Raw genomic sequence first — 57,671 nt, forward strand, 5'->3', positions numbered from 1 at the left:
GGTCGCTACGACGATGCGCACCAGATCGCATAGACGACCGTATCGACGGGCGACCCGTAACGTTCCTTCACGTTCCGTCAATCGCAGCTTCCCACCGCTCTCCTCCGTCCCTTTTCGTGACGCGAACGCTTCATTCCAACATCCGTTCGGGCTTTGAACCGTCAATACAGCTTCCGCGCCCCCGGACGAATGCGCGTCGGACAATCTTCACTTCACGAACAACAATGAGACTCATTCGCATTTGAATTACGATGCAAATCGGATGGCCCTCCGCTTGCATCGCTGCTTCTTCTTTGAACAGGAGTACAGATAGTGAAAGAACTTACTCGAAGTGAAATCAACCGCGTATCCGGCGCCGGCTTGACCGGCACCTTGGTAGGCGGCGTTGCGGGGCAAATCGCCGGGCAGGCGTACGGAGCCGAGGTCGGTGCCGCGGCCGGCGCGGCCGTTGGATCGGTGATTCCCGGAGTTGGAACACTTGGGGGTGCATTGATCGGAGGCGCATTCGGTCTGACCTACGGCGGACTCACCGGCAGCCTGGCCGGAGCTTACATTTTCAATGGCGTCCAGGAGCATGGACTGGCGTTCCTTTTCCCGAACGGACTGCCTCGTTGGGCGAAATTCGAGGACTTGTGGAGATTGTCCGACGTCGTCGGTTCGTACCGCTAACACGAAGTCCGGACGGCCCCGAGTCGTCCGGCATCGGGAAAACAGTCATGCTTTCGTCCATCGCCTTTCACCGCGCGTATCTGGCTGCCAACTTCCCCGCATGGCTCGTTCATGTCGCCATGTTCTGGGTCTTCGCCGAAGACTATGTCGCAGACTATGTGTTCGGCAGCGTCGTCGGGATGACGTGCATCGCCGTGTATTGCCATTTTTCGAAGGCGCACCAAGAGCGCATCGACGCCATCCCTTACTACTCGCGGGCGTTGCTCGTGTCGGCGTCTGCAATATCGATCGGCACCTGCTCGATCGGTCTGATCTCGAAGCTCAACGGCGACGCAGCCACCTTTTCCTTCGCGCTTCCGATCATGCTTGGGAGAGTCGGCTACGACTACTTGCGCCAGATTCGATTCAAAGACCCTCGTCGCTGAGCGCATGGCATCGCACGTTCGCACGGTCACCGCAGCAGACGAGCGATAATACGGCTTTGACACATCACGGCGGGCGTACGAATCGGGACGGGGAGATCAGGCAGCGTGACCGCCACCTTCCCGGATCATTGAGTATGCGGACGGCAAGCGACGGACCGAAGGAAATGGGGCGCTCCCTCCGGTGTCGAAAGCAGCTCTCATCGTCAGCTCACGACTTGAGATCCAGTCTTCCCTCTGCGCCCGGTTTGCCCTCATGCAGCTGCGCTGCGCTTCGTTTGCGATAATCGAGCCAGGACGGGACTGCGGGAATGCCTCATGCAGGGTGCACAAAAAAAAAGCGCCACGGAGACCGTGGCGCTAAAAAAGTTCTAGCCATTCCGAGGGCCGTGCTAGAACCTGAGAGACTGCGCGAAACATCGTTGCCGGTTAAACTCTTGAAACGATGTTTCGAAAACGTGAGACATTCTTTCCGTTTCCGCCCGACAAGTCAAGCGGTATTTGCACCGGTTCACGCACTTTCCGACAACGCTCATTTGAGTGTTTTCCCCATAAACCAAGGGTGAACCCGTAAAATCTCATCCGATGACCGGTTCACCCGCGGAACATGCATCTTTTGACAATAGTCCTACAATACCAACAAAATTGAAATCGAGTTTCGGAATTAGAGAGAATCCCTCGTGTCGACCACTGTAACCTCTCCCGCGTCGCGGGACCGTGAATCGTCGCCCGACGAGATCACCGCCCTCGCCCGCGGTCTCGCCGTGCTGCGCCGCATCGCGGCTGCCGACGCCCCCGTCAGCAACCGCGAACTGACCGAATTGACCGGCATCCCGAAGCCGACCGTCTCGCGCATCACCGCGACGCTCGTCAGCGCCGGCTTCCTGTTCCAGTTGCCCGACAGCGAGCGCTTCGTGCTGACCGCGTCGGTACTCGAACTCAGCCACGGCTTCCTGCGCAACTTCGACATCCGCGCGCGTTCCCGGCCGTTCATGATCGAGCTGGCCGAGCGCACGTCGCTGTCCGTGCACCTCGCGGTGCGCGACCGGCTCGACATGGTCGCGATCGACGTGATTCGCCCGCGCTCGGCCGTGCTCGTCACGCGCCTCGAAATCGGCTCGCGGATGGACATTGCGCGTACGGCCGTGGGCCGCGCGTATCTCGCCGCGCTCGAGGACGACGAGCGCCGCCAGTTGCTCGAGTCGCTGCGCACCACCGCCGGCGACGACTGGCCGCACGTGTCCGCCCGCCTGACGCCCGCGCTCGACGAAGCGATGCGCGACGGCCACGCGATCGCGATCGGCGAATGGCGCGAAGGCCTGAACGCGGTCGCGGCCGGTTTCGTCGGCCCGTCGGGCCAGCGCTATTCGGTGAATTGCGGCGGCGCGTCGCACCAGTGTCCGCCCGAATGGCTGCAGGAACACGTGGTGCCCGCGCTGCACGAATGCATCGCGAAGATCACCCGCGAAATCGGCGGCGCGCCGGCCCGGCGCATCGGCCCGTAATCGTTTCGTCATCGTCGTGTCGCGTTGTGTAACGACCGTAACCCGTTGAAAGATAGACCGCTGGACTGTAACGGGGACGGCACGTAGGATCATGCCCATCGTCGCACCGCATTCGCGGCGCGCACCGCTCTTTTCCCGCGCGGATCGGCGGGGCCCCGGACCGAGCCGGGCCGCCCCGCCGCGTCGCCCAGCGCAGCCGAGCAGCCCGATTTCCGGGCCGCCGCGCCGTCTTCCTGACAGAACACGATGGATAACGAACAAAAGCCCACGCCCCCTTCGAAAGACCCCGCACCCACCGTCGCACGCCGCCCGCGCCGCACGCTGCTGCTCGGGACCGTCGCGGTCGTCGTCATCGGCGGCCTGTTGTGGTGGCACCCGTGGAACCGCACGCCGGCGCCAGGCAGCACGGCGAAAAGCGCGGGCGCCAGCGCCGCCGCGGGCAGCCATCGCGGCCGCGGCGGCCCCGCTGCGATGGCGAACGTGCCGCAGCCGGTGCAGGTCGCCACCGCGACGCAGGGCGAGATGCCGATCGTGCTGTCCGCGCTCGGCACCGTCACGCCGCTCGCGAACGTGACGGTGAAGACGCAACTGTCGGGCTACCTGCAGTCGGTGTCGTTCCAGGAAGGCCAGATCGTCAAGAAGGGCGACGTGCTCGCGCAGATCGATCCGCGCCCGTACCAGGTCGCGCTCGAGAACGCCGAAGGCACGCATGCCCGCGACGCGGCGCTGCTCGCGACGGCCCGCCTCGACCTGAAGCGCTACCAGACGCTGCTGGCGCAGGACTCGATCGCGTCGCAAACCGTCGATACGCAGGCGTCGCTCGTCAAGCAGTACGAAGGCGCGGTGAAAACCGACCAGGCCGCGATCGATTCCGCGAAACTCAATCTCACGTATGCGCGCATCACCGCGCCGGTCTCCGGTCGCGTCGGCCTGCGCCAGGTCGACCCCGGCAACTACGTGACGCCGGGCGACACCAACGGCATCGTCGTGATCACGCAGTTGCAGCCGATGAGCGTGATCTTCACGACGTCGGAAGACAACCTGCCGCAGATCCTCAAGCAGGTGAACGCGGGCCAGAAGCTGTCGGTCACCGCCTACAACCGCAACAACACGGTGCCGCTCGAGACGGGCTCGCTCGCGACGCTCGACAACCAGATCGACACGAGCACCGGCACGGTCAAGCTGCGCGCGAACTTCGATAACAAGGAAGGCATGCTGTTCCCGAATCAGTTCGTGAACACGCGGCTGCTCGTCGACGTGATCCGCAACGCGACGATCGTGCCGACCTCCGCCGTGCTGACGGGCTCGATCGGCCAGTTCGTCTACGTCGTGAAACCCGACAACACGGTGACGGTGCGCAAGGTCACGGTCGGCCCGGTCGACGGCGAACGCACGAGCATCGTCAGCGGCGTCGCGCTCGGCGAGCGCGTGGTGACCGACGGCTCGGATCGCCTGCGCGAAGGCGCGAAGATCTCGATTCCGGCCGACAAGCCGAAAGGCGCGTCGGGCGCGCGCGGCGCAGGCGCGGCGTCAGGCGCCTCGGGCGCATCGGGTGCCGGCGGTCATCGCGGCGGACACCGGCACGGCGCGTCGCAGGCAGCGGCCCCCGCGGCCCAGTAACGCGCGGGCCGCTCGATGAATCCATCTCGCCTGTTCATTCTCCGGCCGGTCGGCACCGCTCTCCTGATGGCGGCGATCATGCTGGCCGGTCTCGTCGCGCTGCGGTTCCTGCCGCTCGCCGCGCTGCCCGAGGTCGACTACCCGACGATCCAGGTCCAGACCTTCTATCCGGGCGCGAGCCCGGAAGTGATGACGTCGTCGGTCACCGCGCCGCTCGAACGCCAGTTCGGGCAGATGCCGTCGCTGAACCAGATGTCGTCGCAAAGCTCGGCCGGCGCGTCGGTGATCACGCTGCAGTTCTCGCTCGACCTGCCGCTCGACATCGCCGAACAGGAAGTGCAGGCCGCGATCAACGCGGCCGGCAACCTGTTGCCGTCCGATCTGCCGGCCCCGCCGATCTACGCGAAGGTGAACCCGGCCGACGCGCCGGTGCTGACGCTCGCCGTCAAGTCGAAGACGCTGCCGCTCACGCAGGTGCAGGACCTGGCCGACACGCGCCTCGCGATGAAGATCTCGCAGATCGCCGGCGTCGGCCTCGTCAGCCTGTCGGGCGGCAACCGGCCGGCCGTGAGGATCCAGGCGAACCCGACCGCGCTCGCGAAGTACGGGATGAACCTCGACGACCTGCGCACGACGATCTCGAACCTGAACGTCAACACGCCGAAGGGCAACTTCGACGGCCCGACGCGCGCGTACACGATCAACGCGAACGACCAGCTGACGAGCGCCGACCAGTACAACAGCGCGGTCGTCGCGTACAAGAACGGCCGCCCGGTGATGCTGACCGACGTCGCGACGGTCGTCGCCGGCTCGGAGAACACCAAGCTCGGCGCGTGGGTGAATTCGGACCCCGCGATCATCCTGAACGTGCAGCGCCAGCCGGGCGCGAACGTGATCGCGACCGTCGACGCGATCAAGGCGCAACTGCCGAAGCTGCAGGAGACGCTGCCGGCCGCGCTCGACGTCGAGATCGTCACCGATCGCACGACGATGATCCGCGCGGCCGTGCGCGACGTGCAGTTCGAGCTGCTGCTCGCGGTCGCGCTCGTCGTGCTGGTGATGTACCTGTTCCTCGCGAACGTCTACGCGACGATCATCCCGAGCCTGTCGGTGCCGCTGTCGCTGATCGGCACGCTCGCGGTGATGTACATGGCCGGCTTCTCGCTGAACAACCTGTCGCTGATGGCGCTCACCATCGCGACCGGCTTCGTCGTCGACGATGCGATCGTGATGATCGAGAACATCGCGCGCTACGTCGAGGAAGGCGAATCGGGGCTCGAGGCCGCGCTCAAGGGCTCGCGGCAGATCGGCTTCACGATCATCTCGCTGACGGTCTCGCTGATCGCGGTGCTGATCCCGCTGCTGTTCATGGGCGACGTGGTCGGGCGCCTCTTCCACGAATTCGCGATCACGCTCGCGGTGACGATCGTGATCTCGGCGATCGTGTCGCTCACGCTCGTGCCGATGATGTGCGCGAAGCTGCTGCGCCATTCACCGCCGCCGGAGAGCCATCGCTTCGAGGCGCGCGTGCACCGGGCGATCGACTGGGTGATCGCGCGCTACGCGGTCGCGCTGGAATGGGTGCTGAACCGCCAGCGCTCGACGCTCGTCGTCGCGCTGCTGACGCTCGGGCTGACCGCCCTGCTCTATGTCTACGTGCCGAAGGGCTTCTTCCCCGCGCAGGACACCGGCGTGATCCAGGCGATCACGCAGGCGCCGCAGTCGATCTCGTACGGCGCGATGGCCGAACGCCAGCAGGCGCTCGCGGCCGAGATCCTGAAGGATCCGAACGTCGACAGCCTCACGTCGTTCATCGGCGTCGACGGCAGCAACATCACGCTGAACAGCGGCCGGATGCTGATCAACCTGAAGGCGCGCGACGAGCGCTCCGAAACCGCCGGGCAGATCATCCGCGACCTGCAGCAGCGCGTGTCGAACATCACCGGCATTTCGCTGTTCATGCAGTCGGTGCAGGATCTGACGATCGACTCGACGGTCAGCCCGACGCAGTACCAGTTCATGCTGACGAGCCCGAACGCCGGCGAATTCGCGACCTGGGTGCCGAAACTCGTCGCGCGGCTGCAGCAGGAGCCGTCGCTCGTCGACGTCGCGACCGACCTGCAGAGCAACGGGCAGTCGGTGTACATCGAGATCGACCGCGCGAGCGCTGCGCGCTTCGGCATCACGCCGGCAACCGTCGACAACGCGCTGTACGACGCGTTCGGCCAGCGCATCGTGTCGACGATCTTCACGCAGTCGAACCAGTACCGCGTGATTCTCGAGTCGGAGCCGAAGGAGCAGCACTACGCGCAGTCGCTGAACGACATCTACCTGCCGTCGGCCGGCGGCGGCCAGGTGCCGCTGTCGTCGATCGCGTCGTTCCACGAGCGGCCGTCGCCGCTGCTGGTCGCGCACCTGTCGCAGTTCCCGTCGACGACGATCTCGTTCAACCTCGCGCCGGGCGCGTCGCTCGGCGAAGCGGTCAAGGCGATCGAGGCCGCCGAGAAGGACATCGGCCTGCCCGGCTCGTTCCAGACGCGCTTCCAGGGCGCGGCGCTCGCGTTCCAGGCGTCGCTGTCGAACCAGCTGTTCCTGATCCTCGCGGCGGTCGTCACGATGTACATCGTGCTCGGCGTGCTATACGAGAGCTACATCCACCCGATCACGATCCTGTCGACGCTGCCGTCGGCCGGCGTCGGCGCGCTGCTCGCGCTGATGATCACCGGGCACGACCTCGACATCATCGGGATCATCGGCATCGTGCTGCTGATCGGCATCGTGAAGAAGAACGCGATCATGATGATCGACTTCGCGCTCGAGGCCGAACGCGTCGAAGGCAAGCCGCCGCGCGAGGCGATCTACCAGGCGTGCCTGCTGCGGTTCCGGCCGATCCTGATGACGACGCTCGCCGCGCTGCTCGGCGCGGTGCCGCTGATCGTCGGCTCGGGCGCGGGCTCCGAGCTGCGCCAGCCGCTCGGCATCGCGATCGCCGGCGGCCTGATCGTGTCGCAGGTGCTGACGCTGTTCACGACGCCCGTGATCTACCTCGGCTTCGACTCGCTCGCGCGCCGCGTGCGCGGCTGGTTCGAACGCCACGGGCCGGGCGCCGATGCAGGCAAGCACACGGGTGCGTAAATGACACAACCCCCACGCTCACTTCGTTCGCGTGGGGGGGCGCAGCCCCCCCATCTCCCGAAAACGCATCCGTCGGAACACGCGGCGGCCCAGCGGGTGCCGACATGAACCTGTCGCGCCCCTTCATCAACCGCCCCGTCGCGACGACGCTGCTCGCGCTCGGCGTCGCGCTCGCGGGCCTGTTCGCGTTCATCAAGCTGCCGGTGTCGCCGCTGCCGCAGGTCGACTTCCCGACGATTTCCGTGCAGGCGTCGCTGCCGGGCGCGAGCCCGGAAACGGTCGCGACCAGCGTGACGAGCCCGCTCGAACGGCATCTCGGGTCGATCGCGGACGTCTCCGAAATGACGTCGACGAGCACGGTCGGCAATGCGCGGATCATCCTGCAGTTCGGCCTGAACCGCGACATCGACGGCGCCGCGCGCGACGTGCAGGCCGCGATCAACGCGGCGCGCGCCGACCTGCCCGCCGCGCTGAAGAGCAATCCGACCTACCGCAAGGTCAACCCGGCCGATTCGCCGATCATGGTCGTGTCGCTGACGTCGGAGACGGCGTCGCCGGCGAAGGTGTACGACGCCGCGTCGACGGTGCTGCAGCAGTCGCTGTCGCAGATCGACGGGATCGGCCAGGTTACCGTGAGCGGCTCCGCGAACCCGGCCGTGCGCGTCGAGCTCGAACCGCAGTCGCTGTTCCACTACGGGATCGGCCTCGAGGACGTGCGCGCGGCGCTGGCTTCCGCGAACGCCAACGCGCCGAAGGGCGCGATCGAGTTCGGCCCGCAGCGCTTCCAGCTCTATACGAACGACCAGGCGTCCGAAGCGTCGCAATACCGCGACCTCGTCGTCGCCTACCGCAACGGCTCGGCCGTGCGGCTGTCCGATCTGTCCGACGTCGTCGATTCGGTCGAGGACCTGCGCAACCTCGGCCTGTCGAACGGCAAGCGCGCGGTGCTCGTGATCCTCTACCGCTCGCCCGGCGCGAACATCATCGAGACTCTCGATCGCGTGCGCGCGGCGCTGCCGCAGCTCACCGCGTCGCTGCCGGCCGACATCACGGTCACGCCGGTGCTCGACCGCTCGACCACCATCCGCGCGTCGCTGAAGGACACCGAACACACGCTGCTGATCGCGATCAGCCTCGTCGTGATGGTCGTGTTCCTGTTCCTGCGCAACTGGCGCGCGACGCTGATCCCGAGCGTCGCGGTGCCGATCTCGATCGTCGGCACGTTCGGCGCGATGTACCTGCTCGGCTTCTCGATCGACAACCTGTCGCTGATGGCGCTGATCGTCGCGACCGGCTTCGTCGTCGACGACGCGATCGTCGTGCTCGAGAACATCGCGCGGCACATCGAGAACGGCAAGTCGCGGATGCAGGCGGCGCTCGACGGCGCGCGCGAAGTCGGCTTCACGGTACTGTCGATGAGCATCTCGCTCGTCGCGGTATTCCTGCCGATCCTGCTGATGGGCGGGATCGTCGGGCGCCTGTTCCGCGAGTTCGCGCTGACGCTGTCGCTCGCGATCGCCGTGTCGCTCGCGGTGTCGCTCACGGTCACGCCGATGATGTGCGCGCGCCTGCTGCCCGACAAGCACGACCCGCGCGACGAGGGCCGCTTCGGGCGCTTCCTCGAACGCGGCTTCGCGCGCATGCAGCGCGGCTACGAGCGCTCGCTGTCGTGGGCGCTGCGCCGGCCGCTGCTGATCCTGCTGACGCTGTTCGCGACGATCGGGCTGAACGTCTACCTGTACGTCGTCGTGCCGAAGGGCTTCTTCCCGCAGCAGGACACCGGGCTGATGATCGGCGGCATTCGGGCCGACCAGGCGACGTCGTTCCAGGCGATGAAGCTGAAGTTCTCCGAAATGATGCGGATCGTGCAGGCCAACCCGAACGTGAAGAGCGTCGCGGGCTTCACCGGCGGCACGCAGACCAACTCCGGCTTCATGTTCGTCACGCTGAAGGACCGCACCGAGCGCAAGCTGTCGGCCGACCAGGTGATCCAGCAACTGCGCCCGCGGCTGGCGGACGTGGCAGGCGCGAGCACGTTCCTGCAGGCCGCGCAGGACATTCGCGTGGGCGGCCGGCAGAGCAACGCGCAGTACCAGTTCACGCTGCTCGGCGATTCGAGCGCCGACCTGTACAAGTGGGGGCCGATCCTGACCGAGGCGCTGCAGAAGCGCCCCGAGCTGACCGACGTGAACTCCGACCAGCAGCAAGGCGGCATGGAGGCCATGGTGACGATCGACCGCGCGACGGCCGCGCGCTTCGGCATCAAGCCCGCGCAGATCGACAACACGCTGTACGACGCGTTCGGCCAGCGCCAGGTCTCGACGATCTACAACCCGCTGAACCAGTACCACGTCGTGATGGAAGTCGCGCCGAAGTACTGGCAGAGCCCGGAGATGCTGAACCAGGTGTGGATCAGCACGTCGGGCGGCAGCGCGAACGGTTCGCAGACCACCAACGCGGCCGCCGGCACCTTCGTCGCGACCGCGGCCGGCACGTCGAGCGCGGGCACGGCCGCGCAGAGCGCCGCGGCGATCGCATCCGATTCCGCGCGCAACCAGGCGCTCAACGCGATCGCGGCGAGCGGCAAGTCGAGCGCGTCGTCGGGCGCGTCGGTGTCGACATCGAAGTCGACGATGATCCCGCTGTCGGCGATCGCGACGTTCGGGCCGAGCACGACGCCGCTGTCGGTCAACCACCAGGGGCTGTTCGTCGCGACGACGATCTCGTTCAACCTGCCGCCGGGCGTGTCGCTGTCGCAGGCGACCCAGGTGATCTACCAGACGATGGCGCAGATCGGCGTGCCGCCGACGATCGTCGGCAGCTTCCAGGGCACCGCGCAGGCGTTCCAGCAGTCGATGAACGATCAGCCGATCCTGATCCTCGCGGCGCTGCTGGCCGTCTACATCGTGCTCGGGATCCTGTACGAGAGCTACATCCACCCGATCACGATCCTGTCGACGCTGCCGTCGGCCGGCGTCGGCGCGCTGCTCGCGCTGCTGCTGTTCAAGACCGAGTTCAGCATCATCGCGCTGATCGGCGTGATCCTGCTGATCGGCATCGTGAAGAAGAACGCGATCATGATGGTCGACTTCGCGATCGACCAGACGCGCAACAACCGGAAGTCGTCGTTCGATGCGATCCACGAGGCGTGCCTGCTGCGCTTCCGGCCGATCATGATGACGACGATGGCGGCGCTGCTCGGCGCGCTGCCGCTCGCGTTCGGCAGCGGCGACGGCGCCGAGCTGCGCGCGCCGCTCGGGATCGCGATCGCCGGCGGCCTGATCGTGTCGCAGGTGCTGACGCTCTATACGACGCCGGTCGTCTACCTGTACATGGACCGGCTGCGCGTGTGGGCCGAGAAGCGCCGCAACCGCCGCGGCAATACCGGCGGGCCGGCGGTCGCCGGCGAGTGACGGAAAGCGGCCGGACGCGCGTGGGCGGGGCATGCCGCACCGCCCTGCGTCGCGGGTCCCGCCGCGCCGGCGCGACAGTCGCACGCAAGCGCCGGCACCCGCTGGCGCGTTGCGCGGTCATCCATGTCGTGCAAGGTCATACAGATCGCGTGCGTTGCGCGCATAGCGGCGCGGCGCCGTCCCCGACCAGCGATGGAACGCACGCGCGAATGCCTTCTCCGACGTGTAGCCGACCCGCTCGGCGATCTCGATCAGCCGCAGCTTGCCGTTCGCGAGCTCGCCGCTCGCCAGATACATCCGGTACGCGGTCAGATGGCCGATCGGCGTCTCGCCGACCAGCGCGGCGAAATGCGCGCAAAAGCGCGAACGCGACATGCCGGCCTCGGCCGCGAGGCTCGCGAGCTGCCAGTTGCGCCGCGGGTCGCGGTGCATCAGCGCCATCGCACGACCGATTTGCGGATCGGTCAACCCGCGCAGCCAGCCCGTGTGATTCGCCGACGATTGCAGGTGCGCACGCAACAACTGCACGAACAGCACGTCGGCCAGACGCGTCGCGGCGACGGCCCAGCCCGGCTGGCACGCCATCGATTCCTGGATGAAGCTCTGCAGCGTGCTCGCGAGCCACGGCGCGACGGCCGCATCGTTCGCGCGCACGTGAATCAGCGCCGGCAACACGGAGAACAGCGGGCTGCGCACGATGTCGCGATACACGACGATGCCCGTATAGAGCTCGCTGGTCGCGCCGCCGCCGCCCGCGACGAACGCGAGCGGCGTGTCGAAGCGCGGCCGGATGCCCTTGTCGGCCATCAACGTATCGAACGGCACGGGCGGCACGTCGAGCGACGACGCCATCACGTGCTCGTCGCCATGCGGCAGCAGCACGAAGTCGCCCGGCTCGACGTAGACGGGCGCGGCGCCCGCGACCGACAGGAAGAACGGGCTGCCCGCACAGGTGCGGAACGGCGCGCCCGCGACGGCCGGCTTGCGGATCGCCCACGGCGCACTCAGCGTGAAGCGCCCGGTGACGACCGCATCGGCCCGCAGGTCGGTCAGCACGTCGCTGAGAAGATCGGTCGTCATCGTCGAAGTCTCCGTGGTGCGCTACCGCGTCAGAAGCGCTGCTGAATGCCCGCCATCGCGCCGACCTGGTTGCGGCCGGTGCCGACCGTGCCGCCCGCCGCCACCGCGGACGTGCCCAGTGCGCTGTTCGTGATGTAGCCGACGGACGTATAGACCATCGTGCGCTTCGACAGGCTGTAATTCGCCCGCCCGACGAACAGGTTCGAGTCGTAGCGGCCGCGCAGCAGATAGCGCACGGCCTGTGCGTCGAATGATAGCGCCGGACTCGCGTAGACCGTGCCGCCCGCGAAGAAGATGTCCGACTGGCTGTGGGCCGCGGCTGCCGTGTTGCGGCGGATCCAGCCCGCGCCGAGTTTCGCGATGCCGAACTTGACGTATGCGTCGACGATCGTGCGGCTATCCGTATAGCCGGGGCTCGACAGCGGCGCCGACGCGCCCGTGCCTCCGTGCATCACGTCGTACGACGCGGCCGCGCCGAACTGCGGCGCGTCGTACGCGATCATCATCGTGTACTGGCGGCAGGCGACCGGGTCGCCCGCCACGTTGCCCGCGCAATTCGTCGCCGACGGCCCGGCCGGCCCCGCGCCGTCTCGCCCGGTGCTGTAGGTGCCGCCGAGCGTCACGCCGCCGAAGCGACCGAGATAGCCGACCGCATTGTCGCTGCGCGCATTCGGCAGGTAGCTGTCGAAGCTCGCCATCGAATGGATCGACGGGCCGATCACGTCGGCGTTGAGCAACACCAGCATCGACATGTTCATCTGCCGCCCGAGCGTAAGCGTGCCGTACGGCGATTCGATGCCGACGTTCGCCTGCCGGCCGAACAGGCGGCCGCCATAGTTCAGCGCGCCCGAGTTCAGCGCGAAGCCGTTTTCGAGCACGAAGAACGTACGGTAGCCGCCGCCGAGATCCTCGACGCCGCGCAACCCGAAGCGCGACGGCACTTCGCCGGTCAGCGCCGGCATGCCGGCGACCGCGCCGCCGCCTGCCGCGTTGTTGTAGTACTGCACGCCGGTGTCGACGATGCCGTACAGCGTCACGCTGCCCTGCGCATGCGCAACCGGCGACGCAGCGGCGGACGCAGCGAGAGTAACGGCCGTCGCGGCCGTGCGGAAGGTGTTCATGGAAGTCTCCAGACCGATCGTGTAGTTATGCTTGATATTGGCCGGCGGCGCACCTGCACCGCCAGCCTCGAGGGAACACCGAAGTTGTTCAGGTCGCGAGCGGCGTATCGAACGGCATCGAGCGCGGCCGCTCGCCGGTCGCACGCCAGATCGCATCCGCCACCGCCGGCGCGACCGGCGGCAACGCGACTTCGCCGCAGCCTTGCGGATCGCGATCGCTGTCGACGATCACGACCTCGATCTTCGGCATCGCGGCCAGACCGAGCAGCGGGTAGTCGGCAAAGTTGCGCTGCACGACCGCGCCATGCTCGAACGTGATCTCGCTCCTGAACGTGTTGGTGAGCGCAAAGCCGACGCCGCCTTCGACCATCTCGCGAATCAGCAGCGGATTGATCGCGCGGCCGCAGTCGATCCCGCACACGATCCGCTCGAGCTTCACGTTGCCGCGCGTCACGCGCACCTCGGCGATCGCCGCGACGTACGTGCCGAACGCGCCGCCGCGGCCGGTGTACAGCGAGTACGCGACCCCGCGCGACAGGCCGGCCGGCGCGCGGCCGAACCAGTTCGCGCGCGCGGCCGTCGCGTCGAGCACGCGCAGCGCGAGCGGATCGTGCTTCAGCAACGCGCGCCGGTATTGCACCGGGTCGGCCCGCGCCGTATGCGCGAGCTCGTTCACGAAGCTTTCAAGGAAAAACACGGTCGACGTGCTGCCGACGCTGCGCATGAAGCTGACCGGAATCGGCTGCATGACCGTGACCGAATCGACCAGCAGGTTCGGCACGTCGTAGCAAAGGTCGTACAGGCCGTCGAGCATCGTCTCGTCCCAGCCGCCCGCCTTGTCGTAGCGGTCGCGCTTGATCGCCGCATACAGCGAATGGCCGGCGACGCGCGCATGCAGCGCGACCGGCAGACCGTCGCGGCCGAGCGCCGCGCGAAATCGCGCGGACGCGCACGGCCGGTAGAAGCCGTGACGGATGTCGTCCTCGCGCGAGCGGATCACCTTCACCGGTCGCCCGACCGCCTTCGACGCGACGGCCGCATGCACGACGAAATCGGGCACGTACTTGCGGCCGAAGCTGCCGCCGAGAAACGTCGTGTTGACGATCACGCGCTCGGTCGGCACGCCGAACAGCGCCGACAGCGTCCAACGCACCTTGTCCTGCCCCTGGATCGGCCCCCAGACCTCGATCTCGTCGGCCCGCACGTGCACGGTCGCGTTGACGGGCTCCATCGTCGCGTGAACGATGTACGGGGTGTGGTAATCGGCTTCGACGATGCTGTCGGCCTCCGCGAGCCGGCGCGCGGGCTCGCCGATCGTCGTCGCCACCACGGCGCGATCGGCCTGCAGCGCGCCCTTGCGCTGCGCGAGGATCGTCGCACTGTCGAATGCCGGCGTCGGGCCCGCGTCCCACACGATGTCCGCTGCGTCGCATGCCTTCTTCGCCTGCCAGTAGGTGCGCGCGACGACGATCACCGCGTCCTTCGCGAGCACGACGTCCGTCACGCCCGGCATCGCGCGCAGCGCGTCGCGGTTCTTCACGGCGGTCGGCTTGCCGTTCAGCGTCGGCGCCATCGTCAGCGCGCCGACCAGCATGTCGGGCACCCGCACGTCGATGCCGAAGATCGCGCTGCCGTCGACCTTCGCGGGCACGTCGAGCTTGTGCAGCGGACGGCCGATCAACGTGTGCGCGGACGCCGGTTTCAGGCGTGGCTGCGGATCGGGCGGCAGCGTGGCCGCGTCGTCGACGAGCGCGCCGTACGACAGCGAACGCCCGCTCGCCGCATGGACGACGCGGCCGTCGCGCGTCACGCACTGCGTGTCGCGCACGCCCAGCCGCGCGGCGCCGGCCCGCAGGAACGCGGATCGCGCCTGCGCACCCGCGATCCGCAACCGCGTGTAGAACATCGTCGCCGACATCGATGCGCCGACGAATTGCTGCGGCGCCTCGTTCGCGGCGTCGATCCGATACGCGTCGCGCCCGGTGACGAACTCGATCGTCACGCTGCGCCAGTCGGCGTCCATCTCATCGGCCAGCACCTGCGGCAGCCCGGTATGGACGCCCTGTCCGACTTCCGCCTGCGACAACCCGATGATCGTCCTGCCGTCCGCGTCGACGCGGACCCAGTCGTTGATCTCGCGAAAGCGCGCGCCGTCGCCGGCCGCGTGCACGACGTCGCCGAACGCCAGCGGCAGCAGCAGGCTGCCCGCCAGCGCGGCTCCGCCCTTCAGGAACACGCGGCGCGCCGCGTTCGGCACGGGCAGTACCCGCACCGCGTCAACCTGCCGCGACATGGATCGCCTCGCGAATACGTTGATAGGTCGCGCAGCGGCACAGGTTCGTGATGACCTCGTCGATCTGCGCATCGGTCGGCTTGCGGTGGCGCGCAAGCAGCGCGGCCGTCGCCATCACCATCCCCGATTGGCAATAGCCGCATTGCGGCACGTCCTTCTCGATCCACGCGCGCTGCACCGGATGCGAGCGGTCGTGCGACAGCCCTTCGATCGTCGTGACCGCGCGGCCCGCGATACTCGCCGCCGGCAGCACGCACGCGCGTGCGGCTTCGCCGTCGAGGTGCACGGTGCAGGCGCCGCACGCGCCGATGCCGCAGCCGTACTTGGTGCCCGTCAGTCCGGCCGAGTCGCGAATGACCCACAGGAGCGGCGTATCGGGATCGCCGTCGAAATCGAACGGTTGGCCGTTCAGCATGAAGCGCATCGTCTGTCTCCCTGTTGCGCATCGCCCGTTCGTCATCCGGCGGATGACGGCGATGGCTTGACAGGAATTCTTGGCGGCGCAAAAGGCGGCGCCAATGACCTTTGCTCCCGAAAAAGTAGCCGTTCGTCCAGATCGTTTCAGCCGACGAATGGCGCGCTCCGCCCGGCGCGCGCCGGCCCCCGCTTGCGGACCGGCCGCGATCGACTATCGTGTGTCCATGCCCACCGCCACCCGGTTCACGGGAACCCGCCATGAACGTCCAGCTCAACCACACGATCGTCTGGTGCCGCGACAAGCATGCGTCGAGCCGCTTCCTCACCGAACTGCTGGAATTGCCGCCGCCGACGCCATTCGGCGCGATGCTGGTCGTCGCGCTCGACAACGGCGTGTCGCTCGATTTTTACGAACAGGCGGGGGAGATCCGGTCGCAGCATTACGCGTTCCTGATCGACGAAGCCGGCTTCGATCGCGTCCTCGCGCGCATTCGCGAACGCGGGCTGCCGCACTGGGCCGATCCCGCGAAACGGCAAGCCGACGATATCTACCGCCACAACGGCGGACGCGGCGTGTACTTCGACGATCCGGACGGTCACTTCCTCGAGGTGATGACGCGGCCGTACGTGCTGAACGGTTAGCGCGACAGCGCCGGCATTGCACCGGCCCGGATGGCGCGGCGCGGGTGTCGGCCGGTTGCGGACGAGAACCGGCCGAGCGCGCGACCGCCGCCGGCCGCCGTTACTCGCGTTACTCGTTACTCGTTACTCGGCGGCAACCGTCGTCTTGCGCGGACGACGCGCACGCGGCGCCGCCTTCCGGGCCGGCTTCTTCGGCTTGGCGGCGGCCGGTGCTTCGGCAGCCTCGTCGGCCGCCGCTTCGACCGGCGCCACATCGTGCGACGGCTGCACGGCTTCACTCCGGGCCCCGGAAGCGCGAGACGCCGGCTCGGCGGCCGCCACCGCCGCGTGCCGCTCGTCATGTGCCGCGTCGCGATGCGGTTCGTCCGCATGCTGGCCGTGCGCGTGCGCATCGCCCCCCTGCATCGCGTCGCCCTGCGCGGCGGCGTCCGGCTTGCCGGCCGCGTGGCGACCGGCGCCCTTCGCGGCCGCGCCCTTCTTCGTGCCGGTCTTCTTTGCCGCGCTCTTGCGCGCCCGCTTGCGGCCATCCTTCGCGTCGCCATGCGCGTCGGCCACCTCGGCCACGTCGGACGTGTCGCGCGTTTCGGCCGGCGCCGCGTCGGCGACCTCGGCAAGCGCCGCGTCTTCCGCGTCGACCTGCACGCTTTCGTGAACGACCGCTTCCGCCCGCTCCCCGCGCCGGCGCGCCCCGCGGTCGGTCGGCGCCGGCTCCGCCGCGCGCGTGCCGCGCTGGGCGCCGTGGTACGCCGCGCCGCCCTCACCGCCTGCCGCGACGGGCTCGGCTGCAGCCGACTGGCGAGCCCGCGACACGAACGCACCCGATTTGTCGTCGCGCCCCACTTCGAGCAGGCCGCGCGCCTGCGCCTCGTCGAGCAGGTTGCCGAACGCGCGGAATCCGTAGTACGACTCGTTGAAATCAGGCTTGCGGCGCTTGATCGCGCTCTTGAGCACCGACGCCCAGATCTTGCCGACGTCGTCGCGCTCCGACGCGAGCGCATCGAACGTCTCGACCGCCAGCGCGATCGCCTCGGCCTTGCGCGCGTCCATGTCGTGCTTGCGCGACGGCTCGTCGGGCCGCTTGGCACCGCCGTTGCTCGCCCGCTGCTGCTGTTCGCGCTTCGCGAGCGCACGCTGCTGCTCGCGCACCAGATCGTCGTAGAAGATGAATTCGTCGCAGTTCGCGACCAGCAGATCCGACGTCGATTTCTTCACGCCGACGCCGATCACCTTCTTCGCGTTCTCGCGCAGCTTCGACACGAGCGGCGAAAAATCCGAATCGCCGCTGATGATCACGAACGTATCGACGTGCGACTTCGTGTAACAGAGATCGAGCGCGTCCACGACGAGCCGGATGTCGGCCGAATTCTTGCCCGACTGGCGCACGTGCGGAATCTCGATCAGCTCGAAGCTGGCTTCGTGCATCGACGCCTTGAAGCCCTTGTAGCGATCCCAGTCGCAATAGGCCTTCTTCACGACGATGCTGCCTTTCAGCAGCAGCCGCTCCAGCACGGGCTTGATGTCGAATTTCTCGTACTTCGCGTCGCGCACGCCGAGCGCGACGTTCTCGAAGTCGCAGAATACGGCCATGCTCACGTTGTCCAGGGGTAATGCCATGTGTACTCCAACCGGTGGGCCGACGCGTTGTTCACACGTAGCGGCGAAAAATGCATCGCGCACATGATAGCCGGTCGGCGCGTCATTCCCGCATCCGTGTGAACGAATGGACGCCGCCAGCCGTGCCGGTATGCCCGCGCCGATACGCCCGTACCGGTATGCCCGCGCCGGTATGCCCCTTATTACGCGCCCGCCGCCGGGCCGATTCGACATTACACTTGAGTTATCGGTCGTCCGTCCCTATCTGGGAGGATGACGCATCGAGCAAGGAGCGGTTTCATGACGACGAAGGTACTGCTGATTGGCGCGACCGGACGGACGGGCCGGGCCTGCGCGGATCTGCTGCTCGAGCAGCCGGAGTTCGAGCTCACGGCGCTCGTGCGCCGGCACGGCTATGCGCTGCCCGGCGCGCGGGTCGTCGAGGCCGATCTGACGAACGATTTCTCGCACGCGTTCCAGGGCATCACGCACGTGATCTACGCGGCAGGGTCGGCCGAATCGGAAGGCGCGACCGAAGAGGAACAGGTCGACCGCGACGCAGTCGCCCGCGCGGCCGAGTACGCGCTCGCCTACAACGCGCAGAAGCTCGTGGTGGTCAGTTCGCTGTCCGCATACCGGCCCGAGCAGGGGCCGGACGCGCTGCACCACTATTCGCAGATGAAGCGCGAAGGCGACGATCGCGTGATCGCGTCGGGCGTCGACTACGTGATCCTGCGCCCGGGCCCGCTCACGGACGACCCGGGCGTCGGCAAGATCGCGCTGACCGACACGTGGCTCGAGCCCGCGCCGCCCGTCTCGCGCCAGGACGTGGCATGGGCCGCGATCGAGGCGATCAAGCTCGGCATCTCGCGCAAGGTCGTCGGCTTCGTCGGCGGCAGCGTGCCGATCGAACAGGCCTTGCGCGCGTAACGGCCCGCTGCGCGCCGCCGGCAGGCGGCGCATGCCCGTGTCCGCGGCCCGCACGACGGGCCGTTTTCACGCGCGGGGCAGCCGCTTACTGCTTCGGATGCGCGTCGGCCCACGCCTTCACTGCGGCGAGCGTGTTCTCGACGTGCTTGTCGGGCGACAGGCTCGTGTATTCGTAGAGAATCTTCCCTTCCGGCGAAATCACGTAGGACACGCGGTTCGCGCGGTCGAGCGCCGGCAGTTTCGCGTCGTATTCGCGGATGATCTTCGCATCCGGATCGGCCGCCACCGGGAACTTGCTCCGGCACTCGCTCACCGAGAACTTCGTCAGCGTGTCGATGTTGTCGGCCGACACGCCGATCACCGTCGCGCCGTAAGCCTTGTAACGGTCGACCGCGTCCGCGAACGCATGCGCCTCGATCGTGCAGCCTTTCGTGAACGCCGCCGGATAGAAATACAGCACGACCGGCCCCTGCTTCAGGGCGTCCGCGAGCGAGTACGTGTAAGTCTTGCCGCCCAGCGACGCCTGCGTCGTGAAATCGGGCGCCGCGGCGCCCGGCTTCAGTTCCGCCTGCGCCAGCAGTGCATGGCCGGCCACCAGCGCCGCCATGGCGCCCAGCAACAGTTTTCGCTTCATCTGCGTCCTCATTTCTTATAAAGTCAGCCCGATGTAGGCCACGAGAGCGTTCGCCTGCCGAACACCCGTGTCGATGATCCGGATCCGCGGCAGCGCCGCCCGCGGCCGGCCCGTTAAAGATTCCGCACAGTCTGCCGTTATTCCTTCCGGACAACTGGTTCCAGCCCTTCACGTCAGCGAGAAACATGGAAGCCAACAGGAAACAGACGTCACGCAAGGGCTCCTGGCGCAGCGCCTTGCATACGCTGCGCCGCTTCGCCCGGTCGGGCGGCGCGCTGATGCCCGCGCGCGCCGTCGCGCCGCGCCGCGACGATTCCGTGCGCAACTGGCTGGAACAGACGGTCGGCACGGTGGATTTCCTCGCCCATGTGGACCGCGAACTGCGCTTTCTGTATGTGTCCGACGCCAGCCTGCGCTTCATCGGCTATCACCGCGACTACCTGCATACGCTGACGCTGCGCGACCTGATCGCCGAACAGGATACCCCGGCGCTCGAAGGCCTGCTCGCCCGTGCCGCACGTTCCGGCCAGGTCGAGAAGGCGACGATGTGCATCGTCAAGTCGCTCACCTACCCGCTGGACGTCGAGGTCCGCGCGTTCAAGAGCCGCCACCACGGCGTCGACGGCTTCGCGATCGCGGCCTTCGACGTGTCGTCGTGGCGCGCGCTCGAGGCACGCCTGACGTACGAAATGCACCACGACCCGATGACGGGGCTCGACAACCTGTCCGCGCTCGTGCCGGCGCTGATGCGCGCGCAGCAGACCGCCGACGAGGACGGCACCTGCGCGGCGCTGCTGCTGCTCGACCTCGACGACTACCAGCGGATCAACCGCGCGCTCGGCTACGACGCGGGCGACATGTTGCTGCGCGAGACCGCGCAGCGGCTGAAGGCGCTCGTCACGCCGAACGAGCGGCTCGCGCGCGTCGCGAGCGACAAGTTCGCGGTCGTGCTGGGCGCACCGGACCGCACGCAGGCGAGCCAGACCGCCGATGCGCTCGCGCGCCGGCTGCAGGCCGCGGTGCGCGAGCCCTACGTGTACCAGGGGCAGACCGTGCACCTGTCCGCGAGCATCGGCATCGCGCTCTACCCCGACGAACGTGCCGCGCCACATCGGGCGCAGCACCACAGCCCGCTGCTGCGCCGCGCCGACCACGCGCTCGCGCAGGCGAAGGCATCGGGCGGCAACGCGCTCGCGTTCCATGCGCCCGTCGACGACCCGGCCGACGCCGAACGGCTCAAGCTCGAAGCCGACCTGTACGACGGCGTGCGCAACGGCGAGTTTTCGCTGCATTTCCAGCCGATCACGCGCAGCCAGTCGGGCGCGGTGGTCGGCGTCGAGGCGCTGATCCGCTGGCGCCATCCGGTGCACGGCCTCGTGCCGCCAGCCACCTTCATCCCGCTCGCCGAATCGATCGGGCTGATCAACTACCTCGGCAACTGGGTGCTCAAGGCCGCGTGCATGCAGCTCGTCGCGTGGGACGGCCAGGGGCTCGCGCTGCAATACGTGGCGGTCAACGTGTCGCCGCAGCAGTTCCGCGACCCGCGCTTCACGCAAAGCGTGCGCGAGGCGATCGCGCTGACCGGCATCGACCCGCGCCGTATCGTGCTCGAAATCACCGAAAGCCTGCTGATGCACGATCCCGCGCACGCGAAAATGCTGCTCGAGGAGCTGACCGGCCTCGGCATCCGCTTCGCGATCGACGATTTCGGCACCGGCTATTCGAGCCTCGCCTATCTGCAGCGCTTCCCGCTCGCGAAGCTGAAGATCGACCGCAGTTTCGTCGAGAACCTGCTGACGTCGCGCAACGACCGCGCGATCGTGTCGGCGGTGGTCGGCCTCGCGCAAACACTGGATCTCGAGCTCGTCGCCGAAGGCGTCGAGACCGAGGCGCAGCGCGAGCTGCTGACGGAGATGGGCTGCAATCACATCCAGGGCTGGCTCGTCTGCCAGGCGCTGCCGTCCGAGGAGCTCGCGCGGCGCTTCGAGGCGCAGCAGCTGCACCTGCACGCCGCCGCCTGACGCGCGCGGCGAACCGAACAGATCCGTATGTCAATCACCGAACACCTGCCCCGCACCGCGCTGCTCGACAAGCTGTGGGCCCGGATGAACGAACGGGGCGATTTCCCGCTGCTGTCGGAATCGCTGCGCGCGACGATGGCCGCGATGAAGAACGACGACCTCGACTTCACCGCGCTCGTGCGCGTCGTGCTGTCGGACTTCGCGCTCACGCAGAAAGTGCTGCGCCTCGCGAATTCCGCGATGTACATGGCGTTCGGCGGCAACATCACCACCGTGACGCGCGCGCTGATGGTGCTCGGCATGGACGCCGTCGGCCATCTCGTCGTCGGGCTCAAGCTCGTCGACCATTTCCATCAGAGCACGCCGCGTCGCATCGACGCGAAGCTGGAGCTGAACCGCGCGCTGCTGTCCGGCTGCGTCGCGCGCAAGCTCACCGAGCGCGTCGAACTGCGCGCGGGCGAGGAGGCCGTCGTCTGCACGCTGATGCGCCAGGTCGGCAAGCTGCTGGTGGTCTGCTATCTCGACAGCGAATGGGACCGCATCCGCCGCCGCGCGGCCGAGCTGAACGGCGACGAATCGGCCGCCTGCGCCGAGGTGCTCGGCGTCGGCTTCGACGAGATCGGCCTCGAGGCGGCCGCGCGCTGGCGATTGCCCGACGTGATCCGCGCGGGGATGGCCAACGACGACGGTCACGCGACCTGTGCCGACGCGTTCGACGATGACGGCGGCGGCTGCTGCCCGGCGGTCGCCGCCGACGACGGCCCGGCCGACCGCGGCCCGGCCGACCGCATCCGCTGGCTGCGCGCGGTGAGCCGCTGCTCGACCGACGTCGCCAGTGCGCTCGCGCTGCCGGCCGGCCCGCAGCGCGACGCGCGCGTCGCGGCGCTCGCGCTGCACTGCAGCCCGACACTCGGCATGGAACCCGCGGCGCTCGTCGAGATCGCCGAGCGCCTCGCGCGCGAGGAAGCGAGCGACACCGTGATGCGCGAGATCGTCGAGCTGCGCGCGAACGCCGATGCGATCGCGCGCGCGCAGGCCGAGCCCGAGGCATGCCTCGAAGCCGGCCTCGCGGACCTGCGCGCGCTGCCGTCCGAGCACGTGCTGACGCCGGTGCTCGCGCTCGCGTCGGAAAGCCTGCTGGCCGGCCTCGCCTTCACGCGCACCGTGATGTTCGTGCGTCACGACGACGGCACGTTCGCCGCGCGTCTGGGTTTCGGCCCAGGCGTCGATACGGCGCTCGACCGGCTGCGCTTCGACGAGCGCTTCGAGCCGGACGTGTTTCATCTCGCGATCTCGAACTCGGTCGGGATCTTCATCGAGCAGGCGCAGGAGCCGAAGATGATGAAGCGCCTGCCCGCGTGGTACCTCGACGCGTTCGACGACACGCGCGCGTTCGTGCTGCTGCCCGTGCGCGTCGGCGCAACGAGCGTCGCGCTGCTGTACGGCGACTGGGCCGGCGTGCAGCCCGCGCGCAAGATCTCGCAGCAGGAGATGGCCGTGCTCAACGACCTCGCGCGCGAGCTCGGGCGGTTCTTTCCCGCGCCGCCCGGCTGACGCTCCGCCCCACCGCCGTTTGCGCTCCACCAAAGCAAACCGGCCGCATCGGCGGCCGGTTTTTTACCATCGTGCGATCGAACGAAACGCTTACTTGAGCGTGACGGGCACGCTGAAGTACTTCTTCGCGAGGTTGTCGATCGTGCCGTCGGCCTTCAGTTCCTTCAGCGCCTGATCGAGCGCGGTCTTCAGCGCCGCGTCGTTCTTGCGCAGGCCGAAGCCGACGCCCGAGCCGAGGATCTCGGTGTCGCTGACCGTGCCGCCCGCGAACGCGAAGCCCTGGCCTTGCGGCTTCGTCAGGAAGCCCTTCGAGCCGGCTTCCGAATCCTGGAAGGTTGCGTCGAGACGGCCCGACTTCAGATCGGCGTACGCCAGATCCTGCGTCTGGTACGGCACGACTTCGACGCCGGCCGGCGCCCACTTCTTCTTCGCGTACGCTTCCTGGATCGTGCCCTGCAGCACGCCGACGCGCTTGCCCTTCAGCGATTGCGGGGTCGGCAGCAGGCCGCTGCCCTGCTTCGCGATCAGCTGGTTCGGAATCGTGTAGATCGGGTCGGTGAACGCGATCGCGTGCTTGCGCTGGTCGGTGATCGTCATGTCCGAGTTGATCGCGTCGAACTTGCGCGCCTGCAGCGCCGGGATCAGGCCGTCGAAGTCGTTCTCGACCCACACGCACTTCGTCTTCAGCTTCGCGCACACCGCGTTGCCGATATCGATGTCGAAGCCGGTCAGCTTGCCGTCGGGCGTCTTGTATTCGAACGGTGCGTACGAGGCCTCGACGCCGAACCGGATCTCCTTCAGATCCGCGGCAAACGCGCTGCCTGCCGCCACGGCCGATGCCGCCACCACCGCATGCGCGGCCACTTTACGCCAATCCAACTTCATCAGGTGTTCTCCTCGATACTCGAATGTTCCGGAACGACGGGCGCAGGCATCATCGCAGGGTCGGATGACCCCGGCAATGCCGACGCCGCGCCGTGATGCGACGCAACAGTCGCAAGGCCGCGATTGTACCAATCCGTGCGGCCCGATATGGCAAAGCGACCGCCGATACGCGATGCTGCGCTGCGTACCCGGCGGCCGCCACGCGACCTGTCGAACTTGCAAGACGGTGTCGCAAATACGCAAGCGCGGCGCCCACGCCGTGGGCACGGCGTGCGGGCGTCATCGCAAAAATGAATGGATCGCGAACCATGCGCGGGCCGCGACGCGCAGCAGCCCGCCCGATCGCGCATCGATCAGACGAGCGCGGCCAGCGTGTCGCGCGTCGTATCGACGACGAGCAGGCCCGCGCGCAACCCCGGCTTCACGGTCGGGTTCGGGAACACGATGCGCTCCTCGTCGTGCTGCACCGTGTAGCGATAGTCGCCGTCCTGCGCGAGCACAGTGCCGCGCGGGAACGCGGTGAAGTTCGCGACGTCGGCCGCGACGAACAGCTCGAGCGCGTCGCTCTGCTTCGTGATCTGATCGATCACCGTGAAGACGCGCGGCAGCGACGGATGGCCGCCCGCGGCATCGACGTCCGTCGCCCCAGCCGACACGAGCTTGCGCACCGCGCGGTCGGCCGGCGCGAAGCGCGTCAGGTCGTTCTGGCCGAACGGCCGCACCTTGCCGAGTTCCAGCGTGCACGCGAGCGCGCCGCAATGCTCGGCCGTGAAATGCGAATACGTGTTGCCTTTCGCCGTATGCAGCAGCACGGCCGCGATGCGGGCGTCGCCGAGCCATTCGACCATCGCGCGCGTGGGCGGCGTGCCCGTGTACGGCAGCAGCGCGAATTGCTCGAACACCGACGCGCGAATCGCCGTGTGCATGTCGATGTGCCAGCGTGCGCCGGCTGCCGGCGCCGCCGCGAAGAATGCGGAAGCCGCCGCTTCGAGTTGCGCGGCGCGCGGCGCTTCGCGGCTCGCGGGCGCCTGTGCGTGACGACCGCCGAACAGCCGGTTCAGGTCGTCGTCGAAATAGCGTTGGCCCGCGCGCATCGCCGGCACGTTGCCGAGCACGACGAGCAGCCGGCACGCGAGCGGCAGCGCGCCCGACGCCAGATCGCGCACGAGCATCGACAGCAGCTCGATCGGCGCGGTCTCGTCGCCGTGCACGCCGGCCGACACGAGCACGCTCGCGCGCGCCGCGGCGCCGGCCGCGGCCGGTTCGAACGCGAGCAGCCCGTCGCCGAGCCATTGCCAGCGCACCGCACCGCCCGCGCAGGCGCCGTCCCGGTCGACCGGCGCCCCGCCGGCCAGCGTGAACGCGAGAAAATCGTCGAGCAGCGCGGCAGCCGGCATCCGTGCCTCAGCGCTGGAAGTCATACAGCGACCCGACGCGCAAGATCTGCGTGAGGTCGTCGAGCGCCGTGCGCGACTCGGCGAGCAGCGCCGGATCGGCGAGGTCTTCCGGTGCGAGGCGATCGCGATAGTGCTTGTCGATCCACGCGTCGAGCGACGCGAACAGCGTATCGTTGATCCACACGTTCGACGTGACGGCCGCGCGCTCCGCTTCGGTCAGCACGACGCGCAGGCGCAGGCACGCGGGGCCGCCGCCGTTCTTCATGCTTTCGCGCAGGTCGAACACGAGCACGTCGCGAATCGGGCCGTTGCCGGCCGCGAGCTGGTCGAGATAGGCGGCGACCCTCGCGTTCTCGCGGCATTCCTGCGGCACGACGAGCACCTGCGACCCATCCGCGCGCGACAGCAGCTGGCTGTTGAACAGGTACGACGTCACCGCGTCGTTCACGCTCACGGCCGCGTCCGGCACCTCGATCACGTTCAGGCGCGCACCGCGCGCGTCGAGCGCGGCGGTCAACGTATCGTAGATCGCCTGCTTGTTGACGAACGCGCGCTCGTGCGTGAACAGCGTATCGCGGTTGCCGACCGAGATCACGTCGTTGTGGAACACGCCCGCATCGATCACGTCCGGATCCTGCTGCGCGTAGACCGTCGCCTCCTCGGCGAGCCCGTGACGATGCGCGACCGCGCGGCTCGCCTCGAAGGTCTGGCGTGCCGGGAAGCGCTTCGGCTCCGGGCCGCGGCGGTATTCGGCGCGGCCGTACACGAAGAACTCGATACCGGGCTTGCCGTATTCGGCGCAAAAGCGCGTGTGGTTCGCCGCGCCTTCGTCGCCGAGCGCCGGCGTGCCCGTCAGCGCTTCATGCACCGCGAAGTGCGCGGGGTCCGCGAACAGCGTCGACAGCGTGCGGCGCGTCGCTTCGTGTTCGATCGCTCGATGCAGCTTGCTGCACAGGTTCGCCGGCGTGAAGTGCACGCGGCCGTCGCTCGTATCCGCCGACGGGCTGACGGTGGCCGCGTTCGCGGTCCACATCGCCGACGCCGAGCTCGCCGCGGCGAGCAGCTCGGGCGCCTGTTTCGCGGCCTTCGCGATCACGTCGGCGTCCTTGCCCGAGAAGCCGAGCTCGCGCAGCAGGCGCAGCGACGGCCGCTCCTGCGGCGGCAGCACGCCTTGCGCGAAGCCGAGATCCGCGAGCTGCTTCATCTTGCGCAGCCCTTGCTTCGCGGCGGCCTTCGGGTTCGCGGCCGACTTCTCGTTGTTCAGCGACGCCACGTTGCCGAACGACAGCCCGGCGTAGTTGTGGGTCGGGCCGACGAGCCCGTCGAAATTGGCTTCTTGTGCGTTCATCGTCGTTCCCTCGATCAGAAATGCAGGCCCGGCGACAGGCTCGCGGGCAAAGTCAGTTGCGTGCTTTCCACCGACGCCATCGGATACGCGCAGTAATCGGCCGCGTAATACGCGCTCGGGCGATGGTTGCCCGAGCGGCCCGTGCCGCCGAACGGCGCGGCGGACGACGCGCCGTTGGTCGGCCGGTTCCAGTTGACGATCCCGGCGCGGATCATGCGGCGGAAGTGTTCCCACACCTTCGCGTCGTCGGCCAGCAGGCCCGCGGACAGGCCGAACGCCGTGTCGTTCGCGCGCTCGATCGCGTCGTCGAACGTCGCATAGCGGACGATCTGCGCGAGCGGACCGAAGTGCTCCTCGTCCGGCAGGTTCGCGACGCCCGTCACGTCGACGATCGCGGCGTTCACGAAGCCGAGGCGCGGATCGCGCTGCGTCATCGCGACGATCGGCTTCGCGCCCTGCTCGACCAGGCGCGCCTGCGCGTCGACGAGCTTCGCGGCCGCGCGTGCCGAGATCACCGCGCCCATGAACGGCTGCGGATCGGCGTCGAACACGTCGGCGGTGATCTTCGACGTGACGTCGGCGAAGCGCGCGAGGAAGCGGTCGCCGAACGCGCCCTGCGGCACGAAGATGCGGCGCGCGCACGTGCAGCGCTGACCGGCCGACAGGAACGCCGACTGGATCGTGTGATGCACGGCCGCGTCGATGTCCTCGACTTCGCCGATCACGAGCGGGTTGTTGCCGCCCATCTCGAGCGCGAGCACGATTTCCGGACGGCCGCCGAACTGCTTGTGCAGCAGCGTGCCGGTATCCGAGCTGCCGGTGAAGAACAGCCCGTCGATCTGCCGATGGTTCGCGAGCGCGATGCCGGTATCCTTCTCGCCCTGCACGAGGTTCAGCACGCCGGCCGGCAGCCCGGCTTCCTTCCATACCTCGACCGTTGCGCGCGCAACGCCTGGTGCGAGTTCGGACGGCTTGAACACGACCGTGTTGCCGGCGATCAGCGCCGGCACGATATGACCGTTCGGCAAGTGGCCGGGGAAGTTGTACGGGCCGAACACCGCGACGACGCCGTGCGGCCGGTGACGCAGCACCGCGACGCCGTCGGCCATGTCCTGGCGCTTCTCGCCGGTGCGCTCCCGATACGCCTGGATCGAGATGCCGACCTTCGCCGCCATCGACGCGACTTCGGTGCGCGCTTCCCACAGCGGCTTGCCCGTCTCGCGGCCGATCGCGGTCGCGAGCGCTTCCTTGCGTTCGGCGAGCAACGCGGCGAAGCGCTGGACGATCTCGCAGCGGGCTTCGAAGTCGAGCGCCGACCAGCCGGCGAACGCACGGCGCGCGCTCGCGACCGCACGGTCGACGTCCGCCGCCGACGCACTTTCGCCCTGCCACGCGACAGCGTCGGTGCCCGGGTTGCGCGAAGCGAAGACGGGGCCCGAGCCTGCGACCCAGGCGCCGTCGATGAAGAGTTCCGTCATGATTCGTTTATCCCTGTTTGACTTTGAGCGGCAGCACGCGGACCGGGTCGCCGGCCTTCACGTCGAGCGCGGCGGCATCGTCGGCCGACAGCACGAACGAGCCGTTCGCGACCACGCCCGGCGCCACGCCGACGCGGAAATCGTTGAGCGACGTGTTCGACACGAGCGACTTCGGCGCGTCGTCACGTGCATCGGGCACGCCGATCGCGACCGGTACGACGACGCTCTCGCGCACCGTGCGCAGGTCGTTGACGTGGCATTCGAGCACGGGGCCCGCATCGAAGATGTCGACGTGATTCTGGTAACGCAGCCCTTCCGCTTCGAGCATCTTGCGGGCCGGCAGCGTGTCGCGATGCGTAAGGCCGACCGCGTCCTGCGCGTCCTGCGGCAACAGGTCGACGTACACCGGGTAGCGCGGCATCAGTTCCGCGAGGAACGACTTGCGGCCGTGCGAGCTGAGGTAGTCGGCCGCGTTGAAATCGATCTGGTAGAAGTGCGAACCGACCGCGCGCCAGAACGGCGACGTGCCGTCCTCGTCGAAGTGGCCGCGCAGTTCCGCGCAGATGCGTTCCGGAAAGCGGTCGCGGAATTGCGCGATGAACATGAAGCGCGAGCGCGACAGCAGGCCGCCGACGCCGCCCGTGCGATAGCGCGGGCTCAGGAACAACGAGCACACTTCCGCATAGCCCGTCAGGTCGTGCGAGATGTTCAGCGCGTGCATCCGCGTCCACACGCCGAGCTCCTGGCTCGCGTGCACGACCGTGCTCACGCGGTAGTTGTAGAACGGTTGCTCGAGGCCGACCTGCGTTTCGATTCCGCACACGCCCGCGATGTCGCCCGTCTTCGAGTCTTCCATCACGAAGAAGTAGCCGGCCTCGCCCGGTGCGGCCCGGCCTTCGAGCGTGCGGCGCGAGCGCTCGATGCGCGCGGCGAGCGCGTCGCGGTCGGGCTTGAACGTGGTCAGGCCCGGCCCGGTTTCCTGCGCGAGCGACACGAGCGCGTCGACGTCGCCCGTTTGTACGACCCGAACGACGATCATGCTGCGTCTCCCGTCAAATCTTCATCGCTGCGGCGATGCAGCGGCACGCAGCGCACCACATCGCCTTCCTTCACATCGAGCGCCGCGCGCACGTCGCCGGCCAGCGGCGCATCGTGCGCGTCGCCCGGCAGGTCGGCCAGCACGCAGCGGAACGATTCGCCGCTGCCCGTCGACACCATGTACGCGACGTCGCCCTGCTGATGCGCGGCCTCGCGCACGACGCGCTCCGAGCCGTGCTTCACGCACGCGGTGCGGTCGACCTGCGCGGTCAACACCGGGCCGGCGTCGAAGATGTCGACGAAGCGGTCGGGCTCGAAACCTTCCTCGAGATGGATGTCGTACGCGAGCAACGCCGTTTCGTTCGGCTCGCCGAGCACGCGCTGCGCGGCTTCCGGCAGCAGCGGCACGTAGAGCGGATAGGCCGGCATCACTTCCGCGATGAACGTGCGGCTGCGGCCGCCCGATGCGATGTCGACGTCGGTGAAATCGCGGCCGAAGAACTTGCGGCCCACCGCTTCCCAGAACGGCGATGCGCCGGTGCCGTCGCTCACGCCGAGCAGCAGCGTGAACACTTCCGGCGTGAAGCGGCGCCGGTTCGCGGCGATGTACATCATCCGGGCGCGCGAGATCAGGTGCGCGGCCGCGTCGCCGCGCAGCGACGGATCGACGTAAAAGCCCGCGAGGCGGCTCTTGCCGGTCAGCTCGTGCGACATCGTGAGCGCGTGGATCTTGCGGTTCACGTGCAGCTCGCGCGACGCGTGGATCAGTGCGTCGTTGCGGAACGCGTAGAACGGTTCCGAGTAGCCGGCCGCGGCCACGATGCTCGCCGTGCCGAGCAGCTTGCCCGTCGACGAATCCTCGAGCACGAACAGATAGAACTCCTCGCCGGCGAAGTCGACGTCCGCGCGAAACGAATCCTCGGAGAGCGCCACGCGCGCTTCGAGCGCCGCGCGGTCGTGCGGCAGCGAGTGCAGGACCGGCTGCGCGGTGCGCGCCATGTGCGCGAGCGCATCGAGATCCGTGAGTTTGCCGGGGCGAACAAATAGCATCGTCGTTCCTGTCTGCGATGGGCGCGCCGCTCAGCGCGCGGTGGCTTCCTGTGCGGCGAGCACGTGTTCGACCGCCTTCTCGAAGCGCTTCGTGCCTTCGTCGAGCAGGTCGAACGGGATCACCAGCGACGGGACGAAGCGCAGCACGTTCGGGCCGGCGATCAGCATGATCAGGCCGTGCTCGGCGGCGGCGGTGACGAAGTCCTTCGCGCGGCCGTCGAATGCGGCGGTGAGTTCCGCGCCGACCAGCAGGCCCTTGCCGCGGACGTCCTTGAAGATGCCGAAACGCGCGTTGATGCGTTCGAGCGCGCCCTTCAGGCGCACGCTGCGTTCGCGCACGCCTTCGAGCAGGGCCGGATCGCCGATCAGTTCGACGACCTTGTCCGCGATCGCCGACGCGAGCGGGTTGCCGCCGTACGTCGTGCCGTGCACGCCGACCTTGAAGTGCGCGGCCAGCTCGTTCGTCGTCAGCATCGCGCCGATCGGGAAGCCGTTGCCGAGCGCTTTAGCGGTCGTGAGGATGTCCGGCGTGACGCCCGTGTCCATGTAAGCGTAGAACTGGCCCGTGCGGCCCACGCCCGTTTGCACTTCGTCGAAGATCAGCAGTGCGTCGTTGGCGTCGCAGGCTTCGCGCAGCGCCTTCAGGAACGCCGGATCGGCCGGGATCACGCCGCCCTCGCCCTGCACCGGCTCGACGATCACCGCGCAGGTTTGCGGGCCGATCGCGGCCTTCGCGGCTTCGATGTCGTTGTACGGCAGGTGCTTGATGCCGGCCGGGACCGGGCCGAAGCCTTCCGAGTACTTCGGCTGGCCGCCGACGCTGACGGTGAAGAACGTGCGGCCGTGGAACGACTGCACGAACGAGATGATTTCGAATTTGTCGGCGCCGTGGCGATCGAACGCGACGCGGCGCGCGAGCTTCAGTGCGGCTTCGTTCGCTTCCGCGCCCGAGTTCGCGAAGAACGCGCGGTCGGCGAAGGTCAGCGATTCGAGGCGCTTCGCGAGGCGCAGCACCGGCTCGTTCGTGTAGCCGTTGCCGATGTGCCAGAGCTTGCGGCTTTGTTCGTCGAGCACCCTCAGCAGTTCCGGGTGGCCGTGGCCGAGCGACGTCACCGCGATGCCGCACGCGAAATCGATGTATTCGCGGCCAGCCGTGTCCCACACGCGGGAGCCCTCTGCGCGATCCGGCACGAACGGGGCGGGGGAAAATACCGGCACCATCACTTCGTCGAATGTCTGGCGGGTCACGGTCGAGGTCGTCATGGTCGTTCCTTTCGGTTTCGTAAGAGGGTTCAACAGGTTCAAGTTTAGGTAAGGGTGGCGCAAGCGTCTTGCGGAATTGCGACGGGTTCTATCGGAAGCGGATAGTGCGCGTCATTTTGCCCTCTCGGGCGGGGGGCGGGGCTTGGTTCGTATTTTTGGGAGCTTGTGGGGGGCCGCTCGGGTTGGTCGTGAAGCACCTGCGATCGCGTCGGTCTATTAGCGTCGCCCCTGCGCGGGGCGGCGGTCACTTTTCTTTGTCTTGCCAAAGAAAAGTAACCAAAAGAAAGGCGCTCGAAATCGCATGACTTCCCGGTGCCATAGCCTGCAAAGTGGTCCGCACAAAAGTGTCCGCGCCAGTCACGAACCCGGAGTGGTTCGAGCAATGGTTCTGACGCCACTCACTACCCCACGGAGCGGTATACCATCCGCTAGCTCCGTCCTCGCTTCGCTCGGCCGACAGGTCCATCCCCGCCCCATGCCGACATTGCCCGTCCTCACCGGGCCCACTGTATTTTCGATACGTAGGAAAGCCTCGCGAGAAAATGGGGGTTGCAAATGCGATCAGAGAACGCCGATCGTCAAACGATCCGACCATATAAATGCCGAGAGCAGAAAGAGTGCCCGGCACTGACAGTTCGTGGAGGAGCACGAACGCAACCGCACGCCCTGAAGTACCTTGCAGCCGAGCGTAGCGAGGATGGAGCGAGCGGATGGTATACCGCTCCGTGGGGTAGTGAGTGGTGTCAGAACCATTGCTCGAACCACTCCGTTGTCCTGACTGACGCGGACACTTTTGTGCGGACCACTCTGATGGCCATGGCACCGGGAGGTCATGCGTTTTCGAGCGCCTTTCTTTTGGTTACTTTTCTTTGGCAAGACAAAGAAAAGTAACCGCCGCCCCGCGCAGGGGCGACGCTAATGGACCGACACGATCACAGGCATTTCACGAAAACCGCGAGCAAACCCGCGAACAGCCCACCCCAAAAACCACCCTCAATCCTTCCCCCGCTCAACGAGCGCTCCCCCTCGAGGCTCGCTGCCCCCGCCGGTCTGCTTCTCGAGCCAGGCTCGCCGATCTTCTCGCGGCGTGACGCCGAACCTTTCCCGATAGGCATTGGAAAAATGCGCAGCAGAAGAAAACCCGCAAGCGAGACTCACCTGCACCACCGACTTGCTGGTCCGCTGCAACTGCGTCCGTGCCTTGAGCAACCGAAGATTGAGGTAATACTTGGAGGGCATCGCCCCGAGATACTGCCGAAAGAGCCGCTCGAGCTGTCGGCGCGACACGCCGACCAACCCGGCGATCTCATCGGTCGTCAACGGATCCTCGACATTGGCCTCCATCAACAGCAACGCGTCGTTCAACCGGGGATGCCGCTCGCCCGGCGCAGTCACGAAAGGAATCCGCTGCCGCTCCTCGCCGCTGCGCAGCGCCCCGACGCCCAGCGCATCGGCAATCCGCTCCGCGAGATCCGCCCCATGTTCCCGGCCGATCATGGCCAGCATGAAGTCGACGGTCGCCTGCCCACCGGCACAGGTCGCCCGATCGCGATCGATCTCGAAGATCTGCTGCGTGACGATCGACCGCTCGAACTGTTCGGCGAACTGCTGGTACGTCTCCCAGTTCACGCTCACGCGATACCCGGAAAGCTGCCCCGCCATCGCGAGCCACCACACGCCGTGGTGAATGCCGGTCACGACCGGCGTGCGCTGCCCGACCCGGGCAAGACTCGCGAGAAACAACCGGTAATCGGCAAACTGCTGAAACCGCTCCGACACGACGATCAACCAGTCGCACGCGATCGCATCGTTGAACGCCGCATCGGCATGCCATTGCGCGCCGCCGGCGAGCGGCACCGGCCGCCCGTCCCACGAACACACCTGCCAGCGATACAAAAGCCGCCCGTCGATCTCGTTCGCCAGGTTCAACGCATCGACGATCGGACCCACACCCGACATCGACACGGGCGGCAATGCAACGATCGCCACCTGCGTCGTGCGGGTGGCGCCTGCGGGACGGGACACCGGTACCACGGTTGAGACCTGCTCCGTCGCGTTACTTGAGGCTGCCCGACAGGAACTGCTTGAGCCGCTCGCTCTGCGGGCGCACCAGCACTTCCTTCGGATCGCCCTCTTCCTCGGTCCGCCCCTGATGCAGGAACATCACGTGGTTCGACACGTTGCGCGCGAAACCCATCTCGTGCGTGACGACGATCATCGTGCGGCCTTCCTCGGCCAGCTTCTGCATCACCTTCAGCACTTCGCCGACCAATTCCGGATCGAGCGCGGAGGTCGGCTCGTCGAACAGCATCACGTCCGGATGCATCGCCAGCGCACGCGCGATCGCCACGCGCTGCTGCTGGCCGCCCGACAGATGCGACGGATACTGCTTCTCGACGCGCGGCGGCAGGCCGACCTTCTCCAGATACTCGCGCGCACGCTCCTCGGCTTCCTTCTTCGAAATGCCCAGCACGTGCACCGGCGCTTCCATCACGTTCTCGAGCACGTTCATGTGCGCCCACAGATTGAAGTGCTGGAACACCATCGCGAGCTTCGTGCGGATGCGCTGCAGTTGCTTGTGATCGGCCACCTCCAGCGCGCCGGTCTTGTCGGCCTTCGTGCGCACGGCCTCGCCGTCGACGACGATCTGCCCCGCATTCGGCCGCTCGAGAAAATTGATGCAGCGCAGGAACGTGCTCTTGCCCGACCCGCTCGCGCCGATGATGCTGATGACGTCGCCGGCCTTCGCGTCCAGCGACACGCCCTTGAGCACCTCGTTGTCGCCGTAGCGCTTGTGAATGTCGACCGCGGCAAGCTTCACGGAAGCGGACGCGCTCGTTTGAGTGATCTCGGCCAACTGGCTCTCCTCGAGTGAATTCAATGACGGGCGGCCGCGAGATACGCGAGCCAGTGGCGCTCCGCGCGGCGAAACGCCGCGACGAGTGCGAACGATACCGCAAGATAGATCAACGCGGCGATTCCGAACGACTGGAACGCCATGTAGGTCGCGGAATTGGCGTCGCGCGCAACCTTCAGGATGTCCGGCACGGTCGCCGTGAACGCGACGGTCGTCGCGTGCAGCATCAGGATCACCTCGTTGCTGTACAGCGGCAGCGCACGGCGCAGCGCCGACGGCAGGATCACGCGGCGGTACATCGTGAACGGCGTCATTCCGTACGCGCGCGCCGCCTCGACTTCGCCGTGCGGGATCGCACGGATCGCCCCGGCGAAGATCTCGGTGGTGTATGCGCAGGTGTTCAGCGCGAACGCGAGGATCGCGCAGTTGAAGCCGCTGCGGAAGAACGCGTCGAGCAGCGAGTGCGAGCGCACGAACTCGAGGCTGTACATGCCCGTGTACATCAGCAGCAACTGCACGTAGAGCGGCGTGCCGCGGAACACATACGTGTAGAAGCGCACGGGCATCGACACCCACTTGTTCCTCGACACGCGCGCGACCGCCAGCGGCACCGCGCACACGAAGCCGAGCGAAATCGAGGCGACGAGCAGCCACAGCGTCACCGCGAGGCCGGACAGGCGCTGGCCGTCCCAGAAAAGGAACGCCTTGCCGAATTCCTGGAGGATCTCGATCATAGTTCTGCGTGTCGCACGCCCATGGAATAACGCTTCTCGAGCTGGATCAGCACGAGGTTGGAGACGGTCGTGATCGCGAGATAGATCAGCGCCGCGACGAGGATGAAGAAGAACATGTTGAACGTGCTCTTGCCGGCGTCCTGCGCGGCCTTCACGACGTCCGCGAGACCGATGATCGACACCAGCGCGGTCGCCTTCACGAGCACCTGCCAGTTGTTGCCGATGCCCGGCAGCGCAAAGCGCATCATCTGCGGAAACATGATCCGCGCGAACACGCGCGCGCCGCTCATCCCGTAAGCCGCGCCGGCTTCGAGCTGGCCGCGCGGCACCGACAGGAACGCGCCTCGAAACGTCTCGGTGAAGTACGCGCCGTAGATGAAGCCGAGCGTCAGCACGCCGGCCACGAACGGATCGATGTCGATCTGGTTCCAGCCGACGAGGTCGGTGAACTGGTTCAGCCAGATCTGGATGCTGTAGAACAGCAGCAGCATCAGCACAAGATCGGGCACCGAGCGGATCAGCGTCGTATAACCGGTCGCGATCGCTCGCAGCACCCGGTTGTGCGACAGCTTCGCCACCGCGCCGATCAGTCCCAATGCCACCGCAGTGGCGAGCGACAGCACCGACAGCTCGATGGTCTGCACGGTGCCGGCCCAGAGGACAGGACCAAAGCCGTAAAGGAACACGCGCGTCTCCAGAATTGAATGAATGCCGACGCGTATGCCTGTCCCGCGCCGGGCTGACGCGGATAGTCGCAAGCGAAATTGATTGCCTCAAATCACCGTGCGCGCGTTTGCTGCGTCGCAGCAATTCGTCCCACCATTTGTGCGCGCGACTTACGCCGCTGTTTCAAAAGGGAAAAACCCGCTTCCTGACAGTCTCATGACACGCCGGGAAGCGGGTTTTTTGCAATTTTCCGGTCGCTTTTTCGATATAGCGCCGCACTGGCCATCGGGCCGAATGGGCATGGGCGGACACACGCCACACAATCGCTCGCTCCTGCCCGCGACGCGAGCGGCGCCGATTCGCTGCCATCCACGGCGGCGCCCTCTTTTTGCATCTACAAAAACTCATTGCCATCTCATGTTTTTGCATCCACAATTAGTCGAAATTCCATTCGTTTTCGACGAGGCCAAGGATCTGTCGAGCCGACTGAAACACGGCATCTCGTTGCGAATGGCCGAATTCGCCGAGTGGGAAGCAGTGCGCACATGGGTGGATACCCGCAGGGATTACGGCGAGACGCGCTGGATCTGTCTGGTGCCGATCGGCGCGCGCCTTTATACGGCGATCGTCGTCCCGCGCGGCCGCACGCTGTGTGTCGTCAGCCTGCGAAAAGCCAACAACCGAGAGATGAGTCGATATGAAGAAGGCGGTTAAATTCATCCGCAACACGCCCGAGGAAGAAGCGGCGATCGCGCGCGGCATCGCCGCCGATCCGGACGCCCGTGAACTCGGCGACGAAGAAATCGATGCGATGGAGCCATTCGTCGAGGTCGTCGCGAAGAAGTTCGGGCGCCCGAAGCTCGAGCACCCGAAGGAACAGGTCAGCATTCGCTACGACGCCGACATCCTCGCCGCGTTTCGGGCGGACGGCCCCGGCTGGCAGACGCGCATGAACGACGCGCTGCGCGACTGGCTGAAGAAGCGCCGCGCGTGAGCGTCACCGCCCTTTCAGGATGTCGGAGCGCGACGTCGTATAGACAAGCCCGTCCGGACCGAAATGGACGTTGAAGAACGCATCGGTGTTGACGCCGTCCTCGAGCCAGCGCCAGCTCCAGACCGTCTCGGGCTTCAGCGGATACTGCGCGATGTCGCCGGGCTTGCCGAGCAGGCGTCGCACCTCGTCCTCGTCCATCCCCGGGCGCACTTTCGCGAAATTCTCGGCGGTCAGCACCTGCGTCGCGCCCGTGTAGTGCCCGTTCGCATCGAGGTCGACGAACCAGGTCTGGTTGCCCATCGGGCCACGCGGATATTCGAGACGCTTCGAGCCGTCGGTGAACGTGCGCTCGGTCTCGGGCTTGCCCATCGTGCCGCGCACGTCGGCCTCGGTCGACTCGCCGACCTTCAGCCCCTTCAGCAGCAGCGGCGCGGGCTTGATCGCGTTGAAGAAGTCTCTGATACGTTGCACGTCGAGATGGCCTTGGTCGTCGCAACCGGTGAGCGCCAGCGCGGCGGCCAGCATCGTCACGGAAAGCAGCCGGAAACGGAAAATCATCGGAAGACATGCGCGTGGAGAAAACACGCGGCAAGGATACCCGCACCGCGCCAAAAGCGCGAGACGGGTCGTGCGGCCCGTCTCGCGTTCAATGCGTCGTTTCGGTTTCGGTTCGGGTTTCGAGCGCCCGATTCGCCGGCGGCGCCGTGCGCGGCACGGCCGGCGGCGCGCCCAGACGGCGGCGCGTGCGCACCAGCTCGGCAAGCTGCCACGAGCCGAGCGCGAGGCAACCGAACAGCACCTCGCGGCCGCGCTTGACCACCGCGAGCGACAGCGCCGTCTCGCGGTCGACGCCGAACATCTGCGCGAGCAGCACGACGGTCGCTTCCTGCACGCCGAGCCCGCCCGGCACCATGAACGCCGCATGCCGCACCGCCTGCGTCATCGCCTCGATCGCGATCGCCCCGCCGATCGACACCGGGTGGCCGAGCAGTGCGAGCGCCCAGTAGATCTCAAGCGCGCCGAGCACGTAGCCGGCCAGTTGCCAGAAGAAGGCGCTGAACAGCAGGCCCGTGCGCGACATCAGCGAATCGATGTCGGCGTCGAGGCGACGGCCGTCGACGCCCTGCAGCAGCCGATGCGAATCGCCGAGCAGGCGGCCCGCGAAACGCTCGATCGCGTGGAAAATCCCGCCGCGCCGCATCAGCACCACGCCGAGCACCGGCAACGGCAGCGTCAGCAACAGCGCAAGGCCGATCGTGCCGCCGCCCATGTTGTCGGTCGTCGCGAGCAACAGCACGAGGCCGAGCGCCGCGAACGCATACTGCACGACGATCGTTACGAGCACCTCGACGATCACCGACGCGGTCACACGGCTCGCGTCGGGCACTTGCCAGCGCGCGAGCCGGATGCCGACGATCTCGCCGCCGATCCCGACCACGGGCAGCAGCCGGTTCACGGCCTCGCGCACGGTCGCGATCCACCACAGGAACGGCAGCGAGCTGCGCCGGTCGAGCAGCAGATGCCACGCGTACGCGTCGAGCAGCAGCGGCAGCGCGTGGAACGGCACCAGCCACAGCAGCGCGTAGCCGGCGCGCGCGAGCATCTGCGACACGTCGCCGATGCCTTCGTGCAGCCCCAGCGCGAGCAGGATGCCGATGCCGATCGGCCAGCCGAGCCACTTGATCCACTTGCTCATGACGGCTGCGCTCCCGGTGCGCGCGACGCGGGCGCGCCGCGCCGTGCCGCGGGCTCGCCGAACACGGCGGCGAAACCGCCGGTCGCGACGCCCGCCGCTTTCAGCGCGGCCGCGACGCGCGGCGACAGCAGCGCATCCAGTTCGTCGGCCGGACGGTAGCCGGCCATCGTCGGCGTGATCGGGCCGTCGCCGGCTTCGGCCGGATGGCAGTAGATCTCGCCGACGCCCGGCGGCAGCTTCGCGAGCGCGTCGAGCAGCACGGCCTCGTCCATCGCGCCCGTATGCTCGATGCCGACCACGTAGTCGTTGTGCGCGAGCCCGGCCCGCTCGAGCCGCGCGCGCACCAGCGCGATCCACGGCTTGAGCCACGCGGGCGCGCCGGTTTCGTAAGGCAGCCGCACCGCGCGCAGCCCGTAGTCGCGGCCGATCTCGACGATCATCGACAGCACGGTCGGATGCAGGTGGAAATGCTTGTGCGCGTTCACGTGGTCGAGCGGCAGGCCGCTCGCCGCGAACGCATCGAACTGCGCGCGGATTTCCCGGCGCAGTTGCGCGCGAACGTGCGGCAGGAAGAAGAAGCGACAGCCGTCCTTCGCCATCGCGTCGCCGAATCGCCCGTCGGGGCCGACGAGTGCGGGAATGTCATGTGCGGGCAGCGTGGCCGGCCCGTCCGCGAGCACCAGATGCAGGCCGACCGCGAGCGACGGCAGCCGCCGCGCGCGTTCGATCGCATCCTGCGCGGCGCTCGCGCCGACCATCAGGCTCGCGGCGTTCAGCACGCCGTCGCGATGCGCACGCTCGACCGCCGCGTTGACGCGCGGATGCAGCCCGAAGTCGTCCGCGGTGAAGATCAGCGCCCGCGCCGCCCGCTGCGTCGCCACGAATCAGGCCTCGTGCGCGCGCAGGAAGCGGAAGAACTCGACGCCTTCGCGCAGACGACGCTTCATCATGTCCCAGCTCGTCAGCATCTCGCGCACGATCTCCCAGATCTTCGACGGACGGAAGTAGAACTGGCGATAGAACTGCTCGAGATGGTGATAGATCTCGTCGCGCGACAGGTGCGGATAACCGATCGCCGCGAGCTGCACGCCTTCCTTGCTCACCAGGTTGATGGTCTTGTTCTCTTCCATCCAGCCGTTTTCCACGGCCTGCTTGTAGAGCGTCGTGCCCGGATACGGCGCGGCGAGCGAGACCTGGATCGTGTGCGGGTTGATTTCCTTCGCGTACTCGATCGTCTTCTTGATGGTCTCCTGCGTCTCGCCCGGCAAGCCGAGGATGAAGGTGCCGTGGATCTTGATGCCGAGCTTCTTGCAGTCCGCGCTGAAGCGGCGCGCGAAATCGGTGCGCACGCCCTTCTTGATGTTCACGAGGATCTGGTCGTCGCCCGATTCGAAGCCGACCAGCAGCAGGCGCAGGCCGTTCTCCTTCATCACCTTCAGCGACTTGTACGGCACGTTCGCCTTCGCGTTGCACGACCAGGTCATGCCGAGCTTGCCCAGACCGATCGCGATGGCTTCCGCGCGCGGCAGGTCGTCGGTGAAGGTGTCGTCGTCGAACATCAGTTCCTTCACTTCCGGCATGTTGTCGCGGATCCACTTCGCTTCCGCGAGCACGTTCTCGACCGAGCGCGTGCGGTAACGATGGCCGCTGACCGTCTGCGGCCACAGGCAGAACGTGCAGCGCGACTTGCAGCCGCGGCCCGTGTAGATCGACACGTACGGATAGTTCAGATAGCCGATGAAGTAGTTGTCGATCTTCAGGTCGCGCTTGTAGACGGGCGCGACGAACGGCAGTTCGTCCATGTTCTCGAGGATCGGACGCGCTTCGTTGTGCTCGATCGAACCGTCCTTCGCGCGCCAGCTCAAGCCCTTGATCTCGGCGAACGGCTTGCCTTCGGCGAGTTCCTTGCAGGTGTAGTCGAACTCCTCGCGGCACACGAAGTCGATGGCGTCGCTCGCCGTGAGCGAGTTGTGCGGATCGACCATCACTTTCGCGCCGACCATGCCGACCAGCATCGACGGCTTCATCTTCTTGAGATCCTGCGCGAACATCGCGTCGGTCGGGAACGACGGCGTGCTCGTGTGGATGATCACGAGATCGTAGTCGTTGGCGATCTTCAGCGTCTCCTCGACCGACAGGCCGTCGGCCGGCGCGTCGACGACGCGGCTGCCCGGCACGAGCGCGGCCGGCTGCGCGAGCCAGGTCGGATACCAGAAGGAACGGATTTCGCGCTTCGCCTGATAGCGCGAGCCGGCTCCGCCGTCGAAGCCGTCATACGAAGGGGCCTGCAAGAACAGCGTTTTCATGAATGCTCCGGTAGCCTGCATAGTTCGTTTCGTTGCAACGATTCAGTCAAAAATCGCGGGCCGCCATGCGGGCGCCCGCCTCTCCGTCATGTCGCGCCGCGCGGCTTCGCCGTGCGACGCGTCTCGGCCCGCGGGCCGGTTCGATCGACGGCCCTAGCGGCCGTCCACTGCTTCCACGGCGGCCGCCGCGCGTTCGCCGCCGACGACCGTCATCCTCGCGCCGCGCCACACGACATGCGTGCCGAACACGGCCGCGAGCCACTCGAGCGCGAGCAGCGTGTCGCGCACCGCGACGAGCGGCAGGTCGCGCCAGAACGCGCGCCAGCCGTCCTCGCCGCGCGCATGCAGCACGAGCCGCCCGAATGCGCCGACCGCGGCCGCTCCGCCCGCCAGCCAGCCGGCGACGGTGCCGTCGAGGCGCAATGCGAGCGCCGCGCCGATCACGAGCCATGGCACGGTAAACGTAATGAACAGGAACGCGAAGCCGGCCGGGTTCAGCGAACGAATCGTGCGCAGCCAGCGCGTCTCGCGGTGCCATAGCGGCCCGAACGACGGTTCGATCACATCGGTCGCGACCTCGACCTCCGACAGCACGGTGCGCCGTCCGAGGCGGCGCGGCAGCTCGGCCAGCCAGAAATCGTCGGCCAACTCGTCCTTCAGCGCGAAGAGACCGCCGATCCGGTCGAGCGTGTCGCGCGTGAGCGCGAGCGTCGCGCCGAAGCCGAAGCGGCTCGAACGGCCGAGGTGCGTGATCCGCACCGACGGCGCGAACCAGGCGTCGACGAACTGCGCGCCGATCCGCGTCCAGAAGCCGCCGACGCTGCGCGCATGATACAGGCACGTGACGACCCCGACCGACGCGTCGGCGAGCGGCGCCGTCACGCGCTCCAGATAGTCGGGCTGCACCGCGATGTCGCTGTCCGCGATCACGATGCGGCCGTATTTCGCGCGCTCGGCGAGATTGATCAGGTTGCTGACCTTCAGGTTCTTGCCATGTACGCGCGCGTCGATCACGAGCGTGATGTCGCACTCCGGATGATCGGCGCGCAGCCGCTCGACGATGGCGATCGCCGGATCGGCGGACGATGCGACGCCGAACAGCACCTCATAGCGCGGATGGCGCTGCACGCAGAAAGTCGCGAGGTTTTCGTACAGGTGCGGCTCGGCGCCGCACAGCGGCTTGAGCACGCTGACCGGCTCGAAACCGTCGCGCACCTCCGTGCGCGGCATGCGCGGCCGCGGCGCGAAGGCCGCGACGAGCGCATAGCCGGCCGCGGCCAGCGTGAACGCGATCAGGAGCCAGTCGAGCAGCGTGACGGTGGGCGTCATGCGCGACGCCTCCCGACGACCTGGGCGCCATGGCAAGCGCGCGAGCGCGATTGAGCGTGATGCGGTTTTCCGACAACGACGAACGCGGGCACGACCCGACTCCTTGTTCCAGCAGCGTCTGTAATGGGGAGGCACGACCCGTTGTTCGGGTTCGGCCATGCCCGGCTTCGCGTGGCGTATCCCCGCGCAGCGCCAGGACGGCATGCGGGAAGACTCGAATGGCTCCATCGGCACAACATGGGCAGGCGCCGGATTTTAGCAGTCCGCGCTGCCCCGCGCTCGGCGCTACGAGAAACGGACTAGTGCAATTCCGGCAAAGCTGAGCGGTCGACGAACCCGATCGGCCCGGCCACGTTCACATTAGCGTAAGCACTTTGCAGGCGTATTGCAGTCTTGAAAATCAAACGTTTCGTGCAAATTTGTATGTCGATGCGGTATCACTTCCAATCGCCGTAAAGTTTGGTAATTAATCGGCGATTGGTTCGATTTTTGCAACGATCGTCGCAAGCAACCCTGCGCCCCTGTAAGGCGCATGGGTATCCGCGCGCCGCCAGCACGTTCCGGAACCCTTTGGCAAAATCCTTGGCGTCTGTTGCGTAATCGCATCACCACGCCACCCCGTTTCGAAGGTCTTCCGATGACACCGTTTTCCGTACTCGATCTCGCCCCCATTCCGGCCGGCGCCGACGCCTCGCAAGCGTTCCGTAACACCGTCGACCTCGCCCAGCACGCGGAGCGCTGGGGCTACCGGCGCTACTGGCTGGCCGAGCATCACAACATGCCGGGGATCGCGAGCGCGGCCACCGCCGTCGTGATCGGCCACGTCGCGGGCGCCACGCAGACGATCCGGGTCGGCTCGGGCGGCATCATGCTGCCGAACCATGCACCGCTCGTGATCGCCGAGCAGTTCGGCACGCTCGCGTCGCTGTATCCGGGGCGCATCGACCTCGGCCTCGGCCGCGCGCCCGGCACCGACCAGACCACGTCGCGCGCGCTGCGCCGCGACCTGGTCGGCAGCGCGGACTCGTTCCCGGACGACGTCGCGGAATTGCAGCGCTACTTCGCGGAGCCGGTACCCGGCCAGCGCGTGCGGGCGGTGCCGGGCGCCGGGCTCGACGTTCCGGTGTGGCTGCTCGGGTCGAGCCTGTTCAGCGCGCAGCTCGCGGCGATGCTCGGGCTGCCGTTCGCGTTCGCGTCGCACTTCGCGCCGGATTATTTGATGCGGGCGCTCGAGATCTATCGCGCGCAGTACCGGCCGTCGGCCGCATGGCCGAAGCCGCATGCGATGGTCGGCGTCAACGTGTTCGCGGCCGACACCGACGACGAGGCGCGGCGCCTGTTCACGTCGCTGCAGCAGCAGTTCATCAACCTGCGACGCGGCACGCCGGGCAAGCTGCCGCCGCCCGTCGACGTGCTCGAGGCGAGCGAACTCGAACTCGCGACCGTCGCGCATTCGCTGTCGTTCGCGGCGGTCGGCTCGCGCGACACGGTGCGCGACAAGCTGCGCGACCGTATCGCGCAGACGGGTGCCGACGAGCTGATCGTCACCGCGCAGATCTACGATCATGCCGCGCGGCTGCGCTCGTTCGAGCTGACCGCGCAGATCCGCGACGAGCTCGCGAACGAGGCAAGCTGACGGCCCGACCGGGCGCGGCCGGCCGCGTGCCACGCCTCACTGCGGGTGCACGGCGTCCAGCCCGTCGAGCAGCGCCTTGTGGAACGCGTCCGGGTCCTGGATCTGCGGCGCGTGTCCGAGCGCCGGGAATTCGACGAGCTGCGCGCCGGGAATCGCGGCCTGCGTCCGCTTCGCGAGTTCCGGATAGCGGCCGAGCTTCGCGTGCACGTCGGGCGGCGCGACGTCCTTGCCGATCGCGGTCGTGTCCTTGTCGCCGATCATCAACAGCGTCGGCACGCGGATCGCGCCGAATTCGTAGACCACCGGCTGCGTGAGGATCATGTCGTAGATCAGCGCGGAGTTCCACGCGACCGCGTCGCGGCCGGCGCCGCGATACATCCCGGCGAGCATCTGCACCCAGCGCTCGTACGACGGCGACCACTTGCCCGCGTAGTACGTGCTCTGCTCGTAGCGGCGGATGCCGTCGGCCGTGGTCTTCTGTTCGCGCGCATACCAGTAGTCGACCGACAGCGGCGGCACGCCGAGCGCCTTCCAGTCCTCGAGGCCGATCGGGTTCACGAGCACGAGCTGGTCGGTCGCCTTCGGATACATCAGCGCGTAGCGGATCGCGAGCATCCCGCCCGTCGAGTGGCCCATGATCGTCGCCGACTTCACGCCGACCGATTCGAGCAGCGCGTGCGTGTTGCGCGCGAGTTGCTGGAAGCTGTACTGGTAGCGCTCGGGCTTCGACGACTTGCAGAAACCGATCTGGTCCGGCGCGATCACGCGGTAGCCGGCTCGGCTCAGCACGCCGATCGTGTCCTCCCAGGTCGCCGCGCAGAAGTTCTTGCCGTGCAGCAGCACGACGGTGCGGCCGTTCGGGTGCGCGGGCTGCACGTCGAGGTACGCCATCTCGAGGGTTTCGCGCTGCGACACGAACGCGTATGCGTGCACGGGCGCCGGATACGCGAACCCTTCGAGGCGCGGACCGTACGCGGGCCCGTCGTTGGCGGCGGTCGTCGCGGCGACGGTCGCAACGGGCATCGCGCACGCGGCGGCGGCGCTCGCGCCGAGCACGGCGGCGCGAGCGGCGGACAACATCTTGCAAATCGAAAGCATGGCGATCACGGTGATTGGAGACGCGCGCGGGCAGTCGGGCTGCAGCCTTGCTGCGTCGCGCCCCGCGATTCTACGCGGTCGCGTGACGACGACGCGCAACACTCCGGGCCGCGCGACTTCCGCGCATACGACGAACTCGGGTATCGTGTGACGTGACCCTGAAACGCGTGCAGGCGAATTCCCATGAAAAACGTCCTCAGCATTCAGTCGCACGTCATCTACGGCCATGCCGGCAACAGTGCGGCCGTGTTCCCGATGCAGCGTCTCGGCATCAACGTCTGGCCGCTCAACACCGTCCAGTTGTCGAATCACATGCAGTACGGCCACTGGGCCGGCAGCGCGATCGATGCCGCGAAGATGGAACAGCTCGTCGACGGCGTCGCCGCCATCGGCGCGCTCAAGCGTTGCGATGCGGTGCTGTCCGGCTTCCTCGGCTCGCCGCCGCAGGCGCGCGCGGCCGTCGAGATCGTGCGCTCGGTGAAGGCGATGAATCCGAACGCGTGGTACTTCTGCGATCCGGCGATGGGCCAGACGGGCGGCATCCGGCCCGAGCCCGGCGTCGAGGAGTTCATCGTCCAGGAGATGCCCGCGCTCGCGGACGGCATGTCGCCGAACCACTCCGAACTGCAGAAGCTCGCCGGGCGGCGCATCGAGACCGTCGCCGAAGCCGTCGACGCGTGCCGCGCGCTGATCCGCCGCGGCCCGAAGATCATCCTCGTCAAGCACCTGCACGACCGCAACAGCCCGGCCGACCGTTTCAACATGCTCGCCGTCACCGAAACCGAAGCGTGGATCGGCCAGCGGCCGTTGTATGCGTTTCCGCGCCATCCGGTCGGCGTCGGCGACCTGACCAGCGCGATCTTCGTCGCGTGCCGGTTGCGCGGCGACTCGGTGCGCGCCGCGTTCGAGCACACGCTCGCGGCCGTGCACGCGGTCGTGAAGGCCACCTACGACGCCCGCCGCTACGAGCTCGAACTCGTCGCCGCGCAGGACGAAATCGCACGGCCGAGCGAATGGTTCGGCGCGTGGGTGACCGACGCCTGACGCGTGCGCGTCGCGATCCTCGCCGCTGCCGCTCTGCGTCCTCTGCCGTCCCCGCAGCCATCCCGCCGCTCCCCGCTCCTCCGGCGTGCCACCCGCCTCACCCGCCTCGCCCGCCTCGCCCGTCGCCGCTTCCTCGCCGTTCGTACCGCGGCGCGCCGCCGGCCGCAATCCGATCCACGCGTGCAAACGTTTCCGGACTTCACATGAATGACACCGATTCCTCGCTATGCTCGCGGCGGCACGAACCGGCGCAGCCGCATCCTGCGCCCCGGCGCGTGCCGTTCCCGCAGGTCCCGCCAATCGGCTCCCCCTTTTCCGCACGATAACGACCATGACCCGATCGAACCGTCGTGACTTCCTGCGCGTCGCCGCCGGCACTGCCGGCGCCGCCGCGCTGAACCTGTTCCCGCCCGTGATCCGAGATGCGCTCGCGATTCCCGCGAACCGCCGCACCGGCACGATCCGCGATATCGAACACATCGTGATCCTGATGCAGGAGAACCGTTCGTTCGACCACTACTTCGGCACGATGCGCGGTGTCCGCGGCTTCGGCGACCCGCGCCCGCTGCGCCTCGCGAACGGCAAGTCGGTGTTTCACCAGCCGGTCGGCCCAGCCGAACTGCTGCCGTTCCACCCGGGCGCCGACAAGCTCGGCCTGCAGTTCCTGCAGGACCTGCCGCACGGCTGGCAGGACATGCACGCGGCCTGGAACAAGGGCCGCTACGACCAGTGGGTGCCGAACAAGGGCACCACGACGATGGCGTACCTGAAGCGCGACGACATCCCGTTCCACTACCAGCTCGCCGACGCGTTCACGATCTGCGACGCGTACCACTGCGCGATCCCGAGCTCGACCGACCCGAACCGCTACTACATGTGGACGGGTTACGTCGGCAACGACGGCACGGGCGGCGGCCCGGTGCTCGGCAACGACGAAAAGGGCTACGGCTGGACGACCTATCCGGAAGTGCTCGAACAGGCCGGCGTGTCGTGGAAGATCTACCAGGACATCGGCACCGGGCTCGACGCGAACGGCTCGTGGGGCTGGACGCAAAACCCGTACATCGGCAACTACGGCGACAACTCGCTGCTCTACTTCAACCAGTACCGCACCGCGCTGCCCGGCACGCCGCTGTACGACAAGGCGCGCACCGGCACCAACGTCAGCGCCGGCGGCACGCTGTTCGACGTGCTGCAGCAGGACGTGAAGAACGGCACGCTGCCGCAGGTGTCGTGGATCTGCGCGCCGGAAGCGTATTCCGAGCATCCGAACTGGCCCGCCAACTACGGCGCGTGGTACATCGAGCAGGTGCTGAAGGTGCTCGTGTCGAATCCCGACGTGTGGAGCAAGACCGCGCTCTTCATCACGTACGACGAAAACGACGGCTTCTTCGATCACGTGCCCCCGCCGTTCGCGCCGCAGTCGCGCGACAACGGGCTGTCGACGGTCGCGACGACCAACGAGGTGTACGCCGGCGACGCATCGCACATGGCCGGCCCGTACGGCCTGGGGCCGCGCGTGCCGATGCTGGTCGTGTCGCCGTGGACCAAGGGCGGCTGGGTCTGCTCGCAGACCTTCGATCACACGTCGCTGCTGCAATTCATCGAGGCGCGGTTCGGCGCGCAGTATCCGGTCACGGCCGCCAACGTGTCGCCGTGGCGTCGCGCGGTGTGCGGCGACCTGACGTCGGCGTTCGACTTCGCGACCGCGGACGCCGCCTGGCCGACGCTGCCCGACACGAGCGGCTACGCGCCGCCCGACCGCGCGCGCCATCCCGACTACATCCCGGTGCCGCCGGTGCTGCAGAAGCTGCCGAAACAAGAGGCCGGGCTGCGTCCGGCGCGTGCGCTGCCGTACGAGCTGTTCGTGCACGGCCGCGTCGAAGCCGCGAACGGCCAGTTCCGGCTGACCTTCGCGAACACCGGCCGGGCAGGCGCGGCGTTCCAGGTCCAGTCGCGCAATCGCGTCGACGGCCCGTGGGCGTACACGGTCGAAGCCGGCAAGCGCGTCGCCGACACGTGGAGCGCCGCCGCGTCGCTCGGCCTGTACGACCTCGACGTGTACGGCCCGAACGGCTTCTACTGCCATTTCCGCGGCCCGTTCGCGACCGGCGTCGGCAGCGCGAACGTGAACCCCGAGGTGATCTACGGCTACGACGTCGCGAACGGCAACATCACGCTGCGCCTGATGAACCGCGGCCACAAGGCCGTGCGGCTCAAGGTCACGAACGCGTACGGCCACGGCCACGCGCGCACGTTCGACCTCGCGCCGGGCGCGCACGTCGACGATTACTGGGACCTGCGCGGCAGCCACGGCTGGTACGACCTGACCGTCAGCGACGGCCGGCTGCTCGGCTTCCTGCGCCGCTTCGCGGGTCACGTCGAAACGGGCCGCCCGAGCACCAGCGACCCGCTGATCCGCACGAGCGCGTCGCACGACGACGCCGAAGCCGCGTCGGACGCCCTGTCCGACTGACGTCGGCCCAACGCGGCGCGGCCCCGGGCGGGCCGCGCCGCCGCTCTGCCCCCTTCCTCCCCACCCATTCCGTTCGCGACGGGAAATTCCCGATACCGGCCGCCTGCGCACGCGCGGAAGCTATGCGCAAATCCGCATCGAATGCGCGGCAAATTTCCAAGACCCGTGCATATCGGCGACCTATATATCGAGGCAATCGGGGCTCTTCGCGGAGCCTGACGGGAGATGTTTCCGAGAATCGCGATGCCGACCTCCCCGCCCGATTCCGAGAAGCGGTCGAACCGCCCGCCCGTCGCACGCGCCAGCCCGCCCGAACGCGTGCGGTACCCACTCGCAGGTGTCGAACAAGAGGAACAACATGAAATTCCGTCATTCCCTGCTGTCGGTGTCGATTGCATCCGCGCTTGTCCTCCTCTCGCAACAGGCCGCCCAGGCTGCCGACGCAACCGACGTGAAAGTCGGCTTCGCCGCGCCGCTCACGGGCGTGAACGCCGGCTACGGCAAGGATCTGCAAAACGGCGTACAACTCGCGCTCGACGATGCGGTCGCGCAGAAGGTGCAGATCGCCGGCAAGCCTGCCCGTTTCAATCTCGTCGTGCAGGACGACCAGGCCGACCCGCGCATCGGCGTGCAGGCCGCGCAGGCGCTGGTCGACCAAAACGTGTCGGTCGTGGTCGGTCACTTCAACTCGGGGACGACGATCCCGGCGTCGGTGGTCTACGACAAGGCCGGCATTCCGGTGATCGACCCGGCCGCGACCAATCCGACGCTCACGTCGCGCGGGCTCGCGAACATGTTCATGGTGATCGCGACCGACGGCCAGAATGCCGGCAACGCGGGCAAGTACGCGGTCGACGTGACGAAGGCGAAGCGCATCGCGATCATTGACGACCGCACGGCGTTCGGCCAGGGCGAGGCCGACGAATTCGAGAAGGCGGTGAAAGCCGCGGGCGGCAACCTCATCGGGCGTGAGTTCACGAGCAACCAGGCGGTCGATTTCCGCGCGCAGATCACGAGCCTGAAGGCCAAGAACCCCGACCTGATCTTCTTCGGCGGCCTCGATTCGCTCGCCGCGAACTTCATCAAGCAGATGCGACAGCTCGGGCTGAACGCGCAGTTCGTCGGCGGCGGCGGCGTGAAGGACAACGAATTCATCAAGATCGCGGGGCCGGCCGCCGAAGGCGCGATGGCGTGGGAATACGGCCGGCCGCTCGACGAGCTGCCGCAGGGGAAGGATTTCGAGGCGCGCTTCAAGAAGCGCTTCGGCGTCGACGTGCTGTCGTACGCGCAGTTCGGCTACGACGCCGCGTGGGCGGCGATCAAGGCGATGCAGGCGGCCGGTTCGACCGACCCGAAGGCCTATCGCCCGGCGCTCAAGAAAATCGACTTCGAAGGCGTGACCGGCCGTATCTCGTTCTCGAACGACGGCTCGCTGAAGAGCGGGATGTCGACGCTGTACCAGGTGAAGAACGGCGCGTGGAAAACGATCGTGACGAAGGGGGGCTAATCGGCGACGGAGGCGGCCGGCGGCGGAAACGCCGCGTGGCCGCCGAGATCGAGGCGGTCATGCCAACCTTGTATGACGACTGATGTTGATGCCCTGCGGCGGGACACGCAGCCATGCGCGTCCCGCGAGACTTGACGGTCAGCCGGCCTCGGCTTCGGCTGCCTCGTGCGCGCGGCGCAGCCGCTCGCGGCTGTTCGTGAGGTGCGTGCGCATCGCGGCGCGGGCGGCTTCCGGGTCGTGGCGCGCGATCGCCTCGTAGATGTCCTCGTGCTCGTGGTTCAGCCGGCCGACGTAGCGCTCGAGGTCGTCGCCGGCAAAGCGCGCCGAATTCACGCGCGTGCGCGGGATGATCGACGTGCCGAGCTGCGTCATGATGTCGACGAAATAGCGGTTGCCGGTGGACTGGGCGATCTGCAGATGGAACTGGAAATCGAGTTGCGCGGTGTCGCGGCCGCTGCCCGCGCCCGTCGCGATCGCGTCGAGCGCGCGCCGCAGCGCGGCGAGGTCGGTATCGTTCGCGCGCTGTGCAGCGAGGCTCGCGCACTCGCTTTCGAGGCTGATGCGCAACTCCAGCACCGCGAGCACGTCGCGCAGCGTCGTGATCGTCGCGGGATCGATGCCGAGCGTCTGGCGGCGCGACGGCTCCAGCACGAAGCTGCCGATGCCGTGGCGCGTCTCGACGAGGCCGCTCGCCTGCATCCGCGAGATCGCCTCGCGCACGACCGTGCGGCTCACGCCCTGTGCCGCCATGACTTCGGTTTCGGTCGGCAGCTTGTCGCCGGGACGCAGCGTGCCGTTTTCGATCTGCGCGGTCAGCGCGTCGACGACATCTTGTGCGAGGCTGCGTGCGCGACGGCGCGGCGCTGCGGGAAGCGTAGGCACGGACATGTGGCCGGTTCCTTTTTGAATGATCGTAATGTGAGCCGAGGGTTTACGCGGGGTTTGAGCGAAAGCCGATGATTCATTATACTGCGTCACAAGTCATCCGACGACTGATGATCGGCGCACGGATCTCCTGTCGACTCAGGTCGGCTGTTCGGCACGCCCGGTCCCGTGCGCGACGATCGACCCGCGTTCGCGTTCTGCGCGCCACCGGCCGGCTGTCGCTCCCACCCCGTTCCGGGGTTGCGTCGACGTGCGGGCTTGCGCGCCGCGCACGTCGGTTGTCGAATGATCGCACCTCCCGCCGCGCGCAGCAAAGCTTTTGCCGCACGGCATCGCCCACTCTTTCGCCATCGCCGCCCATGAACGCCGTCACTGCCTCGCCCTCCCACGACACGCCGCGCATCGTCGACCTGCAAGCGATTCCGGTCGCCGGCCACGACAGCATGCTGCTCAACCTGAGCGGCGCGCACGGCCCGTTCTTCACTCGCAACCTCGTGATCCTGAAGGACAGCGCGGGCCGCACGGGCGTCGGCGAAGTGCCCGGCGGCGAAAGCATCCGCCGCACGCTCGACGACGCGCGCGCACTGGTCGTCGGCCAATCGATCGGCAACCATCATGCGGTGCTCAACGACGTGCGGCGCACCTTCGCCGACCGCGACGCGAGCGGCCGCGGGCTGCAGACCTTCGACCTGCGCACGACGATCCACGCGGTCACCGCGCTCGAAGCCGCGCTGCTCGACCTGCTCGGCCAGCATCTGGGCGTGCCGGTCGCCGCGCTGCTTGGGGAAGGCCAGCAGCGCGAGCGCGTCGAAATGCTCGGCTACCTGTTCTACATCGGCGATCGCACGAAGACCGCGCTGCCCTACCGCGACGGCCGCGGCGCAACCGACGACTGGACGCGCGTGCGCGACGAAGCCGCGCTGACGCCCGAAGCCGTCGTGCGGCTCGCCGAAGCCGCGCATGCGCGCTACGGCTTCAACGACTTCAAGCTGAAGGGCGGCGTATTCGAGGGGGCACGCGAGATCGAAGCCGTGACGGCGCTCGCCGAGCGCTTCCCCGACGCGCGCGTGACGCTCGATCCGAACGGCGCATGGTCGCTCGACGAGGCCGTGCGGCTGTGCCGCGACCAGCATCACGTGCTCGCGTATGCGGAAGATCCTTGCGGCGCGGAGAACGGTTATTCGGGCCGCGAGGTGATGGCCGAATTCCGCCGCGCGACGGGGCTGCCGACGGCAACCAACATGATCGCGACCGACTGGCGGCAGATGGGCCATGCGGTGCAGTTGCACGCCGTCGACATCCCGCTCGCCGATCCGCACTTCTGGACGATGCAGGGGTCGGTGCGGGTCGCGCAGATGTGCCGCGACTGGGGCCTCACGTGGGGTTCGCATTCGAACAACCACTTCGACGTGTCGCTTGCGATGTTCACGCACGTCGCGGCCGCGGCGCCGGGCCAGGTCACCGCGATCGATACGCACTGGATCTGGCAGGACGGCGAACGGCTGACGCGCGAGCCGCTGAAAATCGAGAACGGGCTGGTGGAAGTGCCGAAGCGGCCGGGGCTCGGCATCGACATCGACATGGATGCGGTCGCGCGCGCACACGAGCTGTACAAGCAGCACGGCCTCGGCGCCCGCGACGACGCGGCGGCGATGCAGTATCTGATCCCGGGCTGGACGTTCAACAACAAGCGCCCCTGCCTTGTGCGCTGAGCATGGGGCGAGCCGGGCGGCGGAACCGCCCGGTCGGACGGGAATCGGCAGGCACGACGCCGTGCGCGGCCGGTCCGGCTGGCGCCGGGCTGGAAACGCGTCGCGAGCGGGACGGGATCCGGATGGTTGTCGCCATGCCGGACTTGCGTGGCCGCGCCTGGCAGGTCAGTCCTAGCCGGGTGTCCGGCCGGACGCCCTTAACCGGGCGTCCCTAGCCGGGCGTCCCTAGCCAGGCACCCCTAGCCGGGCGCCCCTATCCCCCGCGCCATCCCCGACGCGGCGAACACGATGACGATCACCAGCACCGCCTGCCAGTGGCCGATCCGCACATAAGCGCGCGCACGGCCGATATCGGGCATCTGCTGCCGCCGCGCGGCGACACGCCAGCGGATCAGCCCCAGCATCGGCGCGATCTCGAGCAGAAGGATCAGCACGAGCGCGGTCATCTTCAGGTGAAAGAGCGGTTCGTGCAGGTAGTAAGCGGTCCCTTTCTCGAAACCGCCGAACGCGCGTGCAAGGCCCGTCGCGATCAGCACGAGCGCGGACAGCCCCCAGACCGCATCGGCCTTGAACACGCCGGGCAAATCGGCCGCCTGCGCCGACGCGACGAGCCGGCGCAACGCGCGGTTACGCCCCGCGATCGCGGCAAACGCGACGCCGAACGCACTCAGATGAATGGCAGCCAGCAACCAATGGACGATCATCGCGCCTCCTTGTCGCCCGCGCCCGGTGCGCGAGCCCTGTCAGACGATCTGCTTGAGCGCCGCGTCGAGCGCGAGCACCGCGACGCGGTCGCCTTCGGTCGCGAGCGGCGTGCGCATCACGGTCTGCCGGTTGTGACCGACAGCGGCCGGCGAATCCCACAGCAGCTCGACCTTCGGCCGATTGAACAGGCTGCCGCGGCGCGGCGGCACGACCGCCGGCTGCGCGCCCTGCTCGCCCGCGGCGGGCGCCGCGTGGCCGGGCCAGCGCACCGACAGCTCGCGCGCGTCGTACTGGCCGACCTTGCGACTTTCCATCCAGACGATCGCGGTACGCGTCAGCACGTCGAGCGAAATCGCATACCGGCCAACCGCGAAGCGGCGCGCGGCCACGTTGGTCCGCCACAGCGGCCGGGGCCGGCAGATCCAGACGATCGCCGCGTACAGCGCCGGCGCGGCGACGAGCCAGCCGTTGGTCGCCGTCACCGCATGCAGTGCGCGGCGCCAGCCGGCCGCCCACGTGAATGCACCGATCGACCATACGGCGAACAGGAGACCGATCAGCGCGAACGCGCGCAGCGCCTGGCGCAGCCACTGCGGCAGCGGATGGAACGGGCGCTCGGCCCGTGCGGCGGCGCCGGGCAATGCGAGCAGCAGGAAGATCAGGATCAGGTAGACGAATGCCCACGGCGACGACACCATCGCCGACAGCGACGAGCGATAGCCCATCTGCGACATCGAGAACAGCCAGCGCGCGAGCAGCACGAGACCGATCGCGCGCAACGCGAAGATCACGCCGGCGCCGGGGGCCGGCGCTGCGCGCGTGGTTTTCGTTCTCGCCAAGACTGCTCTCCTCTGGATATTCGTACCGGCCGGATTTCACGGCACGGCCATTATAGGGACATTACCGTCTGGACAGATGGCCGGATGGCGTGGCGGGCCGCTTCGGGGGCGGTTCGCAGCGTCGGGCGCGGCGAGAATACAACAGATCCGCGCCGCGGATGTGACAACGCCCCGCCGGCAAACCCGGACGGGGCGTCGCGACGGCCGCGCGGCGGCGGCCCGCAATCAGCTCGCGTTGACTTCGCGGAGCACCGTGCGGCGCTTCTGGCGCAGCAGTTCCTCGTAGCCCTTCACGTAATTCTGCGCCATCACCTTCGACGAGAAACGGGCTTCGAACGCGGCGCGAACCTGCGCGCGCGGCAGCGTATCGAGGCGCTTGAGCGCGGCGACGGCCGACAGCTCGTCTTCGACGACGAAGCCCGACACGCCGTTGTCGATCACTTCCGGCACCGAGCCGCGCTTGAACGCGATCACCGGCGTGCCGCAGGCCATCGCCTCGATCATCACCAGGCCGAAGGGCTCCGGCCAGTCGATCGGGAACAGCAGCGCATGCGCGTTACCGAGGAATTCGGTCTTCTCCGACTCGCTGATTTCGCCGATGTACTCGACGTGCGGCAGCGCGAACAGCGGCTTGATCTTCTCTTCGTAGTACGCGCGGTCGGCCTTGTCGAGCTTCGCGGCGATCTTGATCGGCAGCCCGGCCTGCTCGGCGATGCGGATCGCCGTGTCGACGCGCTTCTCCGGCGAGATGCGGCCGAGGAACGCGAGGTAGCTCGGCTTCACGTTCGGGATCGGCGTCAGCAGGTTTTCCGGCAGGCCGTGGTAGACGGTCGACAGCCAGTTCGCCTGCGGCAGCGGAATGCGCTGGTTGTCGGAGATCGACACGACCGGCACGTCGCTGAACGCATTGAAGATCGGCTGCAGTTCCGGCAGGTCGAGACGGCCGTGCATCGTCGTCAGATGCGGGACCGGCTGGCGCGAGAACAGCGAGAACGGGTAGTAGTCGATGTGGCAGTGCAGGACATCGAACTCTTCCGCGCGGCGGCGCACCTGCTCGAGGAGCAGCATGTGCGGAGCCATCACGTCGCGGATCGTCGGGTCGAGGCGCAGCGCCTGCGGCCAGCACGCTTCGAGCTTCGCGGACGTTTGCGAATCGCCGCTCGCGAAGAGCGTGACGTCATGCCCCATCTCGACGAGTGCTTCGGTGAGGTAGGACACCACTCGCTCGGTACCACCGTACAGTTTCGGGGGCACCGCTTCGTGCAACGGAGCGATTTGGGCGATTCGCATGCGTAACTCCTAAAAAATCGGCAAAAAACCAGGTATGGGTCGGCAACCTGCCGGCGGTCCGGGCTGGCTGCGCGTCGCCCGAACATCGGACGAATCGGCCTGCCGGGAGCGTCGAAACCCGCGCTGCTCAAGGAGCGTCGGCGACGCGACAGGCATAGAACGTTTGAAACGAAGACCCGTTGACAGGGGTTCGTAAAAAAACCTGGAATCGAACCCGGAGCCGATTATCTAGGGTTAATCCCGATACGGCGCACGACATTTCAAACACTTTACTTTGTTACAAAGGCGCAACACTTTGCAACCCGCGGACTCGGGCGTCCGTTCTAGAGTGGAAGGCCGTTTTGGCGATCCTTGTTAACCCGCAGCTGCCGGCAGCGCGATTCCGGCATACGACGCAGGACGGGATGCCGGATTTTATCTCAAAATCGAGCGCGAGCCCCTGGCCAAGGCAAGATTCGCGCAGCGCGACGCGCGGCGTTGTTTACAATGCCGGATTATTCAGTCCGGGCGAACGCCGGCCTGCGACCCAGCCGCCTCGCTCACTCACCGAATCACCGCACGCATATTTTGGAATCTCTCACCCCCGCCCAGCGCAACGCCCACAACGCGAAGCTGTCGAGCTACGCGCACCGGCCGATCGCGTTCCTGTTCCGCTACATCCGCCTCCACCCCGTCGCGCACCTGGTCGTGCTCTGCAGCGTGTTGGCCGCCGTCGGCTGCGCGCTCGGCTCGCAATATGCGATCAAGCACCTGATCGACGTGCTGGCGACCGGACGCCATCACCCGGGCCCGCTGTGGAGTGCGTTCGCGCTGCTCGTCGGGCTGATCGCGGCCGACAACCTGCTGTGGCGCGTCGGCGGCTGGGTCGCCGCGCACACGTTCGTCGCGGTCACGGGCGACCTGCGGCGCGACCTGTTCCAGTACCTGATCGGCCATTCGCCGACGTATTACTCGGAGAAGCAGCCGGGCACGCTCGCCAGCCGCATCACGGCCACGTCGAACGCGGTCTACACGTCGGAGAACACGATGGCGTGGAACGTGCTGCCGCCATGCATCGCGGTGATGGGCGCGATCCTGATGATCATCGTCGTCAATCCGCTGATGGCGGCCGGCCTGCTGGGCTGCTCGGCCGTGCTGTCCGTCATCCTGTTCAAGCTCGCCGGCCGCGGCTCCGCGCGCCACCATGCGTTCGCGGCGAAGGCCGCGGCGGTCGACGGCGAGCTCGTCGACGTGATCGGCAACATGGGCCTCGTGCGCGCGTTCGGGATGACGCTGCGCGAACAGAAGCGCTTCAGCGCGACGGTGAAGGCCGAGATGGATGCGCGCCAGCAGAGCCTGCTCTATCTCGAAAAGCTGCGGCTGCTGCATGCGGTGATCACCGCGATGCTGTCCGCCGGCCTGCTCGGCTGGGCGCTGTGGCTGTGGGATCAAGGCCGCGCGACGTCGGGCGACATCGTGCTCGTCAGCTCGCTCGGCTTCACGATCCTGCACGGCACGCGCGATCTCGCGGTCGCGCTCGTCGACGTCACCCAGCACGTCGCACGCCTGTCCGAAGCCGTGAAGACGCTGCTCGAACCGCACGGCATGCCGGACCGCTCGGACGCGCAGCCGCTGTCGGCCAAGGGCGGCCGCGTCGACTTCGAGCGCGTGACGTTCGCATACCCGCACCGCCGCGCGATCCTCGACCACTTCGACCTTCATATCGAGCCGGGCCAGCGCGTCGGCCTGATCGGCAAGTCGGGCGCCGGCAAGTCGACCGTGCTCGCGCTGCTGCAGCGCTTCTACGACACGCAGGACGGCGCGGTGAAGGTCGACGGCCAGGACGTGAAGGGCATCACGCAGGACAGCCTGCGCCACGCGATCGCGCTGGTGCCGCAGGACATCTCGCTGCTGCACCGGACGATCTACGACAACATCGCGTACGGCCGCCCCGACGCGACCCGCGACGAAGTGCTCGCCGCCGCGCGCGACGCGCGCTGCGCGGAGTTCATCGAAGCGATGCCGGAAGGCTATGACACGATCGTCGGCGACCGCGGCGTCAAGCTGTCGGGCGGCCAGCGCCAGCGTATCGCGATCGCGCGCGCGATCCTGAAGGATGCGCCGATCCTGCTGCTCGACGAAGCGACGTCGGCGCTCGACAGTGCGTCCGAGGAAGCGATCCAGAGCGCGCTCGACCGCCTGATGGTCGGCCGCACGGTGATCGCGATCGCGCACCGCCTGTCGACGCTGCGCAACTTCGACCGCATCATCGTGATGAACAACGGCAAGGTGATCGACGACGGCCCGCCCGACGTGCTGCGCAGCCGCCCCGGCCTGTATCGCGACCTGCTCGCGAAGCAGCACGGCCGCCATCATGCGGCCCCCGACGGCAACACGCCGACCGGCGAAC

General features: G+C 67.6%; 45 protein-coding genes (1 of these 45 only partly in view). 18 read left to right on the forward strand and 27 right to left on the reverse strand.

The annotated features are described in order from the left end of the window. Positions 1–312 precede the first annotated feature (312 nt). The 6 genes from WS96_RS34265 to WS96_RS26485 all read left to right on the forward strand — a co-directional run bounded on the left by WS96_RS34265 (position 313) and on the right by WS96_RS26485 (position 10,764). Positions 313–669: a hypothetical protein gene (locus tag WS96_RS34265; RefSeq protein ID WP_218920990.1), complete on the forward strand. Its 357-nt coding sequence runs from the start codon at positions 313–315 to the stop codon at positions 667–669. Between the two features lie 47 nt (positions 670–716). Beyond that, complete coding sequence (locus WS96_RS26465; protein WP_059836640.1) at positions 717–1,094, forward strand: hypothetical protein; 378 nt, start codon at positions 717–719, stop codon at positions 1,092–1,094. 677 nt (positions 1,095–1,771) lie between these two features. Beyond that, the gene (locus WS96_RS26470; protein WP_034206844.1) at positions 1,772–2,596 is read left to right on the forward strand and encodes an IclR family transcriptional regulator; all 825 of its coding nucleotides are present in this window, start codon (positions 1,772–1,774) and stop codon (positions 2,594–2,596) included. A gap of 246 nt (positions 2,597–2,842) precedes the next feature. Next, positions 2,843–4,216, forward strand: coding sequence for an MdtA/MuxA family multidrug efflux RND transporter periplasmic adaptor subunit (locus WS96_RS26475; protein WP_059836642.1), 1,374 nt, complete (start codon positions 2,843–2,845; stop codon positions 4,214–4,216). A gap of 15 nt (positions 4,217–4,231) precedes the next feature. Then, a complete protein-coding gene (locus WS96_RS26480; RefSeq protein ID WP_059836643.1) occupies positions 4,232–7,351 on the forward strand; it encodes an MdtB/MuxB family multidrug efflux RND transporter permease subunit in 3,120 nt (1,039 codons plus the stop codon). Positions 7,352–7,455: 104 nt separating this feature from the next. After that, positions 7,456–10,764, forward strand: coding sequence for an efflux RND transporter permease subunit (locus WS96_RS26485; RefSeq protein WP_059836644.1), 3,309 nt, complete (start codon positions 7,456–7,458; stop codon positions 10,762–10,764). 117 nt (positions 10,765–10,881) lie between these two features. On the opposite strand, the gene WS96_RS26490 is transcribed toward WS96_RS26485, so the two are convergent. The 4 genes from WS96_RS26490 to WS96_RS26505 form a co-directional block, all read right to left on the reverse strand. Beyond that, on the reverse strand, positions 10,882–11,844 hold the full coding sequence (locus WS96_RS26490) for an AraC family transcriptional regulator (RefSeq protein ID WP_059836645.1): 963 nt from the start codon (positions 11,842–11,844) through the stop codon (positions 10,882–10,884). A 29-nt stretch (positions 11,845–11,873) separates the two neighbouring features. Continuing rightward, positions 11,874–12,965, reverse strand: a complete 1,092-nt coding sequence (locus tag WS96_RS26495; protein WP_059836646.1) for a porin — start codon at positions 12,963–12,965, stop codon at positions 11,874–11,876. Between the two features lie 88 nt (positions 12,966–13,053). Then, positions 13,054–15,258, reverse strand: coding sequence for a xanthine dehydrogenase family protein molybdopterin-binding subunit (locus tag WS96_RS26500; RefSeq protein WP_059836647.1), 2,205 nt, complete (start codon positions 15,256–15,258; stop codon positions 13,054–13,056). Next, complete coding sequence (locus tag WS96_RS26505; RefSeq protein ID WP_059836648.1) at positions 15,242–15,682, reverse strand: (2Fe-2S)-binding protein; 441 nt, start codon at positions 15,680–15,682, stop codon at positions 15,242–15,244. The genes WS96_RS26500 and WS96_RS26505 overlap by 17 nt, the downstream gene beginning before the upstream one ends. 251 nt (positions 15,683–15,933) lie before the next feature. Between WS96_RS26505 and WS96_RS26510 the strand changes: the two genes are divergently transcribed. After that, positions 15,934–16,317 (forward strand): VOC family protein, encoded by a 384-nt coding sequence (locus WS96_RS26510; protein WP_059836649.1) that lies wholly within the window; start codon positions 15,934–15,936, stop codon positions 16,315–16,317. 123 nt (positions 16,318–16,440) lie between these two features. On the opposite strand, the gene WS96_RS26515 is transcribed toward WS96_RS26510, so the two are convergent. Continuing rightward, positions 16,441–17,931 (reverse strand): NYN domain-containing protein, encoded by a 1,491-nt coding sequence (locus WS96_RS26515; RefSeq protein ID WP_059836650.1) that lies wholly within the window; start codon positions 17,929–17,931, stop codon positions 16,441–16,443. 279 nt (positions 17,932–18,210) lie between these two features. Here WS96_RS26515 and WS96_RS26520 point away from each other — a divergent pair, with 279 nt between their 5' ends. Further along, positions 18,211–18,840 carry an SDR family oxidoreductase gene (locus WS96_RS26520; protein WP_034206834.1) on the forward strand — a complete coding sequence of 210 codons (630 nt, stop codon included), beginning with the start codon at positions 18,211–18,213 and terminating at the stop codon, positions 18,838–18,840. Between the two features lie 85 nt (positions 18,841–18,925). On the opposite strand, the gene WS96_RS26525 is transcribed toward WS96_RS26520, so the two are convergent. After that, complete coding sequence (locus WS96_RS26525; protein WP_027783990.1) at positions 18,926–19,474, reverse strand: peroxiredoxin; 549 nt, start codon at positions 19,472–19,474, stop codon at positions 18,926–18,928. A gap of 278 nt (positions 19,475–19,752) precedes the next feature. On the opposite strand from WS96_RS26525, the gene cdpA reads away from it, so the two are divergent. Continuing rightward, the gene (gene cdpA / locus WS96_RS26530) at positions 19,753–21,495 is read left to right on the forward strand and encodes a putative bifunctional diguanylate cyclase/phosphodiesterase (RefSeq protein WP_218920992.1); all 1,743 of its coding nucleotides are present in this window, start codon (positions 19,753–19,755) and stop codon (positions 21,493–21,495) included. A gap of 27 nt (positions 21,496–21,522) precedes the next feature. Then, entirely contained in the window at positions 21,523–23,049 is a 1,527-nt protein-coding gene (locus WS96_RS26535; protein ID WP_059836651.1) for an HDOD domain-containing protein, read from the forward strand. 90 nt (positions 23,050–23,139) lie between these two features. Here WS96_RS26535 and WS96_RS26540 read toward each other — a convergent pair whose 3' ends face one another. The 11 genes from WS96_RS26540 to WS96_RS26590 form a co-directional block, all read right to left on the reverse strand. Further along, complete coding sequence (locus WS96_RS26540) at positions 23,140–23,934, reverse strand: ABC transporter substrate-binding protein (protein WP_006490898.1); 795 nt, start codon at positions 23,932–23,934, stop codon at positions 23,140–23,142. Positions 23,935–24,287: 353 nt separating this feature from the next. After that, complete coding sequence (gene astE / locus WS96_RS26545; protein WP_059836654.1) at positions 24,288–25,331, reverse strand: succinylglutamate desuccinylase; 1,044 nt, start codon at positions 25,329–25,331, stop codon at positions 24,288–24,290. Positions 25,332–25,338: 7 nt separating this feature from the next. Continuing rightward, positions 25,339–26,679 carry an N-succinylarginine dihydrolase gene (astB, locus tag WS96_RS26550; protein WP_059836656.1) on the reverse strand — a complete coding sequence of 447 codons (1,341 nt, stop codon included), beginning with the start codon at positions 26,677–26,679 and terminating at the stop codon, positions 25,339–25,341. Positions 26,680–26,693: 14 nt separating this feature from the next. Beyond that, positions 26,694–28,157 (reverse strand): succinylglutamate-semialdehyde dehydrogenase, encoded by a 1,464-nt coding sequence (gene astD, locus WS96_RS26555; RefSeq protein ID WP_059836657.1) that lies wholly within the window; start codon positions 28,155–28,157, stop codon positions 26,694–26,696. A gap of 7 nt (positions 28,158–28,164) precedes the next feature. Beyond that, complete coding sequence (astA, locus tag WS96_RS26560; protein WP_059836659.1) at positions 28,165–29,196, reverse strand: arginine N-succinyltransferase; 1,032 nt, start codon at positions 29,194–29,196, stop codon at positions 28,165–28,167. Further along, on the reverse strand, positions 29,193–30,245 hold the full coding sequence (gene aruF / locus WS96_RS26565; protein ID WP_034206826.1) for an arginine/ornithine succinyltransferase subunit alpha: 1,053 nt from the start codon (positions 30,243–30,245) through the stop codon (positions 29,193–29,195). Before aruF ends, astA begins: the two co-directional genes overlap by 4 nt. A 30-nt stretch (positions 30,246–30,275) precedes the next feature. Further along, positions 30,276–31,508: an aspartate aminotransferase family protein gene (locus WS96_RS26570; RefSeq protein ID WP_059836661.1), complete on the reverse strand. Its 1,233-nt coding sequence runs from the start codon at positions 31,506–31,508 to the stop codon at positions 30,276–30,278. A gap of 993 nt (positions 31,509–32,501) precedes the next feature. After that, entirely contained in the window at positions 32,502–33,542 is a 1,041-nt protein-coding gene (locus WS96_RS26575; protein WP_059782519.1) for a GlxA family transcriptional regulator, read from the reverse strand. Between the two features lie 22 nt (positions 33,543–33,564). Then, positions 33,565–34,365: an ABC transporter ATP-binding protein gene (locus WS96_RS26580; protein ID WP_034206824.1), complete on the reverse strand. Its 801-nt coding sequence runs from the start codon at positions 34,363–34,365 to the stop codon at positions 33,565–33,567. A gap of 20 nt (positions 34,366–34,385) precedes the next feature. Continuing rightward, positions 34,386–35,099, reverse strand: coding sequence for an ABC transporter permease (locus WS96_RS26585; protein ID WP_034206823.1), 714 nt, complete (start codon positions 35,097–35,099; stop codon positions 34,386–34,388). Continuing rightward, positions 35,096–35,785 (reverse strand): ABC transporter permease, encoded by a 690-nt coding sequence (locus WS96_RS26590; protein ID WP_006488734.1) that lies wholly within the window; start codon positions 35,783–35,785, stop codon positions 35,096–35,098. Before WS96_RS26590 ends, WS96_RS26585 begins: the two co-directional genes overlap by 4 nt. A gap of 82 nt (positions 35,786–35,867) precedes the next feature. Here WS96_RS26590 and WS96_RS34645 point away from each other — a divergent pair, with 82 nt between their 5' ends. Both WS96_RS34645 and WS96_RS26600 read left to right on the forward strand, forming a co-directional pair. After that, complete coding sequence (locus tag WS96_RS34645) at positions 35,868–36,479, forward strand: BrnT family toxin (protein ID WP_257128067.1); 612 nt, start codon at positions 35,868–35,870, stop codon at positions 36,477–36,479. Next, complete coding sequence (locus WS96_RS26600; protein WP_059836664.1) at positions 36,463–36,759, forward strand: BrnA antitoxin family protein; 297 nt, start codon at positions 36,463–36,465, stop codon at positions 36,757–36,759. Before WS96_RS34645 ends, WS96_RS26600 begins: the two co-directional genes overlap by 17 nt. Positions 36,760–36,762: 3 nt before the next feature. On the opposite strand, the gene WS96_RS26605 is transcribed toward WS96_RS26600, so the two are convergent. The 5 genes from WS96_RS26605 to hpnI all read right to left on the reverse strand — a co-directional run bounded on the left by WS96_RS26605 (position 36,763) and on the right by hpnI (position 42,090). Then, a complete protein-coding gene (locus WS96_RS26605) occupies positions 36,763–37,317 on the reverse strand; it encodes a hypothetical protein (protein WP_059836667.1) in 555 nt (184 codons plus the stop codon). A gap of 88 nt (positions 37,318–37,405) precedes the next feature. Beyond that, positions 37,406–38,455, reverse strand: a complete 1,050-nt coding sequence (locus tag WS96_RS26610; protein WP_059836669.1) for a lysylphosphatidylglycerol synthase domain-containing protein — start codon at positions 38,453–38,455, stop codon at positions 37,406–37,408. Then, on the reverse strand, positions 38,452–39,336 hold the full coding sequence (hpnK, locus tag WS96_RS26615; RefSeq protein WP_059836672.1) for a hopanoid biosynthesis-associated protein HpnK: 885 nt from the start codon (positions 39,334–39,336) through the stop codon (positions 38,452–38,454). The genes WS96_RS26610 and hpnK overlap by 4 nt, the downstream gene beginning before the upstream one ends. Positions 39,337–39,339: 3 nt before the next feature. After that, entirely contained in the window at positions 39,340–40,782 is a 1,443-nt protein-coding gene (gene hpnJ, locus WS96_RS26620; RefSeq protein WP_306454042.1) for a hopanoid biosynthesis associated radical SAM protein HpnJ, read from the reverse strand. A 132-nt stretch (positions 40,783–40,914) separates the two neighbouring features. Further along, positions 40,915–42,090 carry a bacteriohopanetetrol glucosamine biosynthesis glycosyltransferase HpnI gene (gene hpnI, locus WS96_RS26625; protein ID WP_059836674.1) on the reverse strand — a complete coding sequence of 392 codons (1,176 nt, stop codon included), beginning with the start codon at positions 42,088–42,090 and terminating at the stop codon, positions 40,915–40,917. A gap of 637 nt (positions 42,091–42,727) precedes the next feature. On the opposite strand from hpnI, the gene WS96_RS26630 reads away from it, so the two are divergent. After that, positions 42,728–43,726, forward strand: coding sequence for an LLM class flavin-dependent oxidoreductase (locus WS96_RS26630; protein ID WP_034206816.1), 999 nt, complete (start codon positions 42,728–42,730; stop codon positions 43,724–43,726). Positions 43,727–43,762: 36 nt separating this feature from the next. Here WS96_RS26630 and WS96_RS26635 read toward each other — a convergent pair whose 3' ends face one another. Next, positions 43,763–44,824, reverse strand: a complete 1,062-nt coding sequence (locus WS96_RS26635) for an alpha/beta fold hydrolase (protein ID WP_059836676.1) — start codon at positions 44,822–44,824, stop codon at positions 43,763–43,765. A 183-nt stretch (positions 44,825–45,007) separates the two neighbouring features. On the opposite strand from WS96_RS26635, the gene pdxY reads away from it, so the two are divergent. From pdxY to WS96_RS26650, 3 genes are all read left to right on the forward strand, one after another. Beyond that, a complete protein-coding gene (pdxY, locus tag WS96_RS26640) occupies positions 45,008–45,868 on the forward strand; it encodes a pyridoxal kinase PdxY (RefSeq protein WP_034206814.1) in 861 nt (286 codons plus the stop codon). Between the two features lie 331 nt (positions 45,869–46,199). Further along, on the forward strand, positions 46,200–48,344 hold the full coding sequence (locus WS96_RS26645) for a phosphocholine-specific phospholipase C (RefSeq protein ID WP_059782141.1): 2,145 nt from the start codon (positions 46,200–46,202) through the stop codon (positions 48,342–48,344). A 358-nt stretch (positions 48,345–48,702) separates the two neighbouring features. Beyond that, entirely contained in the window at positions 48,703–49,851 is a 1,149-nt protein-coding gene (locus WS96_RS26650) for a branched-chain amino acid ABC transporter substrate-binding protein (RefSeq protein WP_059836678.1), read from the forward strand. A 138-nt stretch (positions 49,852–49,989) separates the two neighbouring features. Here the strand turns inward: WS96_RS26650 and WS96_RS26655 are convergent, their stop codons facing one another. Next, entirely contained in the window at positions 49,990–50,739 is a 750-nt protein-coding gene (locus WS96_RS26655) for a FadR/GntR family transcriptional regulator (protein WP_034206811.1), read from the reverse strand. A 356-nt stretch (positions 50,740–51,095) separates the two neighbouring features. Between WS96_RS26655 and gudD the strand changes: the two genes are divergently transcribed. After that, a complete protein-coding gene (gene gudD / locus WS96_RS26660) occupies positions 51,096–52,448 on the forward strand; it encodes a glucarate dehydratase (RefSeq protein ID WP_059836680.1) in 1,353 nt (450 codons plus the stop codon). A gap of 239 nt (positions 52,449–52,687) precedes the next feature. Here the strand turns inward: gudD and WS96_RS26665 are convergent, their stop codons facing one another. From WS96_RS26665 to WS96_RS26675, 3 genes are all read right to left on the reverse strand, one after another. Next, positions 52,688–53,152 carry a DUF2214 family protein gene (locus WS96_RS26665; protein ID WP_059836682.1) on the reverse strand — a complete coding sequence of 155 codons (465 nt, stop codon included), beginning with the start codon at positions 53,150–53,152 and terminating at the stop codon, positions 52,688–52,690. 39 nt (positions 53,153–53,191) lie between these two features. Further along, complete coding sequence (locus WS96_RS26670) at positions 53,192–53,992, reverse strand: hypothetical protein (protein WP_059836683.1); 801 nt, start codon at positions 53,990–53,992, stop codon at positions 53,192–53,194. A gap of 225 nt (positions 53,993–54,217) precedes the next feature. Further along, positions 54,218–55,282 carry a glycosyltransferase family 4 protein gene (locus WS96_RS26675; protein ID WP_059836685.1) on the reverse strand — a complete coding sequence of 355 codons (1,065 nt, stop codon included), beginning with the start codon at positions 55,280–55,282 and terminating at the stop codon, positions 54,218–54,220. A gap of 567 nt (positions 55,283–55,849) precedes the next feature. On the opposite strand from WS96_RS26675, the gene WS96_RS26680 reads away from it, so the two are divergent. Continuing rightward, on the forward strand, positions 55,850–57,671 hold the 5' portion of the coding sequence (locus tag WS96_RS26680) for an ABC transporter ATP-binding protein (protein WP_034206807.1). 11 nt of this gene lie beyond the right edge of the window; only the first 1,822 of its 1,833 coding nucleotides appear in the window; its start codon is at positions 55,850–55,852; its stop codon lies off the right edge, out of view.

The sequence above is a fragment of the Burkholderia sp. MSMB1835 genome, assembly GCF_001526365.1.
Taxonomy (GTDB): Bacteria; Pseudomonadota; Gammaproteobacteria; order Burkholderiales; family Burkholderiaceae; genus Burkholderia.

What these genes read in the sequence shown, in the direction of transcription:
- WS96_RS26650 (WP_059836678.1), top strand. Translation starts at nt 48,703, where the DNA reads ATGAAATTCCGTCATTCCCTGCTGTCGGTGTCGATTGCATCCGCGCTT.
- WS96_RS26630 (WP_034206816.1), top strand. Translation starts at nt 42,728, where the DNA reads ATGACACCGTTTTCCGTACTCGATCTCGCCCCCATTCCGGCCGGCGCC.
- hpnJ (WP_306454042.1), bottom strand. Translation starts at nt 40,782, where the DNA reads ATGCAGGCTACCGGAGCATTCATGAAAACGCTGTTCTTGCAGGCCCCT.
- astB (WP_059836656.1), bottom strand. Translation starts at nt 26,679, where the DNA reads ATGAACGCACAAGAAGCCAATTTCGACGGGCTCGTCGGCCCGACCCAC.
- WS96_RS26495 (WP_059836646.1), bottom strand. Translation starts at nt 12,965, where the DNA reads ATGAACACCTTCCGCACGGCCGCGACGGCCGTTACTCTCGCTGCGTCC.
- WS96_RS26465 (WP_059836640.1), top strand. Translation starts at nt 717, where the DNA reads ATGCTTTCGTCCATCGCCTTTCACCGCGCGTATCTGGCTGCCAACTTC.
- WS96_RS26655 (WP_034206811.1), bottom strand. Translation starts at nt 50,739, where the DNA reads ATGTCCGTGCCTACGCTTCCCGCAGCGCCGCGCCGTCGCGCACGCAGC.
- WS96_RS26500 (WP_059836647.1), bottom strand. Translation starts at nt 15,258, where the DNA reads ATGTCGCGGCAGGTTGACGCGGTGCGGGTACTGCCCGTGCCGAACGCG.
- WS96_RS26645 (WP_059782141.1), top strand. Translation starts at nt 46,200, where the DNA reads ATGACCCGATCGAACCGTCGTGACTTCCTGCGCGTCGCCGCCGGCACT.
- WS96_RS26665 (WP_059836682.1), bottom strand. Translation starts at nt 53,152, where the DNA reads ATGATCGTCCATTGGTTGCTGGCTGCCATTCATCTGAGTGCGTTCGGC.
- hpnI (WP_059836674.1), bottom strand. Translation starts at nt 42,090, where the DNA reads ATGACGCCCACCGTCACGCTGCTCGACTGGCTCCTGATCGCGTTCACG.
- WS96_RS26485 (WP_059836644.1), top strand. Translation starts at nt 7,456, where the DNA reads ATGAACCTGTCGCGCCCCTTCATCAACCGCCCCGTCGCGACGACGCTG.
- WS96_RS26585 (WP_034206823.1), bottom strand. Translation starts at nt 35,099, where the DNA reads ATGATCGAGATCCTCCAGGAATTCGGCAAGGCGTTCCTTTTCTGGGAC.
- WS96_RS26510 (WP_059836649.1), top strand. Translation starts at nt 15,934, where the DNA reads ATGAACGTCCAGCTCAACCACACGATCGTCTGGTGCCGCGACAAGCAT.
- WS96_RS26600 (WP_059836664.1), top strand. Translation starts at nt 36,463, where the DNA reads ATGAAGAAGGCGGTTAAATTCATCCGCAACACGCCCGAGGAAGAAGCG.
- WS96_RS26525 (WP_027783990.1), bottom strand. Translation starts at nt 19,474, where the DNA reads ATGAAGCGAAAACTGTTGCTGGGCGCCATGGCGGCGCTGGTGGCCGGC.
- WS96_RS26490 (WP_059836645.1), bottom strand. Translation starts at nt 11,844, where the DNA reads ATGACGACCGATCTTCTCAGCGACGTGCTGACCGACCTGCGGGCCGAT.
- aruF (WP_034206826.1), bottom strand. Translation starts at nt 30,245, where the DNA reads ATGCTATTTGTTCGCCCCGGCAAACTCACGGATCTCGATGCGCTCGCG.
- WS96_RS26635 (WP_059836676.1), bottom strand. Translation starts at nt 44,824, where the DNA reads ATGCTTTCGATTTGCAAGATGTTGTCCGCCGCTCGCGCCGCCGTGCTC.
- WS96_RS26535 (WP_059836651.1), top strand. Translation starts at nt 21,523, where the DNA reads ATGTCAATCACCGAACACCTGCCCCGCACCGCGCTGCTCGACAAGCTG.
- cdpA (WP_218920992.1), top strand. Translation starts at nt 19,753, where the DNA reads ATGCCCGCGCGCGCCGTCGCGCCGCGCCGCGACGATTCCGTGCGCAAC.
- WS96_RS26475 (WP_059836642.1), top strand. Translation starts at nt 2,843, where the DNA reads ATGGATAACGAACAAAAGCCCACGCCCCCTTCGAAAGACCCCGCACCC.
- WS96_RS26515 (WP_059836650.1), bottom strand. Translation starts at nt 17,931, where the DNA reads ATGGCATTACCCCTGGACAACGTGAGCATGGCCGTATTCTGCGACTTC.
- WS96_RS26570 (WP_059836661.1), bottom strand. Translation starts at nt 31,508, where the DNA reads ATGACGACCTCGACCGTGACCCGCCAGACATTCGACGAAGTGATGGTG.
- pdxY (WP_034206814.1), top strand. Translation starts at nt 45,008, where the DNA reads ATGAAAAACGTCCTCAGCATTCAGTCGCACGTCATCTACGGCCATGCC.
- astD (WP_059836657.1), bottom strand. Translation starts at nt 28,157, where the DNA reads ATGACGGAACTCTTCATCGACGGCGCCTGGGTCGCAGGCTCGGGCCCC.
- gudD (WP_059836680.1), top strand. Translation starts at nt 51,096, where the DNA reads ATGAACGCCGTCACTGCCTCGCCCTCCCACGACACGCCGCGCATCGTC.
- WS96_RS26675 (WP_059836685.1), bottom strand. Translation starts at nt 55,282, where the DNA reads ATGCGAATCGCCCAAATCGCTCCGTTGCACGAAGCGGTGCCCCCGAAA.
- WS96_RS26540 (WP_006490898.1), bottom strand. Translation starts at nt 23,934, where the DNA reads ATGAAGTTGGATTGGCGTAAAGTGGCCGCGCATGCGGTGGTGGCGGCA.
- WS96_RS26505 (WP_059836648.1), bottom strand. Translation starts at nt 15,682, where the DNA reads ATGCGCTTCATGCTGAACGGCCAACCGTTCGATTTCGACGGCGATCCC.
- WS96_RS26610 (WP_059836669.1), bottom strand. Translation starts at nt 38,455, where the DNA reads ATGAGCAAGTGGATCAAGTGGCTCGGCTGGCCGATCGGCATCGGCATC.
- WS96_RS26605 (WP_059836667.1), bottom strand. Translation starts at nt 37,317, where the DNA reads ATGATTTTCCGTTTCCGGCTGCTTTCCGTGACGATGCTGGCCGCCGCG.
- WS96_RS26520 (WP_034206834.1), top strand. Translation starts at nt 18,211, where the DNA reads ATGACGACGAAGGTACTGCTGATTGGCGCGACCGGACGGACGGGCCGG.
- astA (WP_059836659.1), bottom strand. Translation starts at nt 29,196, where the DNA reads ATGATCGTCGTTCGGGTCGTACAAACGGGCGACGTCGACGCGCTCGTG.
- WS96_RS26480 (WP_059836643.1), top strand. Translation starts at nt 4,232, where the DNA reads ATGAATCCATCTCGCCTGTTCATTCTCCGGCCGGTCGGCACCGCTCTC.
- astE (WP_059836654.1), bottom strand. Translation starts at nt 25,331, where the DNA reads ATGCCGGCTGCCGCGCTGCTCGACGATTTTCTCGCGTTCACGCTGGCC.